Genomic DNA, 57,671 nt, shown 5'->3' with positions numbered 1-57,671 from the left:
ATGGGGTGGTCGCAGACCGCCTGGCCGACCAGGTGGTTGGAGATCGTCCACACCCGGAGGTTGTACTTGGCCAGGGTCTCCTTCTTGCGTTCGATGTAGGAGTCGTCCGCGAGGGCCTTGTCGACCTCGAAGTGGTCGCCCCAGCAGGCGATCTCCAGGCCGTCGTAGCCCCACTCCGACGCCAGCCGGCAGACCTCCTCGAACGGCAGGTCCGCCCACTGCCCGGTGAACAACGTGACCGGCCTCGTCATGAATCCTCCACAGTGATGAAGCGGCTGCCCTCAGCCGCGCTCTGCTCGACGGCCGCCAGCACCCGCTGTACCCGCAGGCCGTCCTCGAAGGACGGTGTGGGGTCGGTGCCGGCGGCGATCGCCTCCAGGAAGTCCTTCGTCTCGTGGACGAAGGTGTGCTCGTACCCGAGGCCGTGGCCCGGCGGCCACCACGCCCCGGCGTACGGGTGGTCCGGCTCGGTGACCAGCACCCGCCGGAATCCGTGCTCGGCGCTGTCGATGGTGTGGTCGTGGAACCACAGGTCGTTCATCGACTCGAAGTCGAAGGCCAGGCTGCCCAGGGCGCCGTTGATCTCGATGCGCAGCGCGTTCTTACGCCCGGCCGCGAAGCGGGTGGCCTCGAAGGAGGCCAGCCCGCCGCCGCTGAGCCGTCCGATGAACAGCGCCGCGTCGTCCACGGTGACCGCGCCCCTCCCGGTGCCGCCGCCGGCCGCGAGCCCGGCCGAACTGGCCGCCAGGGGACGCTCCTTGACGAAGGTCTCGGTCAGCGCCGACACCCCGGTCAGCCGCTCACCGGTGATGAACTCGGCGACGTCGATGATGTGAGCGCCGATGTCGCCGAGGGCCCCGGAGCCGGCCTTGTCCTTCTGGAGCCGCCAGACCAGGGGAAACTCGGGGTCGACGATCCAGTCCTGCAGATACTGCGCCCGTACGTGCCGGATCTCGCCGAGCATGCCCTCTTCGACGAACCGCCGGGCCAGCGCGACGGCGGGCACGCGGCGGTAGTTGAAGGCGACCATGCTGCGCACGCCGCGCGCCGCCGCCTCCTTCGCCGCCGCGGCCATGGCCTCGGCCTCGGCGACGGTGTTGGCGAGCGGCTTCTCGCAGATCACGTGCTTGCCTGCCGCCAGCGCCGCGACGGCGATCTCGGCGTGCGAGTCGCCGGGCGTGCAGATGTCGACGATCTGCACGTCGTCGCGGTCGAGGAGGCGCTTCCAGTCGGTCTCCGCGCCGGCCCACCCCAGCTTCTCGGCGGCCTGCGCGGTCGCCTCGGCGGATCTGCCGGCCACGGCCACCATCGAGGGTCTGAGCGGCAGGTCGAAGAACGCGTCCACGCTGCGCCACGCCTGGGAGTGGGTACGGCCCATGAACGCGTACCCGACCATGCCGATCCCGATGACAGGCCTCATGACTCGAACCCGAGGGGCAGGTACTGGGCGGCGTTGTCCTTGGTGATGGTCTCCGAGGCCAGGGTGATCGACTGCGGCACCTGCTGCTCCAGCAGGTCGCTCATGCCCTTGCCCTGGGCGATCAGCCGGGCGATCTTGATCGCCGAGGCGGCCATGGTGGGGGGATAGGTGACGGTGGCCTTCAGCACGCCGCTGTCCGCCTGGATGTCACGCATCGCGTTGGCCGAGCCCGCGCCGCCGACCATGAAGAACTCGTTGCGACCGGCCTCCTTGATCGCCGCCAGCACGCCGATGCCCTGGTCGTCGTCGTGGTTCCAGATCGCGTCGATCTTCTTGTGCGCCTGGAGCAGGTTGGCGGCCACCTGCGTTCCGGACTCCACCGTGAACTTGGCGTCCTGTTGCGCGGTCACCTTGAAGCCGTACGTCTTCAGCGCGTCGGCGAAGCCCTTGCTGCGGTCCTGGGTCAGCGGCAGCGTGGCGATGCCCTGGATCTCCAGGATGACCGGGTTGGAGACGCCCTTGTCCTTCAGCGTCTTGCCGATGTGGTGTCCGGCGGCCACACCCATGCCGTAGTTGTCCCCTCCGATCCAGGCCCGGTACGACAGCTTGTCCGGGAAGACACGGTCCACGTTGACCACCGGGATGCCGGCGTCCATGGCCTGCCGGGCGACCTGGTTGAGCTGCTGGCCGTCGTTCGGCAGGATCACCAGCACGTTGACCTTCGCCTGGATCAGCGACTCCACCGCCGAGATCTGCTGGTTGATGTCGTTGGTCGGCTCGACCGGCTTGAATTCGACGTCGGTGTACTGCTTGGCCGCGTCCGCCGCGTTCTTGCTGATGGCGGCGATCCAGCCGTGGTCGGCGGCCGGGGCCGAGAAGCCGATGACGACCTTGTCGCCAGGGGCGTCGTTGCCGTCCTTGGCCGCGGGAGCGGCGGCGGGCGCGCTCGCCTGCTGGGTGGCGACCGGCTCGTTGCTGGTGCAGGCGCTGATGAGGGCACCCGCGCCGAGGGCGGCGCCGCTGAAGAGGAAGCCGCGCCGGGCGACGTTCTTGTCCATGTCTTCTCTCCTTGCTGAAGCCTTACTGAAGCCTTGCTGAAGCCGGAAGGCTTGCGATCCGGCCCTGGTGTCAGGTGTGTGTTTTGAGGCTTCGCCGCTGCAGCAGCACGGCGGCGACGATGATCGCGCCCTTGGCGATGAGCTGGTCGGCGGTGTTCAGGCCGTTCAGGATGAACAGGTTGGTGATCACAGTGAAGATCAGCAGACCGAGGATCGATCCGATGATCGTGCCCCGGCCGCCGCTCAGCAGCGTCCCGCCGATGATCACTGCGGCGATCGCGTCCAGCTCGTACAGGTCGCCGTGTGTGGACGATCCGGTCGTGGTCCTGGCCATGATCAGCACCGCGGCGATCCCGCAGCACAACCCCGACAGGGCGTACAACAGCAGCGTGTGCTTGCGCACGTCGATGCCGGCCAGGCGGGCGGCCTCGGGGTTGCCGCCCACCGCGTAGGTGCGCCGGCCGAACGTCGTGCGGTTGAGCACCAGCCAGCCGACCAGCACCACCAGCGCGAACACGTACACCAGCAGCGGCAGCCCGAGCACCCGCGTGGTCGACAGGCTCACGATCATCGAGTTGTCCTGCTGCACGAGCTGTGTGCGCTGGTTGGACATCCGCTGCGCCAGGCCGCGCCCGGCCACCATCATCGCCAGCGTCGCGATGAACGGCACCATCCGGCCGTAGGCGATCAAGATCCCGTTCAGCAGGCCCGCGCCGGTGCCCACCAGCACCGCGCACACGATCATCACGACCGGCCCGTAGGACTGGGTCGCCAGCGTGGTCGCCCATACCGACGCCAACGCCATCAGCGCGCCCACCGACAGATCGATGCCACCACCGATGATCACGAACGTCATGCCAACAGTGATCACCCCGATGGTCGAGGCCAGCGCCAGGATGCTCACCAAGTTGGAGGAGGTGGCGAAGTTCTCCGGCCTCGTCACCAGTCCCACGATCGCCAGCAGTGTCAACGCCGCGACCAGCCCCAGATGCCGGACCTCACCCAACCGGCCGAACCGCCCGAGCGGTCCCGCCGCCTTCAACCGTGGACCTGTCGGCGCGGCCCGATCAACCTCAGTCATGCGATGCTCCTTCGGTGGGGGGATTTGCCACATCGGATCCGGGACTCTGTCCTGCGGAGACCATCACCAGGTCGAGCACCCGGTGCTCGTCAAGGTCCTCGGCCGGCGCCTCATGGACGATCCGGCCCTCGCGGATGACCAGCACGCGGTCGGCCAGGCCCAGCACCTCGGGCACCTCGCTGGACACCAGCAGCACACCGATGCCGTCGTCGGCCAGCTTGCGCACCAGCGCGTACAGCTCGGCCCGGGCACCGACGTCCACCCCACGCGTGGGCTCGTCCAGGAGCAGCAGTTTGCGGTCCTCGGCCAGCCAGCGTCCCAGCACCGCCTTCTGCTGGTTGCCGCCCGACAAGGTCCTGATCGGCCGGCGCGGATCGGGCGGGCGGATGTCCAGCGCCTGCGACAGCCGTTCGGCCTCGGCGAACTCGGTCCGGCGGTCGAGCCAGCCCAGCCACCGCGGCCTGGCGTAGCGGCTCAGGCTCGCCAGCGTGATGTTCTGCGCGACGGAATGGTCCAGCAGCAACGCCTGCGCCTTGCGCTCCTCGGGGGCCAGGCCCATGCCCATCCGCACCGCGCGGGTCGTGCTGCCCGGCCGCACCGTCCGCCCATCGAGCACGACCCGGCCACCGGCCCGTCGCGCTCCGTAGATCGCCTCGATGATCTCGCTGCGGCCGGAGCCGACCAGGCCCGCCAGGCCGACGATCTCCCCGGTCCTGATGCTGAACGACACGTCCGCGAACCGGCCGGGCAGCGTCAGGTTCTCCACCCGCAGCACCTCGGACCGCCCCTCGTGGGCTCCCCTGCCCGGCCGGGGCGGGAAGACGTACTCGACGTTGCGGCCGGTCATCAGCGCCACGATCTTCGAGGTCGAGGTGTCCTTGGCCGCCAGCCCCACCGCGACCGTGCGCCCGTCCTTGAGCACGGTGACTCGGTCGCCGATCTCGCGGATCTCCTCCAGCCGGTGGGAGATGTAGATCACCGCCACGCCCTGGGAGGTGAGGTCACGGATCACCCGGAACAGGTTGCCGACCTCGTCGTGGTCCAGCGCGGCCGACGGCTCGTCCATGATGATCACCCGGGCCGAGTGCGACAGCGCCCTGGCCATGCTGACGATCTGCTTGTGCGCCGGCGACAGCGAGCCCACCTCGGTGCGGGGGCGGATCTCGCCGTGGCCCAGCCGATGGAGCAGTTCGGCCGTCGCCCGGTCGGCCTCGGCGCGGCGGGAGAACCCGAAGGTCGCCATCTCGTGGCCGAGGAAGATGTTCTCCGTCACGCTCAACCCGTCCACCAGATCGAGTTCCTGGTAGATGGTGGCGATTCCGTGGCCCATCGCCGCGGTCGGCGGCGCCAGCCGTACGGGCGAGCCGTCGAGCAGCACCTCGCCCTCGTCGGGTTCGTGGGCACCGGAAAGGATCTTGATGAGCGTGGACTTCCCGGCGCCGTTCTGGCCGAGCAGGCAGTGCACCTCTCCGGCTCTGACCTCAAGGTTCACGTCGTCCAAGGCGCGCACGCCCGGGAACTGCTTGACGATTCCTCGCATCACGAGCAGCGATGACGAGTCGGATGGTGACCGCGGCACAGGGCCTCCCTCGGTTACGGTGTGGCCGTGCCCGCCCGATGGCCCCGCCCGCCTGACGGCGCCGGTTGGCACCGCCGCAACGGCACCGAGGTCGGCGTCAACGGTGCCGGTGCGGCTTCGGGTGACCGATCAGGCAGGCGGGACGTTCTGGGTGGGGAAAGGGCACGGGGAAAAGGGCACAGGGGTTTCCGCCCGCCTGGCCGCATGCCCCATGGCCGCGGCACGCGAGATGGACGGGATGTGCCGAGGCGATGCGGAACAGGACGGTCAGGCGGACGGGAGGTTCAGGGAGCGGGCGGTAGATCGGGACCGCGTGCCGGCACGCGGGTCAGGCTGACTGTGGCGATCAAGCCATCGGGGTTCCCTCGATAACCCCGATGGTTGGAGGCGTTCGGCTCGAGATGCTTGTGGGGTCGGACAGTGCTCGTTCGACGACGACTCCGGCCGCTCCGCGTGAGGCGGCGCCGAAGCCGAGGTCGGAGGCGACGAACCGGCAGCGCTCGACGGCGTCGCTCATGCCCAGGCGTGCCAGCGTCTGTTGCGCTGCGGGGATGATCAGGTCGGCGAGTCGCGCGAAGTACCCGCCCAGCACGATCACCCGTGGGTTGAAGAGGTTGACCAGCATGGCCGCCCCGATTCCGAGCCACCGGCCCACCTCCGCGGCGGCGGCGTCGACGCGGGGATCTCCTTCGGCCCGTCGGTGCTCGATCTCGGCCAGCCGCTCCTCCGGGTCACGGACGAGTTGCGGGCCCGTGCCGTACGCGCGGTCCGGTGTGGCCATGCGGACCAGCGCGGCCAGCCCGACTTTGGTCTCCCAGCAGCCGACCCGGCCGCAGCGGCACGACTCGCCGGAGGGATCGATCACGACGTGGCCGACCTCCCCCGCGAATCCGTCCGCTCCGCCCAGCAGCCGGCCGCCGGCGATGACGCCGCCGCCGATGCCCACCTCGCCTGTGAGGTAGACCAGGTCGGAGGTGCCCGCCGCGACGCCCGAGGTGTACTCGGCCAGGGCGGCGAGGTTGGCGTCGTTGTCCACCGCGACGGGGATGTCCGCGGCGATGTTCGCGTGGGACAGCCGCTCCGCCACCGCCACCCCGCGCCAGCCGAGGTTCGGGGCGACGACGACGGTGCCGGTGGTGGCGTCGATCAGGCCGGGGACGGCCACGATGATCCCGGCCGGCGTGATCCCGAGCCGGTCGAGGTCGGCGACGGTCCTCTCGGCCATGCGGGCCAGCTCGTCCAGCGAGCGTTCCGGGCTGGAGCCCATGGCGTCGAAACCGATGCGCCGGTCGATGATCACCCTGCCGGCCAGGTCGGTGGCGATCGCGGCGATGTAGTCGACGTTGACTTCCATGCCGAGGGCGCCGACCCGGGAGCCGTCCAGGGCGAGCGCGACACCCGGGCGGCCGACGGAGCCGGCGTGCTGCGGCCCCATCTCCTTGACCAGTCCGCGCGCCTGCAGCTCGCTCACCAGACTGGTGACAGTCGCCTTGTTCAGCCCGGTCGCGGCGGCGACGGCCGATCGGGTGCACGGGCCGCACACGCTGACGTGACGCAGCACGAGGGCGAGGTTGGAACGGCGCACGGTGGCCTGATCCGCGGGAACTCCCGCGGACCCGCCGCGACTCATCGAGTCGGTCGCGTGGCCGTCGGCCCGGCTGTGGTCCACGCTCCTCCTCAATTAGTTCAGATGGCTAGCCGAATTAAAGGCACGACTTCCGGCGGGCACAAGTATTAAATCGTTCGTAACTTGCGTAACGTTCCGATAACTAGAGCGAGAAACCTGGCCGAAGTGCACGGAAGCGAGCGATGCCAACTCGTTACGGACTTGAGGGGTGCGCGGTCCGACATCGCCGTGTTACAACCCTGATTAATTGATCTCGGAGACAAACAAAGGGGCAGGTGGTGCGGGTGACGTACAGACCGTCCCGCTCCCCTGGCGGCGCCGCGCCGACGAGTCCCGCCACGCTGCGCCGGGCAAACCTCTCGCTGGTGCTGCGCGAGCTGCGCGAGCACACATCCCTGTCCCGTGCCGAGATCGCGCAGGTGACCGGGCTGCACCGGGCCACCGTCTCCAATCTCATGGCCGAACTCCTGGAACGACGGCTGGTGCGGGAGGTCGGTGTCGAGCACGTGGGCGCGATCGGGCGTCCCAGACGGGCGGTGGCGCTGCACGGCGCGCACGTCGGAGCCCTGGGCATGGAGATCAACGTCGACTACATCGCGGTCCACGGCACCGACCTGAGCGGCCGGAGCCTGGTCGAGCGCCGGGTGGTCCACGACGCGATGGGCAGCGGCCCGGACAGCGCCGTGCGCCGGCTCGGGCTCGTGGCCAAGGAGGCCGTGGAGGCGATGCGGCGGGCCGGATCGGTCCCGACCGGCATCGCGGTGGCCGTCCCCGGACTCGTGGACGTGACACGCGGCGTCGTGACACTCGCGCCGAACCTCCACTGGCGCGACCTGCCCCTGGCCGAGCAGCTGAGCTCCATACTCGGCCCGCGGAGCGTGCCGGTGTGGGTGGACAACGACGCGAACCTCGCCGCCCTGGCCGAATACACCTCCGGCGTCGCCGCCGGCACGCCCCACCTGGTCTATCTGACCGGAGAGGTGGGCGTGGGCGGCGGCATCATCTCAGGCGGCGAACTTCTGCGCGGAGCGGACGGATTCTCCGGCGAGGTCGGACATCTGCGGGTCGACCCCAACGGCGACCGATGCGGCTGTGGCCGCATCGGCTGCTGGGAGACCAAGGTCGGCCTGGCCGCGCTCGTACGCGCGGCCATGCCCGAACAGGCGTACGGGTTGCCCGGCATGCCGGTGCCCGATCCCGGCGAACGGGTGGCCGACATCGCCAGGGGCCTGGCCTCGGGCGACCGGCGGATGACGATGGCGGTGGCGCAGGTCGGCGAATGGCTCGGGCTCGGCGGCTCGATCCTGGCCAACCTGTTCAACCCGCGGGTGATCGTCATCGGCGGCTACTTCGCCTCACTGGCCCAGTGGCTGCTGCCGCACGCACAAGATCAGCTGCGACGGCTCGTGGTGGCCGCTCCCGCCGCCGAGTGCCGATTCGTCGCCTCCACGCTCGGCTTCGGCGCCGCCTCCCGGGGCGCCGCGAGCATGGTGGTCAACCACATCATCGACGATCCGACGACGATCTTGGATTCACTCCGCAGGCCGGCACCTTACTGACGGCCCCACAGACCTGGAGACGGCACCCTCCAGCAACCCGCACAATCCGCTACCTCCCCAAGTGGCAACAGCGCGGCGGCGCGCGCCTTGCCTGACGTCCCCCCGGTCAGGAAGGGTTTTCCATGTCACCACGTCCCCGAACATGGGCAGAGAGGCTGCTCAACGCGGTCCTGCCAGAAGGCGGACGACGCCCGAGACGTCGAACCGCCACCACGATGGCCTTAGCCCTCGTCGCCCCTTTCCTCACGCCCCTTGCGGCGCCCTTGAGCGCCGAGGCCGCCACGGCGGCGGAGCCCGCCTTCAAGGTGCTCGTCTTCTCGAAGACGACCGGATTCCGGCACGACTCGATCCCCGAGGGCATCGCGGCCGTGCAGAAGCTCGGCCAGGACAACAACTTCGCGGTCGACACGACCGAGGACAGCGCCCTGTTCACGGACCAGAACCTGGCGCAGTACCAGGCCGTGGTCTTCATGTCCACGACCGGTGACCCGCTGGGCACGCAGGAGCAGAAGGACGCCTTCCAGCGCTACATCCAGGGCGGCGGCGGCTTCGTGGGCGTCCACGCCGCCGCCGACAGCGGCTACAACTGGGCCTGGTACGGCAAGCTGGTCGGGGCGTACTTCAAGCAGCACCCGGCGATCCAGCAGGCCACGGTCAAGGTCGAGGACCCGGCGCACCCGGCGACCAAGGATCTCCCGACGACCTGGACCCGTACCGACGAATGGTACGACTACCAGACGAACCCGCGTGGCACGGTCCACGTGCTGACGTCGATGGACGAGAAGTCCTACACCGGCGCCACGATGGGCGCCGACCACCCGAACACGTGGTGCCAGGACTTCGACGGCGGCCGTTCGTGGTACACCGGGCTCGGCCACCTCAAGGAGAACTACAGCGAGCCCAACTTCCTGAAGCTGCTGCTCGGCGGCATCCAGACCGCCTCCGGCGCGGTCAAGGCCGACTGCTCGGCCTCGCAGAGCTCGAGCTTCGAGAAGGTCACCCTCGACGACAACACGTCGAACCCGATGATGGTGGACGTCGCCAAGGACGGCCGGGTCTTCTACATCGACCGACTCGGCGAGGTCAAGATCATCAAGCCGGCCGGCGGCACGGTGACGGCGGCGAAGCTGAACGTCTTCACCGCCAACGAGAGCGGTCTGCTCGGCATGGCGCTCGACCCCGGCTTCGACTCGAACCACTGGGTGTATCTCTACTACTCGCCCACCGGGACGAACGTCGACCGGCTGAGCAGGTTCACCGTCACCGGTGACACCCTGGACCTGTCGAGCGAGAAGAAGATCCTCGACGTCCCGGTGCAGCGGGCCGAGTGCTGCCACCACGGCGGCGGCATGGTGGTGGACCCCAAGACCGGCAATCTGTGGCTGGGCACGGGCGACAACACCAACCCGTTCGCCTCCGACGGCTACGCGCCGATCGACGAGCAGTCCGGCCGCGCCAACTGGGACGCCCAGCGTACCGCGGGCAACACCAACAGCCTGAGCGGCAAGCTGCTGCGGATCCACCCCGAGGCCGACGGCACCTACACCATCCCGTCCGGCAACCTGTTCGCGCCGGGCACGGCGAAGACCAAGCCGGAGATCTACGGCATGGGCCTGCGCAACCCGTTCCGCATGGGTCTCGACCCCAAGACGGGCAACATCATGCTCGGTGAGTACGGTCCCGACGCGAACGCGGCGAGCTCCACCCGGGGTCCGCAGAACACGGTCGAGTGGAACCTCGTCTCGAAGCCCGGCAACCTCGGCTGGCCGTACTGCATCGGCAACAACACCCCGTACGTCGACTACAACTTCGCCACCAAGCAGTCGGGGTCTCCGTTCAACTGTGCCGCGCCGGTCAACGAATCGCCGAACAACGACGGCCTGACCAGCCTGCCGCCGGTGATCCCGGCGACGATCTGGTACCACTACGCGGCCGACCCGCAGAACTTCCCGGAGCTGAGCGGTGGCGCGCCGATGGGCGGCCCGGTCTACCGCTCCGACCCGAACCTGCAGTCGGACGTGAAGTGGCCGGCGTACTGGGACGGCAAGGCCGTCTTCGGTGAGTGGAACAACGACAAGGTGTGGTCGTTCCAGCTCAACGAGAGCGGCAGCAAGGTCGTCGAGATGAACCCGATCCTCGGCTCCCTGTCGTTCAAGAAGCCGATGGACATGAAGTTCGGTCCCGACGGCGCGCTGTACATGATCGAGTGGGGCTCCGGCTTCGGCGGCGACAACGCCGACTCCGGCATCTACCGCATTGCGTACACCAAGGGGACCCGACCGCCGATCGCCCGTGCCACGGCGGACAAGACCAACGGGCCCCTGCCGCTGGCGGTCAAGTTCTCCAGCGAGGGCAGCCGGGACCCGGAGGGCAAGACGCTCACCTACGCCTGGGACCTCGACGGTGACGGGGACACCGACTCCACCGACCCCAACCCCACCTTCACCTATGAGAAGGGGGGCGATTACAGCGTGGTCCTGACCGTCAAGACCCCCGACGGCAAGACCGCCACCGCCAGCGTGTCGATCAGCGCGGGCAACACCCGTCCCACCGTCAAGGTGGACGTTCCGCCGAACGGCGCCTTCTTCGAGTTCGGCGACCAGGTGAAGTTCAAGGTCACCGTCACCGACGCCGAGGACGGCACGATCGACTGCGACAAGGTCAAGATCCAGGCGATCCTCGGCCACGACAGCCACGGCCACCCGCTCGACCAGCTCAAGGGCTGTGAGGGCACCCTGCAGACCCAGCAGGCGGGCCACGGCGAGTACGACAACCTCTTCTACGCCATCGAGGCCAGCTACACCGACGGGGGCGCCAATGGCGCCGGACCGCTGACCGGGCGGGGCCAGATCATCCTGGAGCCCAAGCGCAAGCAGGCCGAGCACTTCGCGCAGACCGGCCGGGTGGCCGACGGCAAGGGCACCGACGCCGCAGGCGTCCAGGCCGAGACCACGACCGACACCCAGGGCGGCAACCAGCACATCGCGTTCGTCCAGGACGGCGACTGGTGGTCGTTCGACCCGGTGAACCTGTCGAACGTCACCGCGATCCGGCTCCGGGCCTCCTCGGGCGGACCCGGCGGAACCGTACAGGTCCGGGCGGGCAACCCCGAGACCGGCGCTCTGGTCGGCTCGGTCGACGTGCCGCCCACCGGCGGCTGGCAGACGTTCACCGACGTCACACTCAACCTGACCAGCCCACCGACCGAGAGCGGACCGCTGTACTTCGTCGTGCGCAAGCCGGCGAGCGCGGCCGACAACGCCTACCTGGCCAACTTCAACTGGGTCGACTTCGTCGGCAAGGGCGCCACGGACAACGAGCGTCCGGCCGTGACCGCGACGGCGACCCCGGCGACGGGCGTCGCCCCGCTGAAGGTCGGCTTCAAGGCGACGGCCACCGACCCCGAAGGCGACCCGATCACCTACAAGTGGAACTTCGGGGTGACCGGCGCGCCGGAGCCCACCACGGCCGAGGCGAGCTACACCTACACCGCGCCGGGCAACTACACGGCCGTGGTGACCGTGACCGACGACAAGGGCGCTTCGGCCACCGCCCAGGTCCCGGTCAAGGTGGACGCGGCGGCCACGGTGTGCTTCGCCGGCCGTTCCGACAACTTCCTGGGCAGCCAGCTCGACCGTGCCCGCTGGTCGGTCATCCGGGAGAACCAGGACCTCAAGGTCGCGGACGGCAAGCTCGTGATCCCGACCTCGACCACCGACATCTACAGCACGGGCGGCAACACGCCGAACATCGTCGTGCAGCCGGCGCCATCGGGTGCGTGGACCGCCACCGCCAAGCTCACGCTGGACGCGCGTGACGCGTACCAGCAGGCGGGCCTGATCATCTACGGCGACGACGACAACTACGCCAAGATGGTGCTGCAGGCGCGGTCGACCTCGGGTTCCAACCACGCCAGCCGTATCTTCCAGTTCATCCGGGAGGAGAACGGCAGCCCGAACGAGGTGTCGCAGAGCAACACGGCCAACCTCGGGGACTCCTACCCCGACACGGTGTACGTGCGGTTCGTCAGCGACGGCACCAACATCACCGCCCACTACTCCTCGGACGGCACCACGTTCACCGCGATGCCGCAGACCAAGCCGCTCGCCGGGATCGCCAACCCCAAGATCGGCCTGATCTCGCTGGCCGGGGCCAACCACCCGGTGGTGGATGCGTCCTTCGACTGGTTCCACATCACGCCGGACGACAAGGCGACGGCGCCGGACCCGGACGACGAGTTCGAGGGCACCGCGCTCGACTCCTGCCGCTGGAACGCGGTCGTGCGCCCCGACGCCACGGCGGCGCGCGTCGGCAACGGCAAGCTGGAGCTCGACACCACGACCGGTGACATCTACGGGACCGGCAACAGCGGCCCGAAGAACTTCATCCTGCAGACGGCGCCGAGCGGCGACTGGACGCTGGAGACCAAGGTGGACGCCTCGGCGCTCACCGAGCAGTACCAGCAGGGCGGCCTCATGGTGTACACCGGCGACGACGACTACGTGAAGCTCGACTTCCTCACCACCAACTCGGCAGGCTCGACGGTGGCGCGGAGCATCGAACTGCGCAGCGAGGCCGGCGGCACCGTGCAGAACCCGCAGCCGCAAGTGAACAACCTCACCAGCGGCGTGTGGTGGCTGCGGCTGAGGAAGGCGGGCACCACCTACACCGGCTCCTACTCCTCCGACGGCCGGACCTGGACGGATCTCTCCGCGACGGTGGAGAACGCCGCGGTGGCCACCGGCGCGAAGGTCGGCGTGTACACCATCGGCACCAACCAGTCGGCGTCGAAGACGGTCACGTTCGACTACTTCCACCTGACCAAGGCAGGCTCGGACGAGGACAAGACCGCGCCCGTGACGACGGCGACGACCGATCCGGAGCAGCCGGCGGGCGGCACGTTCACCGGTCCGGTGTCGGTCACGCTGAAGGCCACCGACGAGGACGGCGGCAGCGGGGTCGACAAGACCGAGTACCAGCTCGACGGCGGTGACTGGACCGCCTACACCGGACCGGTCACCGTGACCGGCGACGGGCAGCACGCGCTGAAGTACCGCTCGGCCGACAAGGCGGGCAACGTCGAAGAGGCCAAGACGCTGACGCTGATGATCTCGGCGTCCGCGCCGCAGGTCAAGCTGACGGTCTCCGCCTCGTCCCGCTGCATCGGCACCTCGGCGTACGTGGCGGTCACGGCCGTCAACGGCTCGGACGTGCCGGCGACGGTGACGCTGACCACTCCGTTCGGTTCGAAGACCGTGGCCGACGTGGCCCCGGGCAAGCAGGCGTACCAGTCCTTCAACAGCCGGGCCGGGCAGATCGACGCGGGCACGGTGACCGTGAAGGGGACCGCGACGATCGGCGGCGGGCAGGTCACCTCGTCGTACGACGCCGCCTACCCGGCGCTCAGCTGCCGCTGACCGCCGACAGCAGAACCGGGGCCGGCCGGCCGAGCAGCCGACCGGCCCCACCCCCTCAATGGAGCGAACACATGAAAATGAACAGGACTACACAGATACTCGCCGCGGCGATGCTCGGTGTCGCGCTCACCGCCGCCGGCGTCGGCGTGGGCGGTCCCGCGGTGGCGGACGACGACCCCGACAACGGCATCGACGTGTCGGTGACGATCGAGCCGAACACCACTCCCGGTGAGGTGTCCATGACCGTCGCCGACAACGACGGAGTGGCCCTGCAGGAGGACGGCTCCAACGCCGCCGCCCGCCAGTTCGTCGGCACCCTGCCGACGGTCACGGTGACCGACAGCCGCCGGCCCGAGGACATCCCCGCCGGTGACTTCTGGGCGGTCGTCGGCCAGGCCAGCGAGTTCACCGCGACGAGCGGTTCGGCGCCGCCCATCGGCCCGCAGTACCTGGGCTGGCGGCCGCGCCTGCTGAGCGACTCCTCCTCCGGTGCGGTGGCGGCCGGTGAGCCCGTCTCCAGCGTCATCTCAGACGGCTCGGGAGCGCCCACCGTCGGTCTGCAGGGGCAGGAGCTGCTGGTGTCCACGGCGAACTCCGCCGACGAGATCGGCACCTGGCAGGTCAACGCCGGCCTCGCGCTGCGCGCTCCCGCCGACGTCGCCGCCGGCGAGTACCACTCGACTCTGACGCTCTCCCTCTTCAACCAGTCCTGAACCCGGAGGCAGGACGCCATCGCCCGCTGTGGGCGTCCGGGACCTGTGCCGGCCTGGCGCAGGTCCCGGACGGCCACGATGAGACTGGAGACACCTCTGTTGACCACAAGCCGTTCGCGAGGCGCCCTCGCCCGCCTCGCCGTCTTACCCGCCGTCGGCGTTGCCCTGCTGGTCGCCGTCCTGGTCACCACGGTCGCGTTCGCGACCCCGTCCGACGCCGACACCACCTGGTCGGTCGTTCCGGCCAACGCCGACGGCCCTGACGGCCGCAGCGTCATCGAGCTCGAACTCGCCGGCGGGCAGCAGGTGGTCGAGCATGTGGCGGTCATCAACCGCTCCACTCAGCCGGTCGACTTCGCGATCGACGCCAACGACGGCTACCTGACCTCCAAGGGCTACTTCGACATGCGGCCCTCTGATGCGAAACCGACCGACGGCGGCTCCTGGATAGCGGTTCCCGAGAAGGTGACCATCGCCGCCGGGGCCACCTCCGTCGTGCCGGTGACGGTGTCGATCCCCCAGAACGCGACGCCGGGCGATCACCCCGCAGGTGTGACCGCGTCCCTGGAGACCGTCTCCGGTCAGGTACGGGTCCAGAACCGGGTGGGCGTCCGCCTGAACATCCGCGTCACCGGCGACTATGTGGCCAAGGTGGCGGTGACCGACGTGCAAGCCGAGTACACGGGATCGTGGAACCCCTTCGCCGCCGGATCCGTCGAGGTGACCTACACCGTGGCCAACGTCGGCAACGTCCGGCTGGTCGCGGACAACCGGGTCCTGACGTCCACGTTCGTGGGCGAGAACAACTGGAGTGACCCGTCCGCGGCCAAGGCCAGGGAGCTCATGCCGGGCGGCAGCCGCACGTTCGTCGCACGGGTGCCCGGCGCCTGGCCGCTGGGTCCCATCGGCACGACGGTCACGGTGATCCCCTCGCCCGCGGGCAAGCCGATCCCGGGCGTCACCGCCCAGCGGATGGCGATCGACACCACGGTCTGGGCCCTGCCATGGCCGCAGCTCGCCCTCCTCGTCCTCCTCATCCTCGCCCCCTTCGCCATCCGGCTGGTCGCCGCCTGGCGCCGCAAGCGCATCAAGAAGCTGATCATGCTCCACAGCAAAGGCACGCCTCAGGAGGCGTGAGCGTCATCGACATCCGTCCTCAGGAGGTGGCGGCCATCAACCGACCCAGGCAACCGACCCAGGCGGCCGTCGCGGCCGTCCAAGGCTTCGCCGGCCCGCCGTCCGGTGAGACCGCCACCAACGTGGCGCGGTCGAGTCTCGCCTCCGCCGTACGGCAGCTCGCCACGACCGTCGACACCTACGCGGCCGCCCGGAGTCTGACCGGACCGGCCCGCGCCGCCGCCATGGATCTGACCGTACGGCAACGCGCCGACGCGCTCTTCACCTGGCCGATCGGAGCCACCGCTCTCGACGCCGTGAACATCGACGCGGGCCACAGCCACCAGCACGTGTTCCTACCGACATCACCCGGCGAAGGGGCGCTCACCCCCGACACCGAACCCGAGGGGAGTCACGACTCGTGAAGAAGGCACCGGCATACGTCCTCACCGTCCTGCTGGCCGGGCTCATGCTGGTGCTCGGCGCACCGGCGGCCTCCGCCCACGGCGGGCCGATCAAGCTGGAGGTGACGGGAGACGGCGCCGACAACGTCAACGTGCTGGTCACCTACAAAAAGGACAGCCATCCCGTAACGGAGATCGTCGAGGCCACGCTGAAGGCGACCTCGGCAGACGGCCGGTCCTTCGGGCCGGTGCCGCTCAGGTCGGCGCCCGAGGGCCAGAACCTCTACCACTCCGCCGAGCCGCTGCCGAGCGGCGAGTGGCGGGTCACCGTGACCGCGACCGAGCCCTCCAAGGCGAAAGCGACGGTGAAGGTGAAGGCGGGCGTTGTCGCCGCCTCCCCCGTGGCGGCGACCGCCCCCGCACCGGGCCAGGCGACGGGCCAGGCGACCGCCCCCGCACCCGGCCAGGCGACGGGCCAGGCGACGGCGCCCGCGCGGAACAAGGCCGCCGCGCCGGCGACCGTGCTGGACGACCGAGGTGCGATGGGGACTCCCCTCAAGATCGGCATCATCGTCCTCGTGGCGCTCGTCGCCCTCGCGGCCTGGATCGCCCTCGCCTGGCGGCACCGCATGAGCGTCCGGCGCTGAATTCGGCCGGCCGGGGACGGGCGCAACCGACCAGGACCTCGCCGGTGCGCGCGTCGAAGTTCTCCGCGAAACCGGACTGCTCGCACAGCCGCCGGAAGCGGGCGCTGATCTCGTCGGCATCGCCGGGTCGGCTCGACCGCGACGACGTCGGCGCCCAGCGTGACCAGGACGGTGGCCAGTTTGCCGGTTCCGGCGCCGAGGTCGAGCACGCGAGGGCCGGGCTCGAGCGCCGAGCGCATCGCGGCGTGCGCGTAGTCCGGACGGTGCTCGGCGTACACAGCGGTCCGCGGGTGAGGCTGCCGGCGGGGTCTGCCATTTCTGCCCGCTGCGGATAAAGATCCACTGTGGGAGAACAGGAGTGAGTCCTGGCCCGAGTGCTTGTTCTGACCGGCGACGCGGCGAAAGAGCTGGACTCCATGTACCCCGTCTTCCGGCTCCGGGAAGGGGGTCATGAGGCGATCGTGGCCGCCCCCACCACGCGTGCGGTAAAGCTCCGATCCCGACGTCGCCCGTATCGTGCGCTACTTCTTCGAGCGCGGCCTGCCGGTGGGCACGATTTGCCACGGCCCGCAGGTGCCGGCGGCGCTTGGCCTGCTGCGCGGCCGTACCACGGCGGCGTTCCCGCCATTGAGGACCGACATGGAGATGGCGGGTGCGACCTTCGTGGACGCCCCCGGCGTGGTGGACGGCGCGATGGTCTCCTGTCGTGGCTGGGCCCTGCCTGAATGGTCGCGTGCCTTCATGCGCGTGCTGGAGGGCGCGAACGTGTCGTTGTAGGTGGTTCGGTCGTACCGACACCGCGCCTGCCGTAGCGTGCGCGAGCTCCGGCCACCAGGAGAGGCAAACGCGTGCGGCATGATGATCGGCCGTGCTCCTTCGCTGGTCGTGGAAGATGTGGCGGACGAAGGTGAGCGGGCCGGCGAGCTGGAGGAGCGGTTTGCCGCCTTGGCGCGCGAACTCGACCGCCCGGCGCCGGAACTCGTCGCCGCCGGGCGCGCCGATCTCGGCCTGCGCCTGCCGGAGGTGCTTACGGGGGCGGCCCCGGCCCGAGAGGCCAGGGCGCAGCGACGGCTACGGCGTCTCCAGCAGGACGCGTACATCCCATGGACCGAGACGTAGTTCCGCACCGGCCGCATGGTCAGCGCCGGCGAGCACGTCACGCACCGCGGTCGGTGCCGTGACGGCGATCTCCTGCCAGGTCCAGTTGTGCAGGAAGCGCAGCCGCCGCCCGTCCGCCGTGACGGCGCCGGTTGAGGTGACGCCCGCCGGCATGCCGCCCCACGACCCGGCATCGGGGACGAGCCAGCGGAACAGCGCCGTGGCCATGCTGGGGTTGGGGATGGTGCCGACGTAGGTGATGCGGCCCGCGCCGTACGGGCGGGTGGTCACGGCCGCCCACCGGCCGAAGTGCGGGTGCCGGTAGCCGGCGAGCACCTCGGCGTCCTGCGCGTGCACGCCGTCCGCCCATCGGGTGCCCGCGGCGTCGGACGGCAGCGTCAGCGGTGAGCCGGGCATGGTCCGCACGGGCAGGTCGGCCGGCAGGTTGCTGAACTCGTCGTACGACACGCCCGCGGGCTCGGCGAGCCGGGCCGGCTGGACCTCGCGGCGCGCGCGGGCCTCGTGATCGGCGTACGCGGTGCGCGGCCCGAGCACCAGGTGGCCGCCGGCCGAGGCGTAGGCCGCCAGCCAGTCCAGGGTGGCGTCGTCGGCCGCGTACAGACCGGCGGCGACGAGGACGGGGTGCCGTGCGGCCAGCTCGCCCGGCTCGGCCGCCACCGCCTGAGCCGCGTGCAGCACCCGTACCTGGAGGCCCGCCTCGAACGCGCCACGGTAGAACGGGTCGAAGATGCCCTGGTAGGAATGCCGGTCCGGGCCGCCGTCCGGCAGCGCCAGAGCCGGCTGGGCGGTCAGCGCCCACTTGCTCGGCGTGGAGTAGAGCATCGCGACGTCGGTGTCCGGGGTCAGGCCCGCGACCAGCTCGCCGGCCGTCTCCAGCTCCGCGCCGATCTGGGCGATCTCCCGATAGACGCGGCCCGGGCGGCCGCTGTGCGGCAGGACGCCGCCCCAGTAGGTCTCGGTGCCGAAGACCAGGGTGCGCCACTGCCAGTACTCGATCATGTTCGCGCCCCGCGAGACGAACGCCCAGGCGGCCTGCCGCCACTGACCGTCGTACGCGGGATGGTTCATCCACGACGGACCGATGGCCTGCGCGTTGGTCTCGGTGACCAGGAAGGGCTCCTGACGCGAGGAGAACATCCGGTCGGCGCCGAGGTAGAACGACCAGGTGTCGTGGGTGTCCCACAGCTGCGGGCCGCTCTGCCCGGCGGGCAGGGCGAGACCGTCCTGCATGGCGTAGTACGGGTTACCGGCGGTGACGTCGACACGCCGGGTCAGCTCGTCGTCGGCCACTCCGGGCCGTTCGTAGGAGACGCAGGTGGTGACGAACTGGTCCGGCCTGGCGTATTCGCGGACGATGTCCGCCTGCCAGGCGATGAACTCGGTGACCTGCTCGGCCTGAAAGCGACGCCAGGCCTGCTCGTACTGCGGTTGCGCGTTGCCGTCCGGCGTCCACAGGTCCGCCCAGGTCGACAGGCGATGCGACCAGTAGACCAGACCCCACTCCTCGTTGAGCGTCTCCACGTCGCCGTAGCGGTCGCGCAGGTGATCAACGAAGCGCTGGAAGACGCCGTGGTTGTGCAACAGCACCAGGCCGGGCTCGTTGTCCACCTGGAAGCCGATCACCGCCGGGTGGCCGGCGTACCGCTCCACGACGCGCCGGATGATCCGCTCGGCGTGGAAGCGGTAGGCCGGGTGGGTGAAGTCCATCTCCTGGCGGCCGCCCCACGGGATGCGCCGTCCCGAGCCCCGCTCGCCGGCGATCTCGGGGTACTGGCGGGCGAGCCAGGGCGGCACGGCATAGGTCGGGGTGCCGAGGATGACGCCGATGCCGCGCTCGTGCGCGCCGTCGAGCGTGGGTTGGAGCCAGTCCAGGTTGAAGCGCCCGTTCTCGGGCTCCCAGGTCGACCAGACGGACTCGCCGACCCTGATGACGGAGAAGCGCGCCTCGGCCATCAGGTCGAGGTCGGTCTTCAGCAGCTCACTGGGGTGGTATTCGGGATAGTAGGCGGCGCCAAAGAGTACCCGGGGCACGTGTGTTTCCTTCGTTTCGTTCATTGCTTGACCCCGCCGGCGGTGAGGCCGTTCTGCCAGTAGCGCTGGAGCATCAGGAACGCCGCGACCAGCGGGATGATGGACAACAGCGAGCCGGTGACCACGAGGGGGATGACGTCGCCGGTGCCGCCGCCGCCCACCGACGCCCGCGCGGCCCAGTTGGCCAGGCCGACGGTGACGGGGTAGAGGGAAGGGTCGTTGAGCATGATCAGCGGCAGGAAGTAGTTGTTCCAGGTGGCGACGAGCGTGAAGAGCAGCACGGTGACGAAGCCCGGCGCGAGCAGGCGCAGCACCACCTGCCGGAAGATCCGGAACTCGCCGGCCCCGTCGATGCGGGCCGCTTCCAGGATGCTGTCGGGCACCGCCTCCTCGACGTACACCCGCATGAGGTAGAGCCCGAACGGGTTCGCCAGCGAGGGCAGGATGACCGCCCAGGGCGTGTTCACCAGCCCGGCATTCGAGAAGATCAGGTACGTGGGAATGACCAGGGCGGTGCTGGGCACCATGATCGCGCCGAGGACGGCTCCGAACAGCAGCCTGTTGCCGCGGAAGGCGAACTTGGCGAACCCGTAGCCGCCCAGGGCGGCCAGCAGCGCCGCGCCGCCCGCGCTCACCAGCGCGTACATCGCCGTGTTGAGCAGCCAGTGGACGTACACTCCGCCGTCGGCGGTGAACACGTTCCGGACGTTGGCCGGCAGCGCGAAGTCCCCGCCGAACCAGAGCCCGAAGCTGGAGAACAGCGCGCCGGTGCTCTTCGTGGCCGCCACCACCAGCCAGAACAGCGGCAGCAGGAAGTAGACCAGGACGGCGAGCATCCCCAGCGTGAGCACCGGGCTACGACGCCGGACCACTGCGGCGGAATGGGCGGCACCGGCCGCGGCCCGGGGCGGCGCCGTTGCGGTGACGGTCATGTTCTCCTCCGGGCGACGGCGAGCTGGACGGTGTACGACACCACGACGATGACGAGCCCGAGCAGGAAGGAGACGGCCGCCGCGTAGTTGACGTCCTGGCTGATGAAGGCCAGGGAGTAGGTGTACAGGTTGGGGGTGTAGGCGCTGTCGATGACGTTGGGGGCCAGGCGCTGCAGCAACGCCGGCTCGTTGAACAGCTGGAAGCTGCCGATCACCGAGAAGATCAGTGCCATCAGAAGGGCGGGGCGCAGGGCGGGGATCTTCACGCTCCAGGCGATCCGCCAGGCGCCGGCACCGTCCACGGCCGCGGCCTCGTACAGCTCGGTGGGGATGGCACGCAGCGCGGCATACAGGATGATCATGTTGTACCCGGTGAACTCCCAGGTCACGATGTTGGCCACCGAGCCCAGCATCAGGTCGCTGCTGAGCAGGTTCGGCGCGGGCAGGCCCAGCGCCTCGGCGAGCTGGGTGATCGGCCCGAACTGCGGGCCGTACAGGTAACTCCACATCAGCGCGGCGATCACGCCGGGCACCGCGTACGGGACGAAGATCCCCAGCCGGATCACCCGCGACAGCCACATCACGCCGCTGTCCAGGGCGAGGGCGAACAACAACGCCAGCCCCAGCATGATCGGCACCTGGACGAGGAAGAACCGGCTCACGCGCAGCACGCCCTCGAGCAGTCGCTCGTCGCTCAGCGCCTGGATGTAGTTGTCGAGACCGGAGAACCTGACACCGCCGATCAACTGCTCCCGGAACAGGCTCAGATATCCGGCGTACGCCAGCGGTGCCACGAGCATGGCGACGAACACGAGGAGGAACGGCGCGACGAAGAGGTAACCCACCCGGTTCCGGCGGGCGCTCGCCCGCCGGGACGGCGGCGCTGTCATGACGCTCATCGGGCGACCTTGAAGCCCTGCTTCTCGGCGTAGGCGGTGATTGTCTGCTGCCACTTGTCCAACGCGGCGGCCGTGTCGGTCTTGTCGGCGAGCGACTTGCCCACCGTCTCGTTCCAGTCATTGTTGATCTGGTCCATGAACGGCAGCCAGGTGAAGTCGGTGGGGACCGTGCCGCTGATGTCGGCGAACACCTTGTTCACCTGCTGCCCGCCGTAGAAGTCCGATTTCTGCTCGACAAAGCCCGGGTCGCTCAGCAGCGCCTTGATCGGCGGATACAGGAACTGCAGGGTCGTCAGCATCTTGGCCGACTCGGGGTCGGTGTTGAGGAATTGGGCGAACATGGCCGCGGCGATCGGGTTCTTGGTCGTCTTGACGACGGCGCTGGTCGAGCCGCCCCAGTTGCCGGATTTCTGTTCACCGGCCGTCCACTGCGGCAACGGCGCGACACGCCACTTTCCGCGGGTCTCCTTGGCGCTGGTGGACAGGAAGAGCGGGCCCCAGGCGGCGGTCAGCCAGGTCGCGTACCTTCCCTTGTTGAGACCTTGGAACCACTGGTCGCTGAAGTCGGCGTCGGCCGACAGGACCCCCTCCTTGACCAGGCCGCTCCAGTAGGAGGCGAGCTTCTTCGGCGTCGCACCGGCGACGTCGACGGAGATTTGGTCGGCGCCGTTCATCTGGAACGGCTTGACGCCGGCCTGCCACATCAGGCCCGTCCAGATGGAGTTGTGGTTGGTGGGGAAGTTGGTCAGGTACACGCCGGGGTCGGCGGCGTGCAGCTTGCGGGCCGCGGCGGCGAACTCGTCCCACGTCTTCGGCGGCTGGATGCCGTGCTTGTCGAAGATGTCCTTGCGGTAGAGCATCCCCATCGGCCCGGTGTCCTGGGGGATCGCCCAGACTTCGCCGTTCCTGCCGCTCACCTGCCCCCACGCCCAGTCGACGAACCGGTCCTTGAGCGCCCCCGCGCCGTACGGCCGCAGGTCCAGCAGACCGCCGGTGATGGCGAAGCCGGGAATGTGCTGGTACTCGATCTGCACGACGTCCGGTGCGCCGCTGCCGGCCTTGAGCGCCGTCCGCAGTTTCGTGTACTCCGCCTGGCTGTTACCTGCGTTGACCACCTTGACGCTGATAGCGGGATATTTCTTCTGGAACAGCGCCACTTCCTTCTCGATGTCGGGCAGCCAGGTCCAGAACGTGAGCTCGGTAGGCGTCTTCATCGCCTTGTCGATGTCGGCCTGGCTGATGGCGGCGGCGGGCTTGCCCCCGCCGCCGTCGGTGCTGCCGGTCGTGCCGCCGGCGCATCCGGCGAGGAACAGGGTGGCGGCGGCTCCCACGGCGAGCCGCCTCATCCGCGGCAAGGTCATCTCTTACTCCTTGGGGGGGTGGTCGACCGGCGCAGCACGAGCTGCGCCGGCAAGTCGTCGACGGTCGCCGAGCCCGGGGCGTTCTCGATCTGGTGGACGAGCAGGTCGAGCGCGTGTGCGGCGATCGCCTCGAAGTCCTGGCCGATGGTGGTGAGCGGTGGCGACAGGTACGCCGCGGCCGGGATGTCGTCCATCCCGACGACGCTCACCTCTTCGGGGACGGCACGGCCCGCCTCGGTCATGGCCCGCAGCAGGCCGATCGCCATCTCGTCGTTGGCCACGAACACCGCGGTGACCTCCGGGTCCGCGGCCAGTCGCCGGCCGGCCTCGTAACCCGAGGCGGGCGACCAGTCCCCTTCGATCGGCGGTGGCGCGGCGATCCCCGCGGAGTCGAGCGCGTGCCGCCAGCCGCGGGCCCGGTCGCGCGACGACGGCCACTGACCAGGTCCCGCGACATGCCAGACCGTCGCGTGCCCCAGCCCGAGCAGGTGCTCGGTGGCGACCCGGCCCGCATCGAAGCCGGATGTTCCGGTGACCACCATCCGGGGCCCGTCGAGACCAGGGAACCTGCCAAAGCTGAGCACGGGGATGTCCGGGTCGATGCGCAGCTCCTGCCCATCGTCTATCGGCTCGGACAGCACGATGCCGTCCACACCCTGGTCCAGCAGGGACTCCACCGCGCCCATGATGCTGTCCGGTCTGCCCTCGAACGTGTGGACCACGCTCAACGCGTAGCTCGTCTGCCTGGCCCGCCGCTCCAGCGCGACCAGCAGCGACGAGGGCCCGTAGAGCGAGCTGCCGAGCGAGACCACCCCGATGCGCTGGAAGCGGCCCAGATTGAGCGCGCGGGCCGCGGTGTTGGGCCGATACCCGAGCTCGCGTGCCACCGCGAGAACCCGCTCCCGAACGTCGGCGCTGACGTACGGCTCGCCGTTCATGACACGCGAGACGGTCTTCTGCGAGACGCCGGCGCGCCGCGCGACGTCGGTGCTGGTAGGGGCGCGGCGCCTGGCCTCCGGCATGAGGGCTCCTCGATACTGACTACGTAGTCATACAGGGCGGAACTGTCGCCTGACTACGTAGTCAGACGGGGATGCCCATTACTCTCGATTCCGGACACACCTCTTGTCAAGGGCTGGTTTCACGCTCGTTTCCGCCCATGGCCACCCCACATGCGCCGGGCCGCGCCGACTGGGGCGCTCACAGGGCGGCGGCTTCTCCATGGAAAGCCGCTGCGGGCCACACCCGCGCAGACGTGATCTACTGCCACCCATGCCCTGCGGGGCCGCGGCCGCCCTGCGCCTGCCGAAAATTACATCCACGCACGTCAAGCACAGCACCGTCCTAACCGGCCCCGGCTTGACACCCGCAGTGCGGCGCGGATGGATTCGAGCACCCCCAGCGCGGTGTACGGGGATGGGTCGCCCGTGTGCCGCTCGAATATTGAGTTACGTGGCCTGAGCGGCGTGGTGGTATTCGTTGATCGCGCCTGCGGCGACGGCGATGTGAACGCCGATACCCATCGAGCCCTCGCGCCGGATGACTGCTTCCGGCGCGAAGAACCCTGCGACATAGAAGGCCTCGCTGTGGACGGACGGCGGATTGTCGCCCACCAGAATGACTGGAACGGAATTCATTACTCGTCTCTGCTGAATTGATCAGGGCGCGGAGAATCCTGCTCTTGGTTCGAGAGGCGGGTCAAGCGGCATGTGGCTACTCGTGAGGAACTCCGCCGAGCCGGTCTCGTCGGCGTATGTTCAGGTCAGTGACTCGCTCTGGATCCCTGATTGATCGCGGACGGTGCGCAGCGGGATCGCCTGGGCCAAGACTTGATGGTGCTCGCGAGGGGAGAGAAACGCCATCCTGTTGGCCGCTCATTCGACGGACCGAGGCGTGTCAGAGAAGATGCACCAGAACCGGCCGGAAATACCCATCAGCCGTGGGTGGGATTACGGGGTAGTTGTCGCCGGGCTGCAACCCGAGCCTCGTGTGCGGCCATCATCCCGGGGCGGCGGGCGCCCGGATCACTTCACCGTGGCCGTGGTGTTCGTCGTCGCGGGGTGACGTAGCCGATGCCCTCGTGCAGCCGGACGGTGTTGTAGAAGGTGCGGCGTGCCGGAACATCCAACGGCCGACCCGGTTGCGGCTGTCAACCGCGGATCGGCATGGGAGCTGCGGGTTCAGCCCCCGTGGGGTCCGCTTCGGCGCGCAGGATCCGCCAGCTCACATAGGCGCAGGCGGCGGTTGCGGGCATGGTCAGCAGTGTGCTGGCGATCCCGAGCGCGATCACGTTCCCGGCCAGGTACAGAGGCACCATCAACGTCGCGCCGATGGCGAATTTCGCCACGAAGACCGCCGTGCACTTCTGGTAGCGGCGCCGCCTGGCACGATCGCGCCGCCAGGCGAACCGTTCACCGCGCGCTTGCCCCACCACCAACCCGATCAACGGCCACCCCACCAGCATGGATACCAGGAACACGACCGAGCCGACCACGCTGGCCAGCACACCGACAAGGTAGAAGTTGACCCCGTCCCCGGTACTCCCGGCCAAGAACGCGGACACGCCCACCGTGAGCAGCCCGCCGGCTGCCTGCCAGTACTTTCGGTCGGTCCACACCCGGGCCACCGCGAAGATGAACACACCGCCGACCGCGATCAGGGCGGAGATCACTACTCGGCCGGTCATCAGATAGGCAACCGTGAACAGCGCTCGGGATGCAATGGATTCCGCGAGCGTGCGCCAGCCGCCCACTACGGCGAACAAGGACAGCGACTTCTGCGTCAGCATATTGAAGTTCATGTGCCGACCTCCGCACCATTGGATCCGCCGGATCCGCCGGGGGTGGGAACCATGCGGGGGGTGCCTGCGGTGGCGTCGGGGGTGGGGAAGCTGTCGCGGCGCATCGCGTCCTCGTAAGCACCGATCGCGGCCAGCAGACTCTGCTGCCCACGCCAGGCCTGGACCAGTTCATCGCAGAGGCGGTGCGCATCCTGCATCGCCAAGTTGCCGCCGAAACCCGGTGCCACGTGGATCGCATCGCCGATGACCGTCACCGGAGCAGCCGGCCATGCCGGCATCGGCGGGATCAGCCCGCCCCGCAGCGCGACCGTGAGGTTCGGCCATGCGTTGTCGACGACCATCCGCAACGTCGGGTGAAAACCGGCGGACACTTCCTGGGCTCGGCGCCACACCGTGGCCGGTGATTCGGCCGAACCGAGCAGTTCCTGCGTGACGGGCAGCGCCCACATCATGTAGTCCTCGGCATCGGCGACGACGCGGGAGCGCAGGGCAGGCAGCCACTCCTTCCAGGCGGCGACCGGCGGCTGACTGAACCGCAGCACGCCCATCGCCATCATCGTGCCGTGCGCCTGTGCGTTGGCGGGGCTGTGGCCGATCAGTTCGGGCAGCCCGGTACCGGCCAGGGCCCGCAGTGGGGTCGCGCCCATCAGCATGCGTTTCCCCGTGTCGACCACCCGCACGTGGGGCAGGTACTGGCGGCGAACGGCCGAACCGATGCCGTCCGCACCGACCAGCACGTCCGCGGTGTCCGTGCTGCCATCGGCGAACCACGATCGGACGGTGCCGTCGGGCCGCTGTTCGAACCGCGTGAACTCCGCCCCGAACCGCACCGTGTCCTCCAGCCCGGTCAGCAACACCGCCCGCAACATCGGCCGGTGTACCTGCCGACCGGGCCGCACGCCCGCTGTGCCGTCCAGCGGTTGGCTCCGCTCGACCACCAGCCTTCCCTCTGCGTCGGACAGGAGCAGCCTCTGTTCGCGCGGTCCGCCCATGGTGGCTTCCGCCATCGCCACGTGCGGCGGCGGCAAGCACGCCCGCAGCGCAGCCGTTCCGCGGTCATCGAAATGCAGGCTGATGCCCTGCGGGCGTCCCTGTTCCCCTTCCCGCTCGTATACCACGACCTCGATTCCCGCCCGTCGCAACCCGTGGGCCAGCGTCAACCCGCCAAGCCCCGCACCGACCACGACCACTTTCACCCTGACCGACCTTTCTTCACCGGTTGATGAAGTTCAAGGTAGCACGTACCGGGGCAATAACTTCACCAATCGATGAGGAAAGATCCGATAGACTCGCCCTGCCATGACAGAACACAGCCCCTCTGCTCGCCCCGGACGCTGGCGATCCGGCGCGGAAAGCAGGCAACGGATCCTGGAAGCCGCCCGCACGCTGTTCCTCGAGCACGGCTATGGCGGCACGACCGTGCGCGCCGTCGCCGCCCAGGCGGAAGTCGATCCGGCCATGGTGTTCTACTTCTTCAAAACCAAACAGGGCCTGTTCGCCGCGGCCACGGAGATGCCCCCCCACCTACCGTCAGCCATCGAATCGATCTTCACCGGCGGCCTCGATGACATCGGCGAACGCATCATCCGGACGCTCTTGGAGAACCTGGACAAACCAGGCCGCACGCCGCTCATGATGCTCACCCGGTCAGCCCCCACTCACGAGGCATCCGAAGCACTACTCCGCGAATTCATCGACCGGGAAATCACCAGCCGGCTTGCGGCGATGCTCGACACGCCCGACGCCGCGCTACGGGCCGGCATGGTGAACGTCCAGATCCTGGGCCTCGCAGTAGCACGTTACATCGTACGACTCGAACCGATCGCCTCCGCGTCCACCGATGAACTGGTGGCCCGCCTCGGCCCGGTCGTGCAGCAGTGCCTCACCGGACAGGGGGCTACTACCGCTACCAACACGCCGGGCAGTGGAAGGTGATCGACGTCACCCGCCACACCCCCCATGATTGCCGGCGCCGGTGACATGATTTCGACCACCCTGTCGGGCTCAATAATTGGATTCGGTGCCCGACCTGCGGCTTCTAGATAGTGTCAGCTGGTGATCCGGTACTTGTTGATGAGGCCGCCAAGGATGGTCCGACGGTGGACTCGGTGTGCGGCGAGGTCGACTGGGGATGGCGGTCCGGTTTCGGCTTGAGATGGGCATAGCTGTCCGAGACCGCGGTGCGGCCGGGCGGTGTTGTAGTGCTCCAGATACTGAGTGAGGATCCGGCGCAAGTGGCGCTCGTTGAGCACGAGGGTTCGGCGAGGAGTTCACGGGCAGAGTGCCCATGACCCGCTCGCAGTGCGCGTTCGCTCTCGGGGCTTGGGGCGACCCGCCAGTTCGGCTGGGTCGGTGGATCTGCCAGCGGGTCGCAGGTGCAGCGGGCGGGCCTTCCAAGGACGGGCTGTTGGAGTCGGCGCCGATGACACTGTTGGGGGCCATGGCATGCGGCGGTCCAGATCAGGTACTCGGCCTCGATCTCGGCCTGCCTGTCGGGAGCTGAACGGGGACAGGTGGCCGACGGTTGCTGCCAGCGGTTGATGCTCACGTTGTCGCCGTGGGCTGACGTGGTCGCGTCCTTTCCCCAGGTCGACCGGTTGGTGGCGTACTCCCAGCCACGTCCGGCACGCGGCCGCACCGCTCTTCGTCGGTGCCGGTGCGCTGTACAGTTTGGGCCGCTACAGCGAGAGGTAGCGGCTCACGGGTGTGGCGCGACGGTCTGCCCCACCGGTCCTGGGGTGATCTGGCCAAGGGCGCGGGCGAGGTCGCGGGTCGATAACCAGAGCTTGTACGTGATCGCCGCCTCGAAGACCAGCAGGAGCGCTGCCGTGCCAATGGTGACCGGAGCGATGTGGTGAGTCAGGGGGCCGATGATGAACACCGCCATCTGAAATTCGATGCCGCCGACCAGATGAGTGCGGATCCGGTGCCTACGCAGCCAGTCACGAAGGTGCATGTACCTCGTGAAACGGGTGCGGAATTCACGCTGCAGGTCGGCGGTCTCGTCCACGTGTGTCGGAGTCTGAGCGGGAAGATCGGGGGCGGGCCGGCTGGTTCGGCTCTTGGTTTCCGTGGCGTCTGAGACCTGGGGAACGGAGAAGTCGGCAAGCGCGGACTCCGCCATTGCCTTTCGCAGTCGGCTGCGCATCTGACGCCGGACCTTCGCCACCTGAAGGGCATCGACATAGCGCAGCATGTCGAGAAACACGACCGTTACGCCGAGGATCAGAAAGAGCTCCTGCCCAGTGGCCTGGTATTGCCCCCACATCAGGGCGAGCGTGCAGAAGAAGACGCGGATCCGGTCAAAGATATAGTCCAGCCAGCCGCCGAGGATGGTCCCCGTGTCCTTGAGCCGGGCGATCCTGCCGTCCACGCAGTCGAGCACGAAGCTCAGGTGATAAAGCAGAGCCCCTGCGGCCAGCCACGACCACTCTGCCATGAGATAGCATCCGGCTGCTCCGATACCGAGCAGTCAGTGGCAAGTGTGTCCGGACGGGTCTCGGCCGCGGCTCTGACCGGGGCTCAGTGACGCTTCAATTGCCGGCGACGATGAAGATCGTCATGAGAGCCGCACACACCACCACGGTCCACCCGCCGAACAGCAGATGGAGCGCTCGAGGAGCTTGACCCAGTTCCATGAAGTACCGTCCGACGAGGTAGACCTTGACGAACGCGACAGCGAGCACGACCACGGTGGCGAACTGCCGGGTCCCGTGGCCGTCCCCGAGGTACCAGGAGACCGCGGTCGCACCCATGAGGACGAGCCAGGCGACAACCGCCCGGTTCGTGCTGCTCGAAGTCTCGGAGGGCATGGGCACCTCATCACCTCATCAGGTAGAGCAGGGCGAACAGGACGATCCAGAGCAGGTCGATGAGGTGCCAATAGCATGCGCCCGCCTCGAGGTTTCGCAGATCCCTTCTTCCCAGGGAAGGCTTGCGAGCAATCAGGTACATGATCACCAATGCGACCATTCCGAGCAGCAGGTGCAACAGGTGGATGCCGGTGAAGACGAAGTAGTACATGTAGAAGCTGTTCGTCGACGGCGTGTGACCGGCTCCGAGCTCGCTCGAGTACTCCAGGAATTTGTTGACGACGAAACCGGCACCGCAGAGCAAGGTCACGAGGATCATTCGGGAGCCGCGGCCGGAGGCGCCCTGACGCAACGAGTTCAGGCTCAGCGCGACGAACAGCGAACCGGTCAGCAACAGGAAGGTGTTCCCCGCGCCGAACATGAGGTTCATGTGCTCGCGGGCCTGCTCGAAGAGTCCGGCACTCCGCGACCGCTCATGGACGAACACACCGAAGAACAGGGCGAAGACGAGCAGGTCTCCGAAGATGAAGACCCAGATGCCGATCTCGCCTGGTACGTGGCCGGGCTCCCGAAGGCGCCGACGCGGCGCCCTCGGGGGCTTGGAGGCGAACGGATCCGCCGGCCAGGCATTCATGATCATGAATCGGCGGCCGGCTCTTGCTCGTGGACGAAGCCACCCCGGACGTTCCGCATCGACAGGTAGCTGAAGTACAGCACCCAGATGCCGAAGACGACGAACGGCACCCACAGACACACCACACCGGTCCAGCCGAACGGTCCGTCCTTGAAGAACCAGACCGTGCCGCCCGGAATGAAGCACACGCCGGCCCAGATGCTGAAGTAGCCCGTCCACCGGGGGAACACCGGAGCGTCTGTCTTGTCCAGCAGGATGTTCAGCCCGAGCGCGACGGCCCAGATCGTGAACGGCATCCAGGTGCCGAGCAGGATGATGTACGCCGCATCGTTGAACGCCTGCGTGATCTCCGGTGACACTTCGCCGGCCCGGAAGGCGGCGGTCGCCCACAGGCCGCAGTTCACCACGATCTGCGCGGTGCCCGCAGCCATACACGTCAGCTGGACGTAGGTCAGAGCCGGGAAGAGCCCCTCCTTACGGCGCGTCTGGACGGCCATGCAGACCCCCCAGACGCCCATCAGCGCGTACGCCAGACACGAGAAAACGAGCCCGACGCGAATAGCGGTGGCGTTCTCCTGGTAATACTGCGCGACCTGCTGAGCGGAATCGCTCGGGTGAATCGCGGGCGGGAAGTATCTGGCGAGCCAGACACTCCCGATCAGGAACAGGACCACCATGGCCGGGCCGCACCATGCGATGAGCAGCTGCGAGTTGCGGCTCATACTGCGACGGTCGGCCTCTGTCGAGACCAGTGCCCCTGGGTCCTTTCCTGCGGAGGTCGGGGCTAGATCGGCGGCGCTCACGAGGTTCTCCTTCCCTCGGTCGAATGTTGCGCGGGCAGACCCTGGGTGGTGCTCGATCGAGGCCTGCCCTCCGGCGTGCGAGGCAGGGCACTTCGGCCCTGGTACGCGGATGCCGCTCGGCGGCAGACGTGCTCGTGCGCGATCTTCTCGTTACTGCGCGGTCAGCGCTCCGTCGATGACGTGCTCCTGACCGGTGATGTACGACGAGTCGTCGGAGGCGAGGAACAGCACCAGGCTGGAGACCTCGTCCGGATCGGCCATGCGCCGCAGCGGGACCTGATCGGTGATGCCGCCACCGTCCTCGTCGGTGGCCGCGACCATCATGGGCGTCTTGATGTAGCCCGGATGCACCGAGTTGACCCGGATGTTGTCGGGACCGCATTCGACGGCGACGTGCTTGGTCATGCCCCGGGAGGCGAACTTGCTGCCCACGTAGGCCAGGTTCGGCGAGCCGACGATGGACACGATGCCGGCGATCGAGGAGATGTTGACGATCGAGCCGCCGCCGGCCCTGCGCATCGACGGGATGACCGTCTGCATGCCGTAGAACTGGGAGTGCTGGTTGACCGCGCACACCTTGAGGTACTCGGCCTCGTCGAGCTCGGCGGTCCCGGAGATCGGGCCGAGGATCCCGGCATTGTTCACCAGGATCGTCACTGTACCGAAGGTGCTTTCGGCCTGCCGCAGCACCTGCTGCCAGTCGGCCGGCGAGGTGACGTCGTGCCGGATGAACAGCGCGTTGTCCCCGAGCTCCTTGGCGATCAGTTGCCCGCGCTCCTCGTTGACGTCGGTCAGCACGACTCTCGCCCCCTCGGCGACGAACCGCCGCGCGTGCGCCTCGCCCATGCCCTGCGCGGCGCCGGTGATGACGGCCACCTTGCCATCGAGCTTGCCCATGGTGTGCCTCTCCTTGCTGGATTACGGACCGCCGCGTTCGGGGCGGCCTCTTTCTGTCGGTTCAGGCGGCGTACGCCGCGTGCCCGGCGGTCAGGCGTGAACGGTGATGGCCCGTTCAGGACATCCGCGGGCCCCGGTGGCGGCGGCCGTCTCCCGGCCGGCGGGAACCTCGACGGGCTCGTCGAGATGGAGGTTGAACCCGTCGTCGTCCGACTCGTAGACCTCCGGCGCGAGCATGTAGCAGCGGCCGTGCCCGGAGCAGAGAGACCCGTCAACCGCGTACTTCATCAGAGCGCGTCCTCCCGGCGGCGGGGCTCGAACACCAGCGGGAGGTGGTTCATCGCGCGGGTGAGACCAGTGGTGTAGGTGATCTCGGCGTCCGGCTTCAGGGAGAAGTCCGGGATGCGCCGCAGGAGCTCCTGCATGACGACCTTGCCCTCGATCCGGGCGAGGTGGGAGCCGATGCAGCGGTGGGGGCCGAACCCGAATGCGGCGTTCACCGGGAGGTCCCGGTCGATGTCGACCGTCTTCGGGTTCTCGTAGGCGCGGGGGTCCCGGCAGGCGGCGGCGTAGTTCAGCATCACCCAGTCGCCCTTCTTGAAGGTGTGCCCGCCGACCTCGACCTCCTCCCTGACCGTGCGCCCGAGAGCCACGACGGGCGCGTACACGCGGACGAACTCCTCGATCGCCTTGTCGTGCAGAGCCGGATCCGCGGCGAGGCGGGCCCGGTCATCCGGGTGCGTCGCGAGGTGGTAGGTCATGCCGGCGAGCAGGTAGGTGGTCGTACCCAGACCGCCGGCCAGGAGGTCGGTGACGACGCTGACCTTGTGCTGCCACGGGCACGGCTCACCGCTGTCGAGCTCCACCCCCTTCAGCACGGCGTCGACGAAGTCGCCCCGCGGCTCCTCCCCCAGACGGCGCTCCAGATAGGCGTTGATGTAACCCAGCGCCGTGCCCCAGCCCTGCGCGCGGCCCTCGAGCGGGCCGAACAGGGCGTCGTCGATCGCCTTGATCAGCGGCGGCAGGTCGTCGAGCGGCACGCCCATGTAGCTGGAGAAGAAGACGCGGCCCGGCAGGGTGGCGGCGAAGTCCGCGACGAAGTCGCACTCCCCGCGCTCGACGAACTGGTCGATCAGGTGGTTGGCGTGCTCGCGGATCGACCCCTCGTAGGAACGCACGGCACGCGGGCTGAAGTAGCCGTTGAGGGCGCTACGCCACCGGTTGTGGTACGGCGGGTCGGACTCCTCGGGGTACATGAACGGCATTCCCTCAGGACGGTTCGGCTGGAAGCCCTCGGCGCTGCTGAACGTCTCCCAGTTCTGGCCGACCGCGCGGACGTCCTCCTGCCGGTTGACGACGTAGTAGCCGTGCCCGACGTTGCTCCTCGCGACGGGGCAGTGCTGCACCAGGTCATCGATGACCTCGACGAAGTCGTCGTTGAACTCCGGCGAGTCGAGGTCGAAGTCATGGAAGTGGTCTCGGGTCGAGTGTGGTTGAGTCGCGGTCACGAGGAGCCCTCCGTGGGTTCTCGACATGGAGATGCCGGTGCTCGTCCCGCCGGCGTACCCGGTTGGCCGGGGGTGTGGCGGGTGTCACATGCTCGAAACAAATGTTTGTCTAGGGCTAAGGTCGTGTCAATAGCGGCCGGGCGACTTGGGCCCATGGGAGACTCGGGCAGAGCCGAGGTCGAGTCGCTCGATGGGGCAGTGACGTGCACCTTTGCGTACGACACCGCAGATCGGGAAACATCGCGTTGCCGCCCACTCGATGGCCGACACCGCCGATAATAACAATCAGTTGTTTGTTTGAAGCCGATCAGGAGTCCACAAAGTGGTCGTCGACACGGTGACCTCGACGGTCTCAACCCCGGACAGCTCGCGCAGGACGTCGACGATGTAGCGGCGCAGGCCGGTGAAGTGCACGCACGACGAGTCCGTCAGCACGAGCTCGACCCGGACCCGGCCGTCCGCGCACTCGACCTTGTCCACCAGTCCCATCTGGCATATGTCCAGCGGCATGCGCATGAGAACCCCGCAAGGCTCGGGGATCTTGCTCAACTGGGCGCGAATCGTCTCCTCCGACGGCATCGCCACAACGCTCACCGCCCGCTCGGAACGCGCAGCCGGCTCCACGGCCCGGGTACGGCCGCCGCTCGCCGCGCGGCGAACTCGTCGGCCGCCCGCTCGCGTACCTCGTCCTCGTCGAGCCCGAGCATCCGCAGCGCGTTGCCGCCGAGGATCTTCTTCCGGTCGGCGGCGGTCAGCTGCGGGATGCCGTGCTCCGCCAGCACGCGCTCGGGGAACTCGTACCCGTCGAACGCGGCGAGCAGGGGCGCGGGGTGGCTGAGGTTGGCGCCGCTCGCGTACAGCAGTTGGTCGACGCCGACCGCGCCGATGAGCGTGGCGAGGATCTTGGCGAACGCGTCCGGCCGGACCACCGCATAGGCGAACACCGATTCCAGCGTCGCGTACAGGTTGCGGTGGCGGGCCAGCAGCGCCGCCGTCTTGTCCAGAAACGCCGCACCGGCATGCACGATCTGGAACGTGAGCTCGGGAAAGCGCGCCGGCACGGCTTCCAGGTCGTCCACGTCGAACGCGCCGCGCGGCGCGGGCGGCAGCCAGAGTGCCTTGTGCACGGCCACGTGGCGGACGCCGAGGTCGCGCGCCGCGTCCAGCAGCGGTGTGGCGAAGTCGGGCCCGTCGATCCGCCAGCCCTCTCCCCTGCCGCCGTAGAAGAACGCGGGATAGAGCTTCAGCCCGTCCACGCCGAACTCGCGAACCTGCCGCTCCAACTGAGCGATCGCCGCGTCGGTCACTGGGGTGTCCACGGTGGCGTACAGCCGGAACCGATCTGGGTGGCGGTCGCGGAACGCCGCCGCCCGCTCCGGGTCGGTCACGTGCCCCTTCGCGAAGCCGAGGTTCGGCAGCGCGTGGATGACCGCCAGGTCGACCGGGCTCTCCACGAACAGCGCGTCCGCGACGGCTTCGTACGGGAAGTCCGAGAAGAACTCCTCCCGGCCGAGCTGGAAGTCCCGGTGCTCCTCGCCGGTGGCGAGCAGGTGCGCGGCATACACCGACTCCAGCTGCTCGCGGCCGAGCGGGTCCTGGTTGGCGGGCGCGAGGTTGTACGGATGCACCACCGCGTCCACCACGACACCGTCGTCGATCATCCATCCTCCTGTGGGTCGGCGCGGATCAACGGCCCGTTCAGCAGGGCGTCCGCGAGCTTCTCGCCGATCTCGTCCGCCGTCGCGGGACCGTGGGGCGAGAACCACTCCGGCGTCCAGTTGAGGGCCCCGAGCAGCCCGAACACGACCATCCGCGGGTCGAGGCCGGGCGCGAAGACCCCGGCACGGATTCCGGCCCGCAGCGTCTCGGTGAAGAACCGCTCGTACCGGGCGCGCTTGTCCAGCAGTCGCGCCCGGTTCTCGGCACCCAGGAAGCGCCACTGGTGAAACACGATCAGCGTCCGCTCGGGGTTCTCCGCGACGACCCGGACGTGCGCCTTGATCGCCTCCCGCAGCAGGACCCGGGGATCGTCGCTGGTCGCGCGCACCTCTTCGAGCACCTGGTTGAAGTGGTCGACGCCGCCCTCGATGATGGCGAACAGCAACGACTCCTTGCTGACGATGTGCGCGTACAGGCTGCCCGGGAGCATCCCCACGGCCCTGGCGATGTCACGCATGGAGGTGCCGGTGTAGCCCCGTTCGCCGAACAGGCGCGTCGCCTCCCGGAAGATCGTCGCGTACCCGTCGGACTCCTGCTCCGCCATCTCGTGCACAAACAAATGTTTGTATAGTCACTTCGCGGGTGTCAATATGGGACGGGAGTGAGCGCCAATGAAGCATGCGAGCGCGACCACCGCGGCGCAGATCCTCTGGGCAGGAGCCGAGCTCTTCGCGGACCGGGCGTGCGTGACCGATCTGGACGCGGCGCACGCCGACGAGACTTTCAGCTACGAGGCCGTGGCGGCCCGAGCGGCGGCCATCGGGGGCGCGCTGCGCGCGCTCGGCCTGCGGCGCGGCGACCGCGTGGCCATCCTCCTGCACAACAGCCAGGCGTACGTCGACGTCTTCCTGGGCGCGGTCGCGGCCGGGCTGATCGTCGTCCCGCTCAACGTCCGGCTCACCCGGGAGGACTATCTGCACATGCTGACCGACTCCGGCTCGCGGGTGCTCGTCACCACGTCCGGGTTCGGCGCGCGGCTCCCCCGCGACGGGGAGGTCCACGACCTCACCGTCGTGCTCGCCGACGCCTCGACGCACGATCTCGCGGCAGGCGCGGCCCCCCTTTCCGGGCCCGAGCCCGGCGAGGAGAGCGAGGTCGCCAGCCTCATGTACACGTCGGGGACGACCGGCTCACCGAAGGCGGTCATACTCACGCACGCCTCTTGGCGCAGCGTCGCCGACACGGCCATCGAGGTGCTCGGGTTCGCCGACGGAGAGGTGACCCTGCATGTGGCGCCGCTGACGCACGGCGCGGGCTTCCTCTTCCTGCCGACGCTGATGACCGGCGGCCACAACCTGCTCTGCCGCTCCTTCGACGCGGCCCGAACCGCCGTCCTGCTCGGCAGTCACGGTGTCACCGGGATGTTCGTCGTCCCGTCGATGATCAGGATGCTGCTGGACGCCGTACCCCCCGGTTTCACGGCCCCGCCGACCTTCCGCCGCCTGTACTACGCGGGCTCCCCCATCGACCCCTTGACGTTGCGCGAGGCGACCGCGGCGTTCGGCGGGCGCGTCGTCCAGTCGTTCGCGCAGATGGAGTCGCCCATGTTCGTCACAGTGCTCGACCAGGAGGACCACCGCCGCGCGCTCGGCGACCCCGGCCTGCCTCTGGTGCGCTCGGCGGGCAGAGTCCTGCCCGGCGTCGAGCTCCGCGTCACCGACGATGACGGCACGCCTCTGCCCGCCGGCGAGCCCGGGGAGATCCTGGCCCGGGCCCCGCAGACGATGGCGGGCTACTGGAACCGGCCCGAGGCCACGGCCGCGGCGCTGCGGGACGGCTGGCTGCACACCGGCGACGTCGGCTACCTGGACGAAGAGGGCTACCTCTTCCTGGTGGACCGCAAGAAGGACATGATCGTCACCGGCGGCTCCAACGTCTACGCGCGGGAGGTCGAGGAGGTCCTGCTCGCGCTGCCCGGCGTGCGCGAGGCGGCCGTCGTCGGACTGCCGCACCGCATCTGGGGTGAGGCGGTGACCGCCGTACTCGTCGCCGACGGCACTCCCCGCGACGAGCAGGAGATCATCGCGGACTGCCGCAGGAGACTGCCCGGCTATCGGGTTCCCAAACGGGTCGTGTGGGTGGACGAGCTGCCCCGCAACGCCTACGGGAAGGTGCTCAAGCGACGGCTCCGCGACGAGCTCTCCCCGCCTCGGGCTCATTGACACCCAGGATGGCCAGGGCTAGCTTAAAACAAATGATTGTTTGTTTATCCGGCCTGAGGAGTGGACACCTATGACTCAGACGAGATCGGGCTGCGAGCTGACTCCAGCCGAACAGCAGTATCCATTGCCGCCGAGCCTGCTCGACAAGTCCGTCTACACCGACCTTGACCGCTACCGGCGCGAGCTCACCGAGATCTTCCACCACGCGTGGTTCCCCGTGCATCCCTCGTCGGATGTGGCCCGCCCGCGCGACTACGTCGTCTGGGACCAGATCGGACAGTCGGTCGTGATCACCAGGCTCCCCGACGGCACGGTCAGCGCCTGGCACAACGTGTGCCAGCACCGTGGCGCCCGGCTGGTGAACGGCTCGGGCAACTGCGGCAACGCCCGCTTCACCTGCCCGTGGCACGGCTTCGTGTACGGACTGGACGGCGTGGTCGGCAGCGTGCCGCTGCGCGGCAGTTTCGACGCGGCCGAACTGGACGGCCTGCGCGCGCCCGCGGTCCGGAACGAGGAGTGGGGCGGGTGGATCTGGCTCTGCTTCTCCGACGACGTGCCACCCCTGCGCGAATACCTCGGCGAGATCGGCGACGAACTCGCCGGCTACGGGCTGGAGGGCTTCACCACCAAATTCCGCACATCCGTGCGGCTCAAGGCCAACTGGAAGATCGTCGTCGACGCGTTCAACGAGACCTGGCACGTGCCCTTCACCCACAGGGACACCCTCGCCGGGCTCGTCATGTGGCGGGACGCCATTCTCAAGATCACGCCACCACACACGTGGATGACCCTGCCGATTCGCGGGTTTACCGACAAGGCGCTCCACAACGGCGATCACCGTGCCTCGCACCTGTGCCACTACCTGGCGTTCCCCAACACGATCTTCAGTTGCTTCCCCACCCACCTGCAGATGTGGAGCGCCTGGCCGATCTCGGTCGGCGAGACGCTGCTCTGCGCGTACGAGGTGGTCGGCCCGCCGCCGGACGGCATGCCGGCGGAGAAGTGGGAGCGCCACAACCGGCGGGACTGGGACCAGTTCCTCGAAGTGCTCGCGGAGGACTCCGTGGTCATCGACGACTTCGCCACCGTGATCGGCTCGCTGGGCTTCACCCGGAACATGTTCAACACGGCAGAGAGCAGGCTGACGGCCTTCCACGAGGAGATCGCGAAACGGCTGGGAGAAGGAGCACCACGATGACCACGATCAAGGTGGACCGCTCGACCTGTCAGGGGTACGGCAACTGCGTGCTCGCGCTGGCGCCGGTCTTCGACCTCGACGAGGAGGGGCTCGTCGTGCTCAAGCGCGACGACGTCGAGCCGGGCGAGCTGGACGGGTTGCGGCGGGCAGCCTACGACTGCCCGACCGACTCCATCACGTTCGTCGAATAGCCGGGGCGGGTGGTACCCGCTCCGGCTACAGGCCCATCTCCTTGGCGATGATGCTGCGCTGGATCTCGTTGGCGCCGCCGCCGACCATGGCGTGCTTGGCCTCGCGGAAATAGCGCTCCATGTCGTACTCGGGCAGTTGGGCGTATCCCCCCAGGGCCTGCATGCCGTTGAACGAGGTCTTGAACGCGGTGTCGGCCGCGAACACCTTCGCCATCGACACCTCCTTGAGCGCGCGCTCGCCACGGGCCATCTTGGTCGCCGCGTTGTAGACCAGCAGTCGAGCCGCCTCGACCTCGCACTCGTTCTCCGCCATCCGATGCTTGAGCACCTGGAAGGAGGACAGCGACCGGCCGAACTGGGTCCGGTCCTTGGTGTAGTGGATGGTGTCGTCCAGCGCAGTGCGCGCGTTGCCGACGTAGGACGCCGCCAGGCTCAGCCTCTCGTACTCCAGGTGCTCACCGATGTAGGCCCACCCGGTGCCCGGCTCACCGATGATGTTCCCCCTCGGCACGCGGACGTCTGTCAGGAAGATCTCGGTGGTGCCGAGGCTGCGTCGGACGATCGTGTTCAGCTTCCGGATGTCCACGCCCGGTGCCGTGTTCGGCACCAGGATGAGGCTCAACCCCTTGTGCTTGTCCGGGCCGGTCCTGGCCAGCACCGTGATGACCGTGTCCGGGAGGTGGGCGCCGGAGCAGAAGACCTTGTTGCCGTTGAGGACCCACTCGTCGCCGTCGAGGACCGCCTTGGTCTGCAGGCTCGCGGCGTCCGACCCGGCGCCCGGCTCGGTGATGGAGATGCTGAACTTCGTACGGCCCTGCAGGAACCCCGGCAGGTACGCCTCCCGCTGCTCCTCGGTGCCGTGGTTGGCGATGTTGGTCGCGGTGAACATCGAGGTCATCACCGCCGCGGCGAAGTCAAGACTGTACTTCGCGATCGCCTCGCAGAAGATCGCGTACATGACCGGATCGGCGTCCAGACCGCCGTACTGCTCGGGGATCAGCAGGCCGAGCCAGCCGCGGTCGGCGATCTTCTGGTACGCCTCGTCCGGGAACTCGCGGGACTCGTCGTGCTTGCGGATGTACTCCCGGCCTACCTCGCGCTCCATGAAGGTGCGCAGCGTATCGCTCCACAGCTGCTGTTCTTCGGTGAACCGGAAATCCATCCTCGGCCCCTTCGGTCATCTCACGCGGTCACGCCCGCGGCGCGCGGGCCGTGGTCTCCACGCTAGCCCCGGACATCGGCTCATAACAAGTGTTTGTTTTGACCAGGCGATCGTCTATGGTGAGGCACGAGCACTGGCGGTCACCTCACTGTCCCGGAGCCGCACCGTGAGCCTGGAACGCACCTACCCCGACCTTCGTGTCCTGGATCTCAGCGAGAACATCGCCGGCCCGCTGGCTTGCATGATCCTCGGCGACCTCGGTGCCGACGTGGTCAAGGTCGAGCGGCCGGACACCGGCGAGGCCACCAGGGACCTTCCGCCCCGGTGGAATGGCGAGAGCACCGTCTTCCTCGCCATGAACCGGAACAAGCGCAGCGTCGCCCTCGACATCCGGACGCCGGAGGGCCGTGCGGCGGTCCTCCGCATAGCGCGCGACGTCGACGTCGTCATGGAGTCCTTCCGCCCGGGCGTGGCGGACCGGCTGGGACTCGGCTTCGAGCACTTCCGTCAGGTGAGCCCGAACGTGGTGCACTGTTCGGTGAGCGCCTTCGGCGAGCGTCCGCTCGGTCACGACCGGCCCGGCTACGACGCACTCATCCAGGCATTCACCGGCATCATGGCGATGACCGGCGAGGAGAGCGGGCGCCCGGCCAGAGCGGCGCCCTCGATCGTGGACATCTCGACCGGGCTGTGGGCCACCATCTCGATCCAGGCCGCGCTCGCCCGGCGCGGCGACGGTCGAGCGCAGCACCTGCGCGCGAGCCTGGTGGACAGCGGGTTCTTCCTCCTGTCTCACCAGATCATGGGCTACCTGGCCACCGGCACGTTCCCCGGCCGGCTGGGCTCCGCCGCGCCGAGCACCGCGCCGTACGAGGCGTTCCGCACGGCCGACGGCTCGATCATGGTCGCGGCCGCGACCGACCGGTTGTTCGCGCGACTGTGCGCCGCACTCGAACTCGGCCACCTCATGACCGACGACCGGTTCCGTACGGTGGCGGACCGCGTCGTCAACCGGTCCACGCTGAGCGAGATCGTCGAAGGCCGGCTTCGTACGGCGAATTCGGCGCACTGGCTGGAGCGGATCACGGCGGCGGGCGTGCCGGTGGGGCCGGTCAACGACCTCGCCGCCGCGCTGGCCCACCCCGTGACCGCCGAGCGAGGCATCGTCCAGGACGCCCTCGACGGGCGGATACCAGGGCTCAAGCAGCTCCGGTTGCCCATCGACGAGCACGCCCGGTGCGCGATGCGCCAGCCCCCGGCGCTGGGCGCGCACACCGAAGAGGTCCTCGCCGAAGCGGGGTTCTCCGAGGCCGAGATCGGCCGACTCGTTGCACCAAAGGTGATGGAAAGGACGGCGCGACAGGGATGAGCAGCGTTTCCCCCGCCGCACGGCGAGAGGCGCTCGAGGCCCGGCATCCGGTGTGGGTGCCGCGCACGACCGCCCAGCAGCTCGACGTGACCGCGGCGGCGTTCCCCGACCGGCCCGCGATCCTCGGCGAGCGCGGCTACACGTACGCCGAGCTGCGGGACTGGACGATCCGGCTGGCCGCCGGGCTGATCGCAGCCGGTGTGGAGCCCGGCGACCACGTGGCCGTCGACCTGGCCAACTTCCCGGAGGTCGTGGCCCTCAAGTACGCGGTGGCCCGCGTCGGAGCGGTGTCGGTCTCGATCAACTTCCTGCTCCGCCACGAGGAGCTGCGTTACGTGCTGAGCCAGTCGGACTCCACCGTGCTCATCACGATGGACCGGTTCCGGGACCTTGACTACCTCGACGCGCTCGACCGGATCGCGCCCGGCTGGGAACGCGGTGGCGGCGGCGCGGCCCTGCCCCGCCTGCGGGCGGTCTTCGTCATGGGCACGGAGGGGGCGCCGGCCCGCGGCAGCTCCCTGGCGGACCTCGTCACCCTGGGCGCGTCCGTCCCGGACGAGACGGTGCTGCGGCGGACCGCAGCCGCCGACCCGTTCGCCGACTCCGACCTGCTCTACACCTCCGGCACCACCGGGAAGGCCAAGGGTGTGCTGCTGCGGCACGACGCCGTCCTGCGGACCGCCTACGCCAGTGCGTACACCCGCGCCTTCCAGGACGGGCGACGCATCCTGTTCGCCCTGCCGATCTACCACGTATTCGGCTACGTCGAGGCCACCGTCGCCGCGTTGTTCGTCGGAGGCGCGATCTGCCCCCACACGGCGTTCGAGGCCGACCGGATGCTCAGAGACGTGCCGGCCCACCGGATCGACGAGCTGATCTGCGTGCCCGCGATGACCTCGGTCGTGCTGGACAAGGCGCGCTCCGGCGGCTACGACCTGACCTCGCTCACCACGATGTTCTCCTCGGGCGCGGCCCACCACCCGGCGATGTGGCAGGAGATGCTGGACGTGCTGGGCGTCGACGAGCTGTTCACCGCCTACGGGCAGACCGAGACGACCGCGTCCACCCTGTGCACGCAACCCGGCGACCCGCTCGACCGGCTGCGCGGGACGAACGGGTGCGTCAAGCCGGCCGGCGTGGCCGGCGAGCCGGAGCTCGGCGGCGCGCTCGGCGTCTACCGCGTCATCGACCCGGACACCGGTGCCGAGCTGCCTCGCGGCGAGATCGGTGAGCTGGTGGCGCGGGGGCCGCTGGTGACCGAGGGCTACTACGACATGCCGGAGGAGACGGCCGCGGCGTTCACCGCCGACGGCTGGTTGCGCACCGGCGACCTCGGCCGGTTCGACGAGCAGGGCTACCTGGTGCTCACCGGGCGCCGCAAGGAGTCCTACCGGTGTGGCGGCGAGCTCGTCATCCCGGGAGAGGTCGAGGCGGTGCTCGCCGAGCACCCTGCCGTGCTCGCCGCGCACGTGGTGGGTATCCCTCACGAGCGCATGGGCGAAGTCGGTTGCGCGTGGATCGTCGCGGCGACCGCGGAACCGCCCGATCCCGAGGAGCTCATCGCCTTCTGCAAGCAGCGGCTCGCGCGCTTCAAGGTGCCGGCCTCGGTCCTGTTCGCCGACGCGGACGAACTGCCGACCACGGTCACCGGACGGGTCCAGAAGTTCCAGCTCGCCGAGCGCGCGGTGCTCGAACTCCGAGCCCCGGCGGCACGCCCGTGAGCGGCCCGCACGTCGTCATCGCCGGGGGCGGCCTCGCCGCGGTCCGGACCGCCCAGGCCCTGCGCGACCTCGGCCACCGCGGCCGGGTCACCCTCGTGTCCGAGGAGTCCGACGAACCCTACGACCGGCCGCCGCTGTCCAAGGAGTGCCTGCTCGGCACGCGCGGCGCCGACGACATACGCCTGGCCGCCCCGGACGAGTACGCTCGCCAGGACATCCGGCTCGTGCTCGGCCGCGCGGTGGCCGGCCTCAACCTGTGTACCCGGACGCTGACGCTCACCGACGGCGGCGAGATCGGCTACGACCGGCTGGTCGTAGCCACCGGTGCCCGGCCGCGCCGGCTGCCGTCCCTGCCGGACTCCGGCAGGGTGCATTACCTGCGGACCGCCGCGGACTCCCGGCGGCTGGCCGGCGCGCTCACCGCCGGCGCGCGGGTGGCCGTGATCGGCGCCGGGTTCATTGGCCTGGAGGTGGCCTGCGCGGCACGGCTGCGGGGCTGCCGGGTCACCGTCGTGGAAGCCGCGGCACAGCCGATGGCGCCGATCATCGGCGCCGAGCCGGCGGCCTGGCTACGGCGCCGGCATTCCGAACGCGGCCTTGAGTTCCGCTGCGGCACCACGGTCGACGAGAGCGAGGAGCGGCCCGACGCTCTGGTCCTGTTCCTCGGCGATGGCACGGTCGTCGAGACGGACGTCGTGGTCGTCGGCGTCGGAATCGTCCGCGACACCGCCTGGCTGGCCGACGCCGGGCTCGAAACGCACCACGGCCTGGTCTGCGACGAGACCGGGCGCACCTCCGCCGCGGACGTCTTCGGGGCGGGGGACGTCGTCTGCCGGCACACGGCGGGACAGTGCCGGCCGATCGGCCACTGGACCGCCGCGTCCGACAGTGCGGCCAAGGCCGCCGCGGCACTCCTCGGCGTGCCGCCCACCGACCTCGGCGAGGACGGGTTCTTCTGGTCCGACCAGGCGGACCTGCGGCTCCAGTTCGCCGGCGCCGCTTCCCCGACGGCGACGGCGACGGTCGTGTCCGGCGACTTCGACAGCGGCAGGTTCGTCGTCCACTACACCGACGGCGACCGGCTGACCGGAGTCTTCGCCGCCAACGCGCCACGCGACTTCCTCCGCGGACGGCTCGCCCTCCGATCGGCTCCCAGGCAGGTGCGGACATGACATCGACGGCGCCCCGGCTCACCTGCGACCAGCGTCAGGAGATCATCGACCTCTACGCGCGTTACTCCCACGCCTTCGACGAGGGCCGGGCCGACGAGCTCGCGGCCCTGTTCACCGAGGACGGCGTCTTCGAGCGCGAGGGCGCCGCTCCCGTCATCGGCAGGGACGCCATCGCCGCGCTCGTCCGGGCGACGGCCGAGCGTGCGCCTGGAATGCGGCACCTCGTCAGCAACATCCTCGTCGAGGCGAGCGAGGCAGGCGCCCTGGGGCAGGCGTACGCGCTCGCCCTTGTCGTGGGCGACACCGACCTGCGGCTGGCGACCTTCGGCCGCTACGACGACGAGTTCGTGCCCACGCCGGAGGGCTGGCGGCTGCGCGTCCGGCGGTTCACGCCGTTCGTCCCCGCGGTGTTGGCGAACGCCGTCCTTGCTGTTACCGTGTCCTGAAACAACTGTTTGTTTTTTGGCGGAGGGTGCCACATGGCCAGGATCAATCCGTCGCTAGACGAGTACTCCAAGAGGTACGAGAACGTCCGTCTCGAACGCGAGAACGGCATTCTCCAGGTAACCGTTCACACCAACGGCGACAGTCTCGTGTGGACCAGCCAGGCGCACGACGAGCTCGCGTACGCGTTCACCGACATCGCCTGCGACCCGGAGAACAAGGTCGTGCTGCTGACCGGCACGGGCGACGCGTTCTGCGCGGAGATCGACTTCTCCAGCTTCAACCTCGGCACCGCCGCCGACTGGGCGCACATCATGTTCGAGGGCCAGCGGCTGCTCACCAACCTGATGAACATCGAGGTGCCGGTCGTGGCCGCGATCAACGGGCCCGCGCTGATCCACCCGGAGATCCCGATCCTGTCCGACATCATCGTCGCGGCGGACACGGTCAGATTCAAGGACGGCCCGCACTTCCCGTCCGGCATCGTGCCCGGCGACGGCGCCCACCTCGCCTGGACGCACGTGCTCGGCTCGACCCGCGGCCGCTACTTCCTGCTGACCGGCCAGGAGCTCGACGCCCGGCAGGCTCTGGACTACGGCGTGGTGAACGAGGTCGTCCCCGCAGGCCAGGCGCTCGCCCGGGCTCGCGAGCTCGCCGCCGACATCGCCTCAAAACCCGACCTGGCCCGCCGGTACGCGCGCGCCGTGCTCACCCGCGAGATCAAGCGGCTCATCCACGACCAGCTCGGGTACGGGCTGGCGCACGAGGCATTGGCGGCGTTGAGCCTGTGACCGCCACCTTCAACCGGCTCCGGCACCACTTCGAGGACTTCTCCGTCGGCGACACGGTGCTCTCCCCCGGCCGGACTGTCGACATCTCGGACATCTCCGCGTTCGCCGGCCTCACCGGGGATCACTACCCCCTCCACGTCGACGAGGAGTACGGCCGCGGCACCCGCTTCGGCGGCCGGATCGCCCACGGCCCGCTCACCTTCAGCCTGGCCGTGGGCCAGGTCGCCCTGTCGGGTTTCCTCGGCGACGCGATCGTGGCGTTCCTCGAATGCCAGAACATGCGTGCGCTGGCGCCGGTGTTCCCCGGCGACACCATCCGCGTGCGGGTCGAGATCGCCGGGGCCGAGGGCGGCAAGCCCAGGTACGGCGTGCTCCGACTCGACTACACGGTCCTGAACCAGAAGGACGAGGAGGTCATGCGCTTCCGCATGGTGCTGCTCGCGCGACGCAGAGAGCCCGGCCCCGGACAGGAAGGAGACCCTGGTGAGTGATGCTGACGAGGCCGCGTTCATCGGCGTCGGCGAACTGCCGTCCGGCCGGTATCCGAAGCGGCCGTTCATGGGCTCGCTGGTCGACGTCGCCGTGGCGGCGGTGCGGGACGCGGGCATGTCGATGTCCGACATCGACACCATCCTGCTCATCCCCTGCCTGCACTCCCCAGCCGACCAGGCCGACCTGGTGTTCTCCCGCGTGGTCGAAGAGCTGGGGCTGGGCGGCCGCGCCAAGGCGAGCTACATGATCCACTCGGGCGGGTCGACGAGCGACAACACGATGCGCACCGCCGCCGGTCTGATCGCGAGCGGGCACGCCCGCAACGTCCTGGTGCTGCAGGCCGAGAAGTGGGGCTCGGCCCCGGTCAACGAGATGATCGACATGCTGACCGCGAACGGCATACCCCGCGAATGGGAGAAGCCGTCCGGACTGTCGTTCAACGCGGTCGGCGCGCTCATCACCAACCGTTACATGGCCGCGAGCGGCTCCACCGCCGCTCAGATGGCGTCGGTGTGCGTCGTGCTGCGCGAGTGGGCCAGGCTCAACCCCAACGCGATGTACAAGGACAAGCCGCTGACGGTCGAGCAGGTCCTCGCGTCCAAGATGGTCTCCGATCCGCTGCACGCGCTGGAATGCCCGATGCTGGCCGACGGCGCGGTCGGCTTCGTCCTGACGAGCGCCGCCATGGCGCGGCGCTCGCACGACCGGTGGGTGCGGATCGCCGGATCCGGCGGCTGCGTGTCCCACTACAGCATCGGTCAGGAGCGCGACCTCGCCGTACTCGGCTGGCCGAAGGCCGCGGCGCAGGCCTACGAGCAGGCGGGCTGGGGGCCGGACGACGCCGACCTCGCCGAGGTGTACGACTCCTATCCCGCCGTGCTCACCATCGCGCTGGAGGGCCTCGGACTGGCCAAGCCAGGCGAGGCGGCACGGACGTTCGCCGCGGGCGACTACTCCCCCGGCGGCCGGCTGCCCGTCAACACCAACGGCGGTCTGCTCTCCGCGGGCCACACCGGCGTCGGCGGCGGCACGGCGTTGCTGGCCGAGGCCGTTCGCCAGCTGCTGGGCAGGGCGGGGCCCGAGCGGCAGGTCGCCGGCGCGGAGCGTGCGGTCTGCGGCGGCTCGGGCGGGACCTACATGGACAGCCAGGTGCTCCTGCTGGAAGGGGTGACAAGATGAGTACTCCAGGGAGTGATTCAGGGAGCGACCCGGGCATGGAGCCGCTCACCCGTCCCTACTACGACGCGCTCGGTCGCGGTGAGCTGGTCATTCAGCACTGCAACGGCTGCGGTCGCGACAACATGTACCCACGCCATCGCTGCCCCTTCTGCTATGAGGTCGATCTCGGATGGGTCCGGGCGTCCGGCACGGGAGTGCTGCACAGCTTCGCGGTGACCCGCTTCGGAGCGCCGACCGGCTTCGAGTCGGAGACCCCGTACGCGCTCGGGGTCGTCAAGCTCGCCGAGGGCGTGCAACTGCTGGCCCGGCTGTGGCCTGGCGAGGACGGCGGATGGAGCGCCTACGGCTGCGACACGCGGGTGCGCTTCCGGCCGGCGTCCCAGGACGAGATCGCCCGGCGGCCGGTGCCGTGGTTCGCGGTGGTGCACCAGTGAGCAAAGTGCTGATCGCCGGTGTCGGCATGATCCCCTTCGGGCGGGACGTACGGCGCAGCGAGCGGATGATGGTCGAGGCCGTCACGGAGCTGGCGCTCAAGGACGCCGGCGTGACCGCGGCCGAGGTGCAACGGGTGTTCCTGGCCAACGCCGCGGCCGGGCTGGTGTCCGGGCAGGAGATGATCCGCGGCCAGGTCGCGTTGCAGTCCACAGGTCTGGCCGGCGTGCCACTGGTGAACGTGGAGAACGCGTGCGCCTCCAGCAGCTCGGCCGCGGCCCTGGCGTTCGAGGCGGTGCTCGCGGGACGGTGCGACCTCGCGATCGTCATCGGTGTCGAGAAGCTGTCGCACGAGGACAAGTCCCGAACGTTCGACGCGTTGCGGGGAGCCACCGACGTCGACGCTTCCTCCCGCCCCGAGCCGGACAAGCCGGCCTCGAACTCGGTGTTCGTGAACGTCTACGCGGAGGAGGCCAGGCGCTATCTCGCCGAGTACGGCGCCGGCATCGAGGACTTCGCGGCCGTCGCGGTGAAGAACCGCGGGCACGCCGCGCTCAACCCGCTCGCCCAGTACCGGACGCCGCAGACGATCGAGGAGGTCCTGCACGCCCGGATGGTCGTCGACCCGCTGACCCTGCCCATGTGCTCACCCACCACCGACGGCGCCGCCGCGCTGGTCCTGTGCTCGGAGGACTACGCCCGCCGCTCCGGCATCGCCGGGTGCGAGATCCGGGCGACCCGCCTGGCCGCCGGGCGCGGCCAGGAGTCCCAGCCGGTCGCGGCGGCCACGGCCGCCGCGTTCGAGGACGCGGGCCTGGGGATCGACGACATCGACGTGCTCGAACTGCACGACGCGGCCGCGCCCGCCGAGATCCTCCAGTACGCCGAGGTCGGGCTGTGCGCTCCGGGCGAGGGGCACCTCCTGGTGCGTTCGGGCGCCACCGCGCTCGGCGGCAGGCTGCCGGTCAACGTGAGCGGCGGGCTGATGAGCCGGGGCCACCCGATCGGCGCCACCGGCTGCGCGCAGCTGGTGGAGATCTACGATCAGCTCGCCGGCCGGGCTGGACGCAGGCAGGTCGAGGGTGCCCGGGTCGGCATGGCCGTCAACGCGGGCGGCTGGCTCGCGGGCGCGTACGCGGCGTGTGTCGCGACCATCCTCGTCAAGGCAGGATGAGTCATGGCGGCCACCGAGCTGGAGACGCTGCATTACGAGCAGGCGGCCGACGGGGTCGTACTGCTGACCCTGAACCGACCGGACCGGGGCAACGGGGTCGTCCCGGAGATGGCGGCGGACCTGCTCACCGCCCTCACCGACCTTGAAGGCGACACCGCGGTCCGCTGCCTGGTGATCACCGGAGCGGGACGGCAGTTCTCCGCGGGAGCCGACCTCAAGGCCATGCGCGCCTACCTCGACGAGACCTTCCCGATCACCCAGGAGCCCTACAACGCGCGAGTGCTGTTCCCGGTGACTCAGCGCCTCGTCGCATCGAGGCTGCCGGCCATCGCCGCCATCAACGGGGGTGCCACCGCGGGCGGCCTGGACTTCGCGCTCGCCTGCGACATCCGCATCTGCTCCACAGCCGCCAAACTCGGCGAAACATACATCAACCTGGGCCTACCACCGGGAAACGGCGGGTCGTGGTTCCTCCCCCGGCTCGTCGGCTCCGGCCTGGCCGCCGAGCTGGCCCTGACCGGGGATGTCATCGACGCGCGGCGAGCTTTGGAGATCGGCCTGGTCAACCGGGTCGTCGAGCCGGAGGAGCTGATCCCCGCCGCCGTCGAGCTGGGAGCCCGCATCGCGGCCAAACCGTGGCGGGCTCTGGAGGCCACGAAGCATGCGCTGCGCTCGACCTGGCAGGTCGACCTCGCCACCTCGATGAGCAACAGCTACTGGGCGGTCGCGGCACTGCACAACGGCCCCGACCTGGCCGAGGGCGTCGATGCCTTCCTCGAACGCAGGCCGGCGCGATTCAACCGCTGACCAGCGGGAGCGAGCGAGCCGCGACCCGCCGTACAATCAGTTGTTAACCGAACGTGGGAGGACGGTTGACAACGCGGAAGGAAAGACAGGCCAAGCGAAGCGGACCTGTGTCGCCGGAGCTCATCGAAGAAGCGGCGATCAAGCTCTTCAGCGAAAAGACCTACCCGGTCGTGGGCATGCGGGACATCAGTGACGCCGTCGGGCTCCTGCCGGGCAGCCTCTACGTCCACATCAGCAAGAAAGAGGACCTGCTCCAGCGCATCGTGGAGAACGGCATCCAGCGTTACCTCGACGCGATCGAGCCGGTGGTGGAGTCGGACCAGACCGCGCCGGAGCGCCTGCGCGGCGCGATCAACGCGCACATGGGCGTGCTCGCCGAATCCCTGGAACAGACCCGCGTCGCCTTCCACCAATGGACCTACCTCGCCTCCACCGGCAGGCGCCGCGTCGTCAAGCTGCGCCGCCGGTACGAGGCCCTCTTCTCACAGATCATCGACGAGGGCATCGAGGCGGGCGAGTTCAGAGCGGTCAAGAGCGCGCGGGTGACGGTGCTGGCCATCATCGGCATGCTCAACTCGGCCACGGAGTGGTTCTCCCCGACCGGCGAGCTCACCGCCGAGCAGATCGCCGAGGTCCTCACCGACGGGATGCTCACCGGCCTGGAGGCCTGAGGCTGCACCTCGGCCACATAACAAATGCTTGTTCATCTTTGCGCATCAGCCAGCCGATCCTGTGCCTGCCGAAAACTTCGTCCGTGCAGTTCAAGCGGCACGTGAGCATTCGTGAAGGACTCCACCGAGCCGGTCCCGTCGGCGTACGTGCTCATGCAGGGCGTCCTGCGGATGGTGTGCCGCTCGAATATTGAGTTACGTGTCCTGAGCTGCGGTTACGCGGCGTGGCGGTATTCGCTGATCATGCCCGCGACGACGGGTTTTCGGCGGATGGATCGCAGGTCATTGAGGTCGGTCACGTCGCGGACGGCCTGCGTTGCGGTGTCCGGAGGCCGTTGGTGCCGGGACTGGTACGGCCGGTGCCCGTTGTAGTGGATCAGATACCCCTGGAGCACGAGGGCCAGGCGGCGTTCACTGAGGATCAGAATCCGGTCCAGGAGTTCACGGCGCAGGGCGCCGATGGCCCGCTCGCAGACGGCGTTCATCCTCGGCGTCCGCGGCAGGATGGTGATGGTCCATAGCCCTTCGGCTGTGAAGACCTCCCGAACAGCGACGGTGAAGAGCGGGTCCCGATCGTGGATCAAAAACCGTAGCCCGGCGATGCGCTCCCCCAGGCCCATCACCAGGTTGCGGACCTGCTGCACCATCCACGCCCCGGTCGGGTGCGCGCTCACCCCACCCAGGCGCAGTCGCCGGGTACCGTGCTCGATGAAGACCAGCACATGCAGCCGTTTGAGCAGCAGCGTCTCGACCACCAGGAAGTCACACACGATGATCGCACGGGCCTGAGCGGCCAGGAACTGCCGCCAGCTCGGCCCAGCCCGGCGGGGCGCCGGATCGATACCGGCCGCGCCCAGGATCTCCCACACCCTGGAGGCCGCGATCGGGAACCCCAGCCGCGACAACGCCGCAAGCCAGAGCCCGTCGGCGTGACCCCGCTGCGGCCGGACACCGAGCCGACGTCGAAGCACCTGGTTCTCGTGACGCAGCACCAGTAGCTCAGCTTCCTTGGACAAATCAGAGCGGACCAGCACCGCCACAAGGCTGCACAAGCACCGAACCACCCTGTAGACCAGCGACAACGACACCCCCGCGATGGGGACAGCCGCCGCACTGATCGCGCAGCAGAACCCCAGCTCAGAGCCCGAAACCGTGTTTTCGAGCGGGACAGGCCGGTAAAGGTCAGCACACGGGATCGGGCGCCATGGACACGTCGTAGGCCCGCCACTCCCGTTCCGTCAGATCCCGCCCCACCGCCCGGCACAACGCCGCCACCGCCGCGTCCGTGTCGAAGGTCCAGCGGATGATCCGACCGTCGTCCGCGCCCGCGATCAGCGAGTCGTCGGCGAGGAACGCCAGCGACCTGATCGCGGACTGGTGGCCTGAGAGGATCTCCGTGCGCCTTCGGCTCGCGACGTCCCACACCTGGACAGTCTGGTCCTCGCTCGCGGCGGCCAGGCGGCGCCCGTCCGGGCTGAAGCCGACCGCGGAGACCGGCCTGCTGTGCCCGCTCAGCGTCGCGACGGGCGCGCCTTCGGGCAGGGACCAGAGTTTGACGGTGCGATCGGCCCCGGCCGTGGCGGCGAGCCTGCCGTCCGGGCTGATCGCCACGTCCTGCACCGCGCCTTGCCCCGTCTCGATCACCTGGTGGTCCCTGCCCGTGGCCAGGTCGCGGACGATGAGCCTGCCGTTCGGGCACCCGAACACCAGCAGCCGCCCGCCGGGGATGAAGGCGACCGCCGAGACCGTGTCAAGCAGTGACCCCTCCGCGGCCGGGACCTCGGCGCCTCGATCCCACACGAACTGCCGCACGGCCGTCGCCGCGACCCGGTCGCCGGTCGCGTCCAGCGCCACGTCGGTGGCGGCGCCCATGCCGGCGAAGCGGATCACCGGACCGTGCCGCCGCAGGGTGGCGGCGTCCCACAGGGTGATGGTGTGATCGCGGGTTAGCGCAGCCAGCAGACGGCCATTCCCGCTGAGCGCCAGGGCCAGCACCTGGTCCCCGTGACCGGTCAGTACGGTCGCCCGCCGCCCGCCGGGATCCCACAGCCGCACGGAGCGGTCGTCCCCGGCCGAGGCGACCGTCCGCCCGTCGGCCGCCAGGTCGTTCACGGGGGAGGTGTGCCCGGCGAACGGCGGCAGGACCGGGCTGCGCAGTGTGATGTACCTGCCGAAACCGGCGGAGACCAAGGTGGTGCCGTCCTCGGACAACGCGATCGCCGCGGTCTCGGTGAGGCCTCTATCCTGGTAGCTGACCAGTGGTTCGCGGCGGGCGATGTCCCAGACAGTGACGGCCCCGTTCTCGTCGGCCACGGCGATCCTGCCCCGTACGGGGGCGGAGATGCTCCAGGCGTAGGTCGGCCGGCCGGGCAGGCGCCAGGTCATCGTGGGCTTGGCGGGTTCGTCCAGGTCCCAGAGCAGGACGCCTTTGCGGTCGGACGTCGTGGCCAGCGTCCTGCCCGTCATGGCGAACGTCAGCTCGTGCACCTCCTCGGCATCGAGCTCGGCCTGTGGAGTGACCGTCGCCGCGTCCCACACCACCGGCCTCCCGCTGGTGAGGCCCACCGACACCAGCAGCCGCCCGTCGGGGCTATAGGCGAGGGCGCGGATCGGCTCCGCCCGCCCATGGCGCGGGTGCGCGGCCCACGTGTCGTGCGCCCAGTCCCACAGCGCGATCTCCCCGTTCCCGGTGCCGACCGCGACCGTCGTACCGTCATGGCTCAGGTCGATCGCGAGCGGGGCGACAGTGAACGCCCGCTCGGCCAGCTTGCGGCGGGACGGCACGTCCCAGACGGTGACCAGCCCGCCGCCAGAGGTGAGGGCGGCGGTGGCGAGCCGTCGCGCGTCGTCGCTGAAGGCCACGCGGAAGGCGTAGTGGCCGGGTCCGGCGAGCGTGCCCACCCGGGTACGCGTCTGTGGCGACCACAGGCTGACGTCCCCGCCGTCCTGCGCTGCGGCGAGCAGCTTGCCGTCCCGGCTGAGGTCCAGCCCGTAGGTGCCCCTTTCGCCGGTGTCGAGCTGGGTCCTGCGCGGTACGGCGGCGGCGCTGAGCAGGCTGCCCCTGCTTTCGGCGTCGGGGTGGAGGCGGAAGGCGGCGATCGCCAGCAGCGCGGCCAGATCGGGATCGGTGGAGGACAGCAGCGGCGACTCTCCCGTCAGGTGCCGGGCCAGTGTGATGGCCTGTTGCTCGCGGGCCTCGATGCCGCGCCGCACAGCCGTCACGCCGCCGAGCAGCGCCAGGACCAGTAGCATCGCCATCGCGAGGAGTAGCCGGCGCAGCAGGCGGATCCGGCTCCGCGTGGTCCGCTCCTCGGCCTGCCGCAGCTCGTGGCCGGCCCGCAGGAACGCCTGCTCCAGCAGATTCGGCTCCCGGGGGTGGCGATCGGCCCACGCCGCAGCGGCCTCCAGCTGGGCTCCGCGATACAGGGCGCCCTGGTCGCGATCCAGCGAGTCCCAGACGAGGGCGGCCTCGGTCAGCCGCCGGTGCACCACCAGGTCGGCCCGGTCGTCGGTGAGCCAGCGGTGCAGGCGGGGCCAGGCCCGGATCAGCGCCTCGTGGGCGAGCTCCACCGTGTCGCCGTCCACGACCACGAGCCGGGCGGCGACCAGGCTGCGCAGCACGGTGGTGGTCAGCGGGGCGTCGGCCACGCCGTCCAGCTCGGAGCGGGCGATGGGCCTGCGGGTGTCCTCCGTGCCCTCGCCGAGCGCGCACAGCCGCAGCAACACGGCCCGGCACGTCTGCCGCTCGCTCGGGGTGAAGGCGTCGTAGGTCTCCTCGGCGCTCTGGGCGATCGCGCCGCGCACGCCGCCGGTGCCGCGGTAGGCGTCCAGGGTCAGCGCGGAGCCCGTACGGTGCCGCCACGTCTCACGAAGCGCGTGCGAGATCAGCGGCAACGCGCCCGGCTCGGCCGCCGCCTCGACCAGCACCGTGGCGAGGAGGTCGGCGTCCACGCTCAGCCCCGCGCCCGCGGCGGGCATGACGATGACCTCCCGCAACTCGTCCTCGGACATCGGCCCGACCAGGACCTGGCCGTCGTGCGCCAGCGCCTCGACCAGCCCGGGGTACTGCGTGAGATGCGGCAGGAAGTCGGCGCGCACGCCCAGCACCAGCGTCGCCCGTCGCTCCGGGCCGTGCGCAGCGTCGACCAGCGCCTCGATGAAGCGGGCCCGCTCGTCCTCCCGCGCGCACAGCGTGAACACCTCCTCGAACTGGTCGACGACCAGCAGGACCCGTATGTCGTCGGGCCCGGTGGCCAGCGCGTTGCGTACCGCCACGTCGAGGGCGGACGGGTCCTCTCCGAGCCCCGTCGGCGTGTCCGCACCGGCCAGCTTGGCCACCTGCCGCGCCAGGGCCTCCATGGGCTCCGCGGTGGGCGTCATCAGGACCACTCGCCATCGCGCCGACAGCCGCGGCTCCCGCGTGATCCGTCCCACCACTCCCGCCCGCAGAAGGGAGGACTTGCCGCTGCCCGAGGCGCCGAAGACCGCGACCACCGGCCGGCGTACCGCCCTGTCCAGCACGTCGCCGACGAGGCGGGAGCGGCCGAAGAACAGCTCCGCCTGCTCCGGCTGGAACGCCACCAACCCCGGATACGGGGAGATCTCGCCGTCCGCGGGGTCGTCGAGCACCTCGGAGGCAGCCGACTCGCGTGCCGTAGCCGTCCACCGTGCCTCCCACTCGGCCCGATCGCCGCCGCAGGCGGTGGCGTATGCCAGCGTCACCGCCAGGGAAGGAAGCCGCTCTCCCCTGGCAGCCTCCGCCAAGGTGCTGGCCGAGAAATGAGCCTGTTGAGACAACCGGCGATAGCTGGGCCTACCCGCCTGCTCCCGTAATCGCCGCAACTCCCACGCCAGCGACTGCACCGGGCCGTCCTGGGGGCTCAAAGGTCGTTCAGGCCTTCCCATGACCACATTGTCCGGGGTTGTTTGTCCTGCTGCGCAGACCATTCCGGACAAAGCTTCCACGGCCTAGACCAGAGGGTGCGGGCAGCCAGGGACGGCGGCGGGCGCCTCCGCGTCTCCCACCCTCTGACCTGCGCTCTCACCCACGACGAAGGGAGATGAACGTGCACGAATTGGTGAAGGCAGGTGTCCGGGCCATGGCCGCGGCCGCACTGCTCACGCTGCTCGCATCACTGGCGACTCCGGCGGTCTGAGATCGCCATGCTCAGGAATCGCCCGACGTGGTTGACCGCCCCAAGAACCTCGACGAAGGGAGCACCGATGGCGATTTTCCGAAGTCGGCGTCTGGCCGCCGTAGCGGGCAGCGCAGGCGTGGCACTCCTGGTGATCAGCTCACCTGCGAGCGCACACTACTCCACCTACAACGTACGCGCCTGCGGGCCCGTCTCCATCCAGGAATGCGGCTACGGCTGGGTGTCATCGGACCACCGCCAGGCAGGGGCCTGTGACTCCTACCCCGACAGCTACGGCTTCTACCTGGTCTTCGAGAAGCACGACGGTCAGACAGGCATCGTTCGGGATCCCAATGGTTCGGCGTCGGGGTGCGGCCTGGGGCCGCCCGGACTGGCCACTCCCGCGATCGCCCGGTACTACGTGTGCTCGGATCGAGGCAGTTCGGCCCACATATGCCGGCCCTGGAAAACGAGCTGAACAGCACCTCTTGATCTGAACGTTCGACTGGGACGAATGAGTCCAAGGGGTGTGGTCACGTTTAGTGGTCGTAGGAGGTCAGCGATCGCTTGATTGGCTGGCCGGTCTTGTCGTTGTGCCAGATGGTCGCGAGCACCCGCGCCAGTACGCGCACGATGACACCAGCATGAGTACGGCCGCCGTGGCGTTCCAGGTCAAGTGGCCGTTAAAGGTCTGGTTGATCGACTCGGTGATCTGGCGCAGGGGCCGGAACAGACGTGCTCCGGCCCGTTCGGGTTCGCCCTTGCGGGCCGGGCGCGGCAAGGTCAGATCACGTACCGCTACACCTTGCTCGAATGCGCGACGTAGTAGTTCTTATCTCCGGTGATCGTCTGGCCCGGATGATCGGCCACCACGTCGCGCGCATCGTCGAGCATCCCGAGCAGGGTCTCGCGCTCGTCGGCCTTGGCCCCGGTGAGCGCAAAGACTCGGCGGCAGCCGCGTCATGGAGCCGGCGCGGACGCCGCTCGGCCGGATCGCGGTGTTCGCCGACGCCGACGGGAACCTCGTCGGCGTACTGAGTCGCTGACAGCCCGGACAGGAGGGAACATATGACCGACCCGACCCGATCCGGCACCGCGACGCCGGCCTCTGGTCGCTGGTCCACGCCGAACGGGCGGCCCTGGCGGCCAACCCCGGCGCCCGGCGGCCGAGCTGTCGGGAGCGCGGGTGACGGTCTCCATTACGGGGTAGTTGACCAGCAAGAACGCGTACTGTGACGGAGCCGACGCGGGGGTTGGCATGGATTACGAGCAGTTCTTCAAGATCGTGGAGCAGCAGATCGGCGGGGGTAGCCAGGCCGTGGAACGGGCTGTGCAGGCCACGCTCCGAACCCTCGCCGAGCGGCTCTCGAAGGGGCAGAGCCGGGATCTCCAAAGAGAGCTGCCTCCCGAGTTGATGCCCTGGCTCTACACCGACACGGACGCCGATACCTTCGACGTCGACGAGTTCCTGCGGCGCGTCGCCGAACGCGAGGGTGTGGACCTCGACACAGCAGACCGGCACGCCCGTGCGGTCTTCTGGGCGATCGGGCAGGCCGCGAGCCCCGACGAGATCGCCGACATGGCGGCCGAACTCCCGGACGACTTCGAGCCCCTGGTCGCGGAGGCCCAACGGCGGTTCGTCGAGATCGTGCCGGTCGAGGAGTTTCTGGCCAAGGTCGCGAAACGGACCGGGCTCGACCCCGAGGGCGCACGCCGGGCCACCGAGGCGGTGCTGGAAACGCTCGCCGAGCGCATCGCTCCGGGCGAGGTCGACGACCTGATCAGCCAGATCCACGTCCACCTGCACCCGCCGCTGAAGCGCGGCAAGGCCGCGGGCCCCGGCCGGGCGGCGCGCATGTCCGTGGACGAGTTCGTGCAGCGGATCGCCGAACGGGAGGGCACCTCGCCGGCGATGGCTCGCGAGCACGCCCAGGCCGTCTTCGGTGTGCTGCGCGAGTCGATCTCCAGTGAGGAGTACTTCGACGTGACCGCGCAGTTGCCCAACGAATACTGGCAACTGCTGCCCCGCCCATAGGGATCTCCTCCGGCGCGGACCACCTTCAGGTCGCCGAACGCACAGGGTTGATCGCCGCCCGCCGCCGAGGCGTGAGGAGCGCGGGTCAGAGGCGAAGCGCGGCGCCCAGCCCGCGGATCACCTCCGCCTCGGAATCGCCCGGGCCGCCGGAGGGCGCGTGTTCCGTTATGGCCGCTCCGACCACGTTGTCCAGGCGGGAGACCAGCTCGATCAGCCGTTGCGGCGCCACCCCGTCCGGCTCGGGATAGCAGACGGAGCCGAACTCCGCGGGGTCGAGGACATCCAGATCGATGTGGGATGCCGTATAAAGGGTGTTGCAGAAAGTAGTTGAGCGGGCATCTTCTGTGTATGAGTGGGGTGTTACGGGCTGATCCTTTGTGGGTGGAGACGTTCACTGGGC

The 57,671-nt window shown here is 69.3% G+C and carries 53 protein-coding genes and 1 pseudogene (1 of these 54 running past the window's edge); 25 read left to right on the top strand and 29 right to left on the bottom strand.

Features of this window, described 5'->3' with window-relative positions:
- The 6 genes from ABZX61_RS48995 to ABZX61_RS48970 form a co-directional block, all read right to left on the bottom strand.
- Positions 1–251: the 5' portion of a sugar phosphate isomerase/epimerase family protein gene (locus tag ABZX61_RS48995; protein ID WP_344990389.1), read on the bottom strand. It extends 757 nt beyond the left edge of the window; the window shows 251 of its 1,008 coding nt (coding positions 1–251); the start codon lies at positions 249–251; its stop codon lies beyond the left edge, outside the window.
- A complete protein-coding gene (locus ABZX61_RS48990) occupies positions 248–1,420 on the bottom strand; it encodes a Gfo/Idh/MocA family oxidoreductase (protein ID WP_355205672.1) in 1,173 nt (390 codons plus the stop codon). The genes ABZX61_RS48995 and ABZX61_RS48990 overlap by 4 nt, the downstream gene beginning before the upstream one ends.
- A complete protein-coding gene (locus ABZX61_RS48985; protein WP_355205669.1) occupies positions 1,417–2,478 on the bottom strand; it encodes an ABC transporter substrate-binding protein in 1,062 nt (353 codons plus the stop codon). The genes ABZX61_RS48990 and ABZX61_RS48985 overlap by 4 nt, the downstream gene beginning before the upstream one ends.
- Positions 2,479–2,548: 70 nt before the next feature.
- Positions 2,549–3,559, bottom strand: coding sequence for an ABC transporter permease (locus tag ABZX61_RS48980; RefSeq protein ID WP_350738757.1), 1,011 nt, complete (start codon positions 3,557–3,559; stop codon positions 2,549–2,551).
- Entirely contained in the window at positions 3,552–5,099 is a 1,548-nt protein-coding gene (locus ABZX61_RS48975) for a sugar ABC transporter ATP-binding protein (RefSeq protein ID WP_355206050.1), read from the bottom strand. Before ABZX61_RS48975 ends, ABZX61_RS48980 begins: the two co-directional genes overlap by 8 nt.
- 385 nt (positions 5,100–5,484) lie before the next feature.
- Positions 5,485–6,807 (bottom strand): ROK family transcriptional regulator, encoded by a 1,323-nt coding sequence (locus ABZX61_RS48970; protein WP_355205666.1) that lies wholly within the window; start codon positions 6,805–6,807, stop codon positions 5,485–5,487.
- A 242-nt stretch (positions 6,808–7,049) separates the two neighbouring features.
- Between ABZX61_RS48970 and ABZX61_RS48965 the strand changes: the two genes are divergently transcribed.
- The 8 genes and pseudogenes from ABZX61_RS48965 to ABZX61_RS48930 all read left to right on the top strand — a co-directional run bounded on the left by ABZX61_RS48965 (position 7,050) and on the right by ABZX61_RS48930 (position 17,740).
- Positions 7,050–8,324 (top strand): ROK family transcriptional regulator, encoded by a 1,275-nt coding sequence (locus ABZX61_RS48965; RefSeq protein ID WP_355205663.1) that lies wholly within the window; start codon positions 7,050–7,052, stop codon positions 8,322–8,324.
- A 215-nt stretch (positions 8,325–8,539) separates the two neighbouring features.
- Positions 8,540–13,741: a ThuA domain-containing protein gene (locus ABZX61_RS48960; protein WP_355205661.1), complete on the top strand. Its 5,202-nt coding sequence runs from the start codon at positions 8,540–8,542 to the stop codon at positions 13,739–13,741.
- A gap of 71 nt (positions 13,742–13,812) precedes the next feature.
- A complete protein-coding gene (locus tag ABZX61_RS48955; RefSeq protein WP_355205658.1) occupies positions 13,813–14,454 on the top strand; it encodes a hypothetical protein in 642 nt (213 codons plus the stop codon).
- Positions 14,455–14,553: 99 nt separating this feature from the next.
- Positions 14,554–15,591 carry a hypothetical protein gene (locus ABZX61_RS48950; protein ID WP_355205655.1) on the top strand — a complete coding sequence of 346 codons (1,038 nt, stop codon included), beginning with the start codon at positions 14,554–14,556 and terminating at the stop codon, positions 15,589–15,591.
- The gene (locus ABZX61_RS48945) at positions 15,588–15,995 is read left to right on the top strand and encodes a hypothetical protein (RefSeq protein ID WP_355205652.1); all 408 of its coding nucleotides are present in this window, start codon (positions 15,588–15,590) and stop codon (positions 15,993–15,995) included. The genes ABZX61_RS48950 and ABZX61_RS48945 overlap by 4 nt, the downstream gene beginning before the upstream one ends.
- Positions 15,992–16,621, top strand: a complete 630-nt coding sequence (locus ABZX61_RS48940; protein ID WP_355205649.1) for a hypothetical protein — start codon at positions 15,992–15,994, stop codon at positions 16,619–16,621. The genes ABZX61_RS48945 and ABZX61_RS48940 overlap by 4 nt, the downstream gene beginning before the upstream one ends.
- A 507-nt stretch (positions 16,622–17,128) precedes the next feature.
- Positions 17,129–17,398 (top strand): annotated as a pseudogene (locus ABZX61_RS48935) (DJ-1/PfpI family protein); the annotation flags it as partial.
- A 117-nt stretch (positions 17,399–17,515) separates the two neighbouring features.
- Positions 17,516–17,740: a hypothetical protein gene (locus tag ABZX61_RS48930; RefSeq protein WP_355205646.1), complete on the top strand. Its 225-nt coding sequence runs from the start codon at positions 17,516–17,518 to the stop codon at positions 17,738–17,740.
- On the opposite strand, the gene ABZX61_RS48925 is transcribed toward ABZX61_RS48930, so the two are convergent.
- The 8 genes from ABZX61_RS48925 to ABZX61_RS48890 form a co-directional block, all read right to left on the bottom strand.
- Positions 17,693–19,771, bottom strand: coding sequence for a beta-galactosidase (locus ABZX61_RS48925; RefSeq protein ID WP_355205643.1), 2,079 nt, complete (start codon positions 19,769–19,771; stop codon positions 17,693–17,695). The genes ABZX61_RS48930 and ABZX61_RS48925 overlap by 48 nt on opposite strands.
- Before the next feature lie 20 nt (positions 19,772–19,791).
- Positions 19,792–20,703: a carbohydrate ABC transporter permease gene (locus ABZX61_RS48920; protein WP_350738723.1), complete on the bottom strand. Its 912-nt coding sequence runs from the start codon at positions 20,701–20,703 to the stop codon at positions 19,792–19,794.
- Positions 20,700–21,602 carry a sugar ABC transporter permease gene (locus ABZX61_RS48915; protein ID WP_355205640.1) on the bottom strand — a complete coding sequence of 301 codons (903 nt, stop codon included), beginning with the start codon at positions 21,600–21,602 and terminating at the stop codon, positions 20,700–20,702. The genes ABZX61_RS48920 and ABZX61_RS48915 overlap by 4 nt, the downstream gene beginning before the upstream one ends.
- On the bottom strand, positions 21,599–22,963 hold the full coding sequence (locus ABZX61_RS48910) for an extracellular solute-binding protein (RefSeq protein WP_355205637.1): 1,365 nt from the start codon (positions 22,961–22,963) through the stop codon (positions 21,599–21,601). Before ABZX61_RS48910 ends, ABZX61_RS48915 begins: the two co-directional genes overlap by 4 nt.
- A complete protein-coding gene (locus tag ABZX61_RS48905) occupies positions 22,960–23,985 on the bottom strand; it encodes a LacI family DNA-binding transcriptional regulator (RefSeq protein WP_355205635.1) in 1,026 nt (341 codons plus the stop codon). Before ABZX61_RS48905 ends, ABZX61_RS48910 begins: the two co-directional genes overlap by 4 nt.
- 426 nt (positions 23,986–24,411) lie before the next feature.
- Complete coding sequence (locus ABZX61_RS48900) at positions 24,412–24,576, bottom strand: hypothetical protein (RefSeq protein ID WP_355205632.1); 165 nt, start codon at positions 24,574–24,576, stop codon at positions 24,412–24,414.
- A 536-nt stretch (positions 24,577–25,112) separates the two neighbouring features.
- Positions 25,113–25,763, bottom strand: a complete 651-nt coding sequence (locus ABZX61_RS48895; protein ID WP_355205629.1) for a DUF3159 domain-containing protein — start codon at positions 25,761–25,763, stop codon at positions 25,113–25,115.
- A complete protein-coding gene (locus ABZX61_RS48890) occupies positions 25,760–26,959 on the bottom strand; it encodes an FAD-dependent monooxygenase (RefSeq protein WP_355205626.1) in 1,200 nt (399 codons plus the stop codon). The genes ABZX61_RS48895 and ABZX61_RS48890 overlap by 4 nt, the downstream gene beginning before the upstream one ends.
- Positions 26,960–27,062: 103 nt before the next feature.
- Between ABZX61_RS48890 and ABZX61_RS48885 the strand changes: the two genes are divergently transcribed.
- Positions 27,063–27,698, top strand: a complete 636-nt coding sequence (locus ABZX61_RS48885) for a TetR family transcriptional regulator (RefSeq protein ID WP_355205623.1) — start codon at positions 27,063–27,065, stop codon at positions 27,696–27,698.
- Positions 27,699–27,811: 113 nt separating this feature from the next.
- On the opposite strand, the gene ABZX61_RS48880 is transcribed toward ABZX61_RS48885, so the two are convergent.
- The 11 genes from ABZX61_RS48880 to ABZX61_RS48830 all read right to left on the bottom strand — a co-directional run bounded on the left by ABZX61_RS48880 (position 27,812) and on the right by ABZX61_RS48830 (position 35,680).
- Positions 27,812–28,015 carry an integrase core domain-containing protein gene (locus ABZX61_RS48880; RefSeq protein ID WP_355205620.1) on the bottom strand — a complete coding sequence of 68 codons (204 nt, stop codon included), beginning with the start codon at positions 28,013–28,015 and terminating at the stop codon, positions 27,812–27,814.
- Between the two features lie 446 nt (positions 28,016–28,461).
- Positions 28,462–29,202 (bottom strand): CDP-alcohol phosphatidyltransferase family protein, encoded by a 741-nt coding sequence (locus ABZX61_RS48875; protein ID WP_355205617.1) that lies wholly within the window; start codon positions 29,200–29,202, stop codon positions 28,462–28,464.
- Between the two features lie 94 nt (positions 29,203–29,296).
- Positions 29,297–29,575 carry a cytochrome C oxidase subunit IV family protein gene (locus ABZX61_RS48870; protein WP_355205615.1) on the bottom strand — a complete coding sequence of 93 codons (279 nt, stop codon included), beginning with the start codon at positions 29,573–29,575 and terminating at the stop codon, positions 29,297–29,299.
- Positions 29,576–29,585: 10 nt separating this feature from the next.
- Positions 29,586–30,215 (bottom strand): cytochrome c oxidase subunit 3, encoded by a 630-nt coding sequence (locus ABZX61_RS48865; protein WP_355205612.1) that lies wholly within the window; start codon positions 30,213–30,215, stop codon positions 29,586–29,588.
- Positions 30,212–31,012, bottom strand: coding sequence for a hypothetical protein (locus ABZX61_RS48860; protein WP_355205610.1), 801 nt, complete (start codon positions 31,010–31,012; stop codon positions 30,212–30,214). The genes ABZX61_RS48865 and ABZX61_RS48860 overlap by 4 nt, the downstream gene beginning before the upstream one ends.
- Positions 31,013–31,162: 150 nt before the next feature.
- Positions 31,163–31,909, bottom strand: coding sequence for a glucose 1-dehydrogenase (locus ABZX61_RS48855; RefSeq protein ID WP_355205607.1), 747 nt, complete (start codon positions 31,907–31,909; stop codon positions 31,163–31,165).
- Positions 31,910–31,999: 90 nt separating this feature from the next.
- Complete coding sequence (locus ABZX61_RS48850; protein ID WP_355205604.1) at positions 32,000–32,197, bottom strand: ferredoxin; 198 nt, start codon at positions 32,195–32,197, stop codon at positions 32,000–32,002.
- A complete protein-coding gene (locus ABZX61_RS48845) occupies positions 32,197–33,417 on the bottom strand; it encodes a cytochrome P450 (protein ID WP_355205601.1) in 1,221 nt (406 codons plus the stop codon). Before ABZX61_RS48845 ends, ABZX61_RS48850 begins: the two co-directional genes overlap by 1 nt.
- 285 nt (positions 33,418–33,702) lie before the next feature.
- On the bottom strand, positions 33,703–33,996 hold the full coding sequence (locus ABZX61_RS48840) for an iron-sulfur cluster assembly protein (RefSeq protein ID WP_355205598.1): 294 nt from the start codon (positions 33,994–33,996) through the stop codon (positions 33,703–33,705).
- Between the two features lie 11 nt (positions 33,997–34,007).
- Entirely contained in the window at positions 34,008–35,078 is a 1,071-nt protein-coding gene (locus ABZX61_RS48835) for an amidohydrolase family protein (protein ID WP_355205596.1), read from the bottom strand.
- Positions 35,075–35,680: a TetR/AcrR family transcriptional regulator gene (locus tag ABZX61_RS48830; RefSeq protein WP_355206047.1), complete on the bottom strand. Its 606-nt coding sequence runs from the start codon at positions 35,678–35,680 to the stop codon at positions 35,075–35,077. Before ABZX61_RS48830 ends, ABZX61_RS48835 begins: the two co-directional genes overlap by 4 nt.
- A gap of 67 nt (positions 35,681–35,747) precedes the next feature.
- Between ABZX61_RS48830 and ABZX61_RS48825 the strand changes: the two genes are divergently transcribed.
- The 3 genes from ABZX61_RS48825 to ABZX61_RS48815 all read left to right on the top strand — a co-directional run bounded on the left by ABZX61_RS48825 (position 35,748) and on the right by ABZX61_RS48815 (position 38,687).
- The gene (locus tag ABZX61_RS48825) at positions 35,748–37,298 is read left to right on the top strand and encodes an AMP-binding protein (protein WP_355205593.1); all 1,551 of its coding nucleotides are present in this window, start codon (positions 35,748–35,750) and stop codon (positions 37,296–37,298) included.
- Between the two features lie 70 nt (positions 37,299–37,368).
- Positions 37,369–38,496, top strand: coding sequence for an aromatic ring-hydroxylating dioxygenase subunit alpha (locus ABZX61_RS48820; protein ID WP_355205590.1), 1,128 nt, complete (start codon positions 37,369–37,371; stop codon positions 38,494–38,496).
- Positions 38,493–38,687, top strand: a complete 195-nt coding sequence (locus ABZX61_RS48815) for a ferredoxin (protein ID WP_355205587.1) — start codon at positions 38,493–38,495, stop codon at positions 38,685–38,687. The genes ABZX61_RS48820 and ABZX61_RS48815 overlap by 4 nt, the downstream gene beginning before the upstream one ends.
- Positions 38,688–38,712: 25 nt before the next feature.
- Here ABZX61_RS48815 and ABZX61_RS48810 read toward each other — a convergent pair whose 3' ends face one another.
- Complete coding sequence (locus ABZX61_RS48810; RefSeq protein ID WP_355205584.1) at positions 38,713–39,849, bottom strand: acyl-CoA dehydrogenase family protein; 1,137 nt, start codon at positions 39,847–39,849, stop codon at positions 38,713–38,715.
- 166 nt (positions 39,850–40,015) lie between these two features.
- On the opposite strand from ABZX61_RS48810, the gene ABZX61_RS48805 reads away from it, so the two are divergent.
- The 11 genes from ABZX61_RS48805 (at position 40,016) to ABZX61_RS48755 (ending at position 50,101) form a co-directional block, all read left to right on the top strand.
- A complete protein-coding gene (locus tag ABZX61_RS48805) occupies positions 40,016–41,218 on the top strand; it encodes a CoA transferase (protein ID WP_355205581.1) in 1,203 nt (400 codons plus the stop codon).
- Positions 41,215–42,939, top strand: coding sequence for an AMP-binding protein (locus tag ABZX61_RS48800; RefSeq protein WP_355205578.1), 1,725 nt, complete (start codon positions 41,215–41,217; stop codon positions 42,937–42,939). The genes ABZX61_RS48805 and ABZX61_RS48800 overlap by 4 nt, the downstream gene beginning before the upstream one ends.
- The gene (locus tag ABZX61_RS48795; RefSeq protein ID WP_355205575.1) at positions 42,936–44,111 is read left to right on the top strand and encodes an FAD-dependent oxidoreductase; all 1,176 of its coding nucleotides are present in this window, start codon (positions 42,936–42,938) and stop codon (positions 44,109–44,111) included. The genes ABZX61_RS48800 and ABZX61_RS48795 overlap by 4 nt, the downstream gene beginning before the upstream one ends.
- Positions 44,108–44,557, top strand: a complete 450-nt coding sequence (locus tag ABZX61_RS48790; protein WP_355205572.1) for a nuclear transport factor 2 family protein — start codon at positions 44,108–44,110, stop codon at positions 44,555–44,557. Before ABZX61_RS48795 ends, ABZX61_RS48790 begins: the two co-directional genes overlap by 4 nt.
- 33 nt (positions 44,558–44,590) lie before the next feature.
- Entirely contained in the window at positions 44,591–45,346 is a 756-nt protein-coding gene (locus tag ABZX61_RS48785) for an enoyl-CoA hydratase/isomerase family protein (RefSeq protein ID WP_355205569.1), read from the top strand.
- A complete protein-coding gene (locus ABZX61_RS48780; protein WP_355205566.1) occupies positions 45,343–45,837 on the top strand; it encodes a MaoC/PaaZ C-terminal domain-containing protein in 495 nt (164 codons plus the stop codon). The genes ABZX61_RS48785 and ABZX61_RS48780 overlap by 4 nt, the downstream gene beginning before the upstream one ends.
- A complete protein-coding gene (locus tag ABZX61_RS48775; RefSeq protein WP_355205563.1) occupies positions 45,830–47,017 on the top strand; it encodes a thiolase family protein in 1,188 nt (395 codons plus the stop codon). The genes ABZX61_RS48780 and ABZX61_RS48775 overlap by 8 nt, the downstream gene beginning before the upstream one ends.
- 35 nt (positions 47,018–47,052) lie before the next feature.
- Positions 47,053–47,451, top strand: a complete 399-nt coding sequence (locus ABZX61_RS48770; protein WP_355205560.1) for an OB-fold domain-containing protein — start codon at positions 47,053–47,055, stop codon at positions 47,449–47,451.
- Entirely contained in the window at positions 47,448–48,623 is a 1,176-nt protein-coding gene (locus ABZX61_RS48765; protein ID WP_355205557.1) for a thiolase family protein, read from the top strand. The genes ABZX61_RS48770 and ABZX61_RS48765 overlap by 4 nt, the downstream gene beginning before the upstream one ends.
- A 3-nt stretch (positions 48,624–48,626) precedes the next feature.
- Positions 48,627–49,430, top strand: coding sequence for an enoyl-CoA hydratase-related protein (locus tag ABZX61_RS48760; RefSeq protein ID WP_355205554.1), 804 nt, complete (start codon positions 48,627–48,629; stop codon positions 49,428–49,430).
- A gap of 107 nt (positions 49,431–49,537) precedes the next feature.
- Positions 49,538–50,101, top strand: coding sequence for a TetR/AcrR family transcriptional regulator (locus ABZX61_RS48755; protein WP_355205551.1), 564 nt, complete (start codon positions 49,538–49,540; stop codon positions 50,099–50,101).
- A 215-nt stretch (positions 50,102–50,316) separates the two neighbouring features.
- Here the strand turns inward: ABZX61_RS48755 and ABZX61_RS48750 are convergent, their stop codons facing one another.
- Positions 50,317–51,135 (bottom strand): integrase core domain-containing protein, encoded by an 819-nt coding sequence (locus ABZX61_RS48750; protein WP_355205548.1) that lies wholly within the window; start codon positions 51,133–51,135, stop codon positions 50,317–50,319.
- Between the two features lie 148 nt (positions 51,136–51,283).
- Positions 51,284–55,006: a helix-turn-helix domain-containing protein gene (locus ABZX61_RS48745; RefSeq protein WP_355205546.1), complete on the bottom strand. Its 3,723-nt coding sequence runs from the start codon at positions 55,004–55,006 to the stop codon at positions 51,284–51,286.
- A gap of 318 nt (positions 55,007–55,324) precedes the next feature.
- On the opposite strand from ABZX61_RS48745, the gene ABZX61_RS48740 reads away from it, so the two are divergent.
- Positions 55,325–55,714, top strand: coding sequence for a hypothetical protein (locus ABZX61_RS48740; protein ID WP_355205543.1), 390 nt, complete (start codon positions 55,325–55,327; stop codon positions 55,712–55,714).
- Positions 55,715–56,494: 780 nt separating this feature from the next.
- Complete coding sequence (locus ABZX61_RS48735; protein WP_355205540.1) at positions 56,495–57,271, top strand: DUF2267 domain-containing protein; 777 nt, start codon at positions 56,495–56,497, stop codon at positions 57,269–57,271.
- A gap of 85 nt (positions 57,272–57,356) precedes the next feature.
- On the opposite strand, the gene ABZX61_RS48730 is transcribed toward ABZX61_RS48735, so the two are convergent.
- Entirely contained in the window at positions 57,357–57,557 is a 201-nt protein-coding gene (locus tag ABZX61_RS48730; RefSeq protein WP_355206044.1) for an arginase family protein, read from the bottom strand.
- Positions 57,558–57,671 lie beyond the last annotated feature (114 nt).

This window comes from Nonomuraea sp. NPDC003709 (assembly GCF_040610775.1).
GTDB lineage: Bacteria > Actinomycetota > Actinomycetes > Streptosporangiales > Streptosporangiaceae > Nonomuraea > Nonomuraea angiospora_A.
Note: the sequence above shows the minus strand (reverse complement) of the source record. Positions and strands in the feature narration are given on the sequence as shown.

What these genes read in the sequence shown, in the direction of transcription:
- ABZX61_RS48740 (WP_355205543.1), top strand. Translation starts at nt 55,325, where the DNA reads ATGGCGATTTTCCGAAGTCGGCGTCTGGCCGCCGTAGCGGGCAGCGCA.
- ABZX61_RS48960 (WP_355205661.1), top strand. Translation starts at nt 8,540, where the DNA reads ATGGCCTTAGCCCTCGTCGCCCCTTTCCTCACGCCCCTTGCGGCGCCC.
- ABZX61_RS48865 (WP_355205612.1), bottom strand. Translation starts at nt 30,215, where the DNA reads ATGATCATGAATGCCTGGCCGGCGGATCCGTTCGCCTCCAAGCCCCCG.
- ABZX61_RS48790 (WP_355205572.1), top strand. Translation starts at nt 44,108, where the DNA reads ATGACATCGACGGCGCCCCGGCTCACCTGCGACCAGCGTCAGGAGATC.
- ABZX61_RS48980 (WP_350738757.1), bottom strand. Translation starts at nt 3,559, where the DNA reads ATGACTGAGGTTGATCGGGCCGCGCCGACAGGTCCACGGTTGAAGGCG.
- ABZX61_RS48785 (WP_355205569.1), top strand. Translation starts at nt 44,591, where the DNA reads ATGGCCAGGATCAATCCGTCGCTAGACGAGTACTCCAAGAGGTACGAG.
- ABZX61_RS48915 (WP_355205640.1), bottom strand. Translation starts at nt 21,602, where the DNA reads ATGAGCGTCATGACAGCGCCGCCGTCCCGGCGGGCGAGCGCCCGCCGG.
- ABZX61_RS48990 (WP_355205672.1), bottom strand. Translation starts at nt 1,420, where the DNA reads ATGAGGCCTGTCATCGGGATCGGCATGGTCGGGTACGCGTTCATGGGC.
- ABZX61_RS48870 (WP_355205615.1), bottom strand. Translation starts at nt 29,575, where the DNA reads ATGCCCTCCGAGACTTCGAGCAGCACGAACCGGGCGGTTGTCGCCTGG.
- ABZX61_RS48850 (WP_355205604.1), bottom strand. Translation starts at nt 32,197, where the DNA reads ATGAAGTACGCGGTTGACGGGTCTCTCTGCTCCGGGCACGGCCGCTGC.
- ABZX61_RS48810 (WP_355205584.1), bottom strand. Translation starts at nt 39,849, where the DNA reads ATGGATTTCCGGTTCACCGAAGAACAGCAGCTGTGGAGCGATACGCTG.
- ABZX61_RS48840 (WP_355205598.1), bottom strand. Translation starts at nt 33,996, where the DNA reads ATGCCGTCGGAGGAGACGATTCGCGCCCAGTTGAGCAAGATCCCCGAG.
- ABZX61_RS48820 (WP_355205590.1), top strand. Translation starts at nt 37,369, where the DNA reads ATGACTCAGACGAGATCGGGCTGCGAGCTGACTCCAGCCGAACAGCAG.
- ABZX61_RS48885 (WP_355205623.1), top strand. Translation starts at nt 27,063, where the DNA reads ATGACAGAACACAGCCCCTCTGCTCGCCCCGGACGCTGGCGATCCGGC.
- ABZX61_RS48815 (WP_355205587.1), top strand. Translation starts at nt 38,493, where the DNA reads ATGACCACGATCAAGGTGGACCGCTCGACCTGTCAGGGGTACGGCAAC.
- ABZX61_RS48855 (WP_355205607.1), bottom strand. Translation starts at nt 31,909, where the DNA reads ATGGGCAAGCTCGATGGCAAGGTGGCCGTCATCACCGGCGCCGCGCAG.
- ABZX61_RS48760 (WP_355205554.1), top strand. Translation starts at nt 48,627, where the DNA reads ATGGCGGCCACCGAGCTGGAGACGCTGCATTACGAGCAGGCGGCCGAC.
- ABZX61_RS48830 (WP_355206047.1), bottom strand. Translation starts at nt 35,680, where the DNA reads ATGGCGGAGCAGGAGTCCGACGGGTACGCGACGATCTTCCGGGAGGCG.
- ABZX61_RS48800 (WP_355205578.1), top strand. Translation starts at nt 41,215, where the DNA reads ATGAGCAGCGTTTCCCCCGCCGCACGGCGAGAGGCGCTCGAGGCCCGG.
- ABZX61_RS48985 (WP_355205669.1), bottom strand. Translation starts at nt 2,478, where the DNA reads ATGGACAAGAACGTCGCCCGGCGCGGCTTCCTCTTCAGCGGCGCCGCC.
- ABZX61_RS48975 (WP_355206050.1), bottom strand. Translation starts at nt 5,099, where the DNA reads ATGCGAGGAATCGTCAAGCAGTTCCCGGGCGTGCGCGCCTTGGACGAC.
- ABZX61_RS48835 (WP_355205596.1), bottom strand. Translation starts at nt 35,078, where the DNA reads ATGATCGACGACGGTGTCGTGGTGGACGCGGTGGTGCATCCGTACAAC.
- ABZX61_RS48905 (WP_355205635.1), bottom strand. Translation starts at nt 23,985, where the DNA reads ATGCCGGAGGCCAGGCGCCGCGCCCCTACCAGCACCGACGTCGCGCGG.
- ABZX61_RS48895 (WP_355205629.1), bottom strand. Translation starts at nt 25,763, where the DNA reads ATGAACTTCAATATGCTGACGCAGAAGTCGCTGTCCTTGTTCGCCGTA.
- ABZX61_RS48825 (WP_355205593.1), top strand. Translation starts at nt 35,748, where the DNA reads ATGAAGCATGCGAGCGCGACCACCGCGGCGCAGATCCTCTGGGCAGGA.
- ABZX61_RS48770 (WP_355205560.1), top strand. Translation starts at nt 47,053, where the DNA reads ATGGAGCCGCTCACCCGTCCCTACTACGACGCGCTCGGTCGCGGTGAG.
- ABZX61_RS48910 (WP_355205637.1), bottom strand. Translation starts at nt 22,963, where the DNA reads ATGACCTTGCCGCGGATGAGGCGGCTCGCCGTGGGAGCCGCCGCCACC.
- ABZX61_RS48735 (WP_355205540.1), top strand. Translation starts at nt 56,495, where the DNA reads ATGGATTACGAGCAGTTCTTCAAGATCGTGGAGCAGCAGATCGGCGGG.
- ABZX61_RS48745 (WP_355205546.1), bottom strand. Translation starts at nt 55,006, where the DNA reads ATGGGAAGGCCTGAACGACCTTTGAGCCCCCAGGACGGCCCGGTGCAG.
- ABZX61_RS48920 (WP_350738723.1), bottom strand. Translation starts at nt 20,703, where the DNA reads ATGACCGTCACCGCAACGGCGCCGCCCCGGGCCGCGGCCGGTGCCGCC.
- ABZX61_RS48875 (WP_355205617.1), bottom strand. Translation starts at nt 29,202, where the DNA reads ATGGCAGAGTGGTCGTGGCTGGCCGCAGGGGCTCTGCTTTATCACCTG.
- ABZX61_RS48955 (WP_355205658.1), top strand. Translation starts at nt 13,813, where the DNA reads ATGAAAATGAACAGGACTACACAGATACTCGCCGCGGCGATGCTCGGT.